Annotated in this window: 82 protein-coding genes and 1 pseudogene; 27 read left to right on the top strand and 56 right to left on the bottom strand. The window is 56.9% G+C overall.

Annotated features, from left to right (window positions below):
- Positions 1–486: 486 nt before the first annotated feature.
- From IPL32_18830 to IPL32_18780, 11 genes are all read left to right on the top strand, one after another.
- On the top strand, positions 487–639 hold the full coding sequence (locus tag IPL32_18830; GenBank protein ID MBK8467872.1) for a hypothetical protein: 153 nt from the start codon (positions 487–489) through the stop codon (positions 637–639).
- Complete coding sequence (locus IPL32_18825; GenBank protein MBK8467871.1) at positions 639–812, top strand: hypothetical protein; 174 nt, start codon at positions 639–641, stop codon at positions 810–812. Before IPL32_18830 ends, IPL32_18825 begins: the two co-directional genes overlap by 1 nt.
- Complete coding sequence (locus tag IPL32_18820) at positions 809–985, top strand: hypothetical protein (GenBank protein MBK8467870.1); 177 nt, start codon at positions 809–811, stop codon at positions 983–985. Before IPL32_18825 ends, IPL32_18820 begins: the two co-directional genes overlap by 4 nt.
- A gap of 274 nt (positions 986–1259) precedes the next feature.
- A complete protein-coding gene (locus IPL32_18815) occupies positions 1260–1751 on the top strand; it encodes a hypothetical protein (GenBank protein MBK8467869.1) in 492 nt (163 codons plus the stop codon).
- A gap of 52 nt (positions 1752–1803) precedes the next feature.
- Complete coding sequence (locus IPL32_18810) at positions 1804–1941, top strand: hypothetical protein (protein MBK8467868.1); 138 nt, start codon at positions 1804–1806, stop codon at positions 1939–1941.
- Positions 1938–2528, top strand: coding sequence for a hypothetical protein (locus tag IPL32_18805; GenBank protein MBK8467867.1), 591 nt, complete (start codon positions 1938–1940; stop codon positions 2526–2528). Before IPL32_18810 ends, IPL32_18805 begins: the two co-directional genes overlap by 4 nt.
- The gene (locus tag IPL32_18800; protein ID MBK8467866.1) at positions 2525–2710 is read left to right on the top strand and encodes a hypothetical protein; all 186 of its coding nucleotides are present in this window, start codon (positions 2525–2527) and stop codon (positions 2708–2710) included. Before IPL32_18805 ends, IPL32_18800 begins: the two co-directional genes overlap by 4 nt.
- On the top strand, positions 2707–3045 hold the full coding sequence (locus IPL32_18795; protein MBK8467865.1) for a hypothetical protein: 339 nt from the start codon (positions 2707–2709) through the stop codon (positions 3043–3045). Before IPL32_18800 ends, IPL32_18795 begins: the two co-directional genes overlap by 4 nt.
- The gene (locus IPL32_18790; GenBank protein ID MBK8467864.1) at positions 3042–3386 is read left to right on the top strand and encodes an HNH endonuclease; all 345 of its coding nucleotides are present in this window, start codon (positions 3042–3044) and stop codon (positions 3384–3386) included. The genes IPL32_18795 and IPL32_18790 overlap by 4 nt, the downstream gene beginning before the upstream one ends.
- Positions 3387–3493: 107 nt before the next feature.
- Positions 3494–3847: a hypothetical protein gene (locus tag IPL32_18785; GenBank protein MBK8467863.1), complete on the top strand. Its 354-nt coding sequence runs from the start codon at positions 3494–3496 to the stop codon at positions 3845–3847.
- 180 nt (positions 3848–4027) lie between these two features.
- The gene (locus tag IPL32_18780) at positions 4028–4645 is read left to right on the top strand and encodes a site-specific DNA-methyltransferase (GenBank protein MBK8467862.1); all 618 of its coding nucleotides are present in this window, start codon (positions 4028–4030) and stop codon (positions 4643–4645) included.
- A 27-nt stretch (positions 4646–4672) separates the two neighbouring features.
- Here the strand turns inward: IPL32_18780 and IPL32_18775 are convergent, their stop codons facing one another.
- The 9 genes from IPL32_18775 to IPL32_18735 all read right to left on the bottom strand — a co-directional run bounded on the left by IPL32_18775 (position 4673) and on the right by IPL32_18735 (position 8159).
- The gene (locus tag IPL32_18775; protein ID MBK8467861.1) at positions 4673–4849 is read right to left on the bottom strand and encodes a hypothetical protein; all 177 of its coding nucleotides are present in this window, start codon (positions 4847–4849) and stop codon (positions 4673–4675) included.
- A gap of 238 nt (positions 4850–5087) precedes the next feature.
- Positions 5088–5456, bottom strand: coding sequence for a hypothetical protein (locus tag IPL32_18770; GenBank protein ID MBK8467860.1), 369 nt, complete (start codon positions 5454–5456; stop codon positions 5088–5090).
- A gap of 12 nt (positions 5457–5468) precedes the next feature.
- Positions 5469–5732 (bottom strand): hypothetical protein, encoded by a 264-nt coding sequence (locus IPL32_18765; protein MBK8467859.1) that lies wholly within the window; start codon positions 5730–5732, stop codon positions 5469–5471.
- Positions 5733–5756: 24 nt separating this feature from the next.
- Entirely contained in the window at positions 5757–5966 is a 210-nt protein-coding gene (locus IPL32_18760) for a hypothetical protein (protein MBK8467858.1), read from the bottom strand.
- Between the two features lie 319 nt (positions 5967–6285).
- Positions 6286–6549, bottom strand: coding sequence for a hypothetical protein (locus tag IPL32_18755; protein MBK8467857.1), 264 nt, complete (start codon positions 6547–6549; stop codon positions 6286–6288).
- Between the two features lie 10 nt (positions 6550–6559).
- Positions 6560–6751 carry a hypothetical protein gene (locus IPL32_18750; protein ID MBK8467856.1) on the bottom strand — a complete coding sequence of 64 codons (192 nt, stop codon included), beginning with the start codon at positions 6749–6751 and terminating at the stop codon, positions 6560–6562.
- 11 nt (positions 6752–6762) lie between these two features.
- On the bottom strand, positions 6763–6978 hold the full coding sequence (locus tag IPL32_18745; protein MBK8467855.1) for a hypothetical protein: 216 nt from the start codon (positions 6976–6978) through the stop codon (positions 6763–6765).
- A gap of 487 nt (positions 6979–7465) precedes the next feature.
- On the bottom strand, positions 7466–7636 hold the full coding sequence (locus IPL32_18740; GenBank protein MBK8467854.1) for a hypothetical protein: 171 nt from the start codon (positions 7634–7636) through the stop codon (positions 7466–7468).
- Between the two features lie 10 nt (positions 7637–7646).
- On the bottom strand, positions 7647–8159 hold the full coding sequence (locus tag IPL32_18735) for a recombinase family protein (GenBank protein MBK8467853.1): 513 nt from the start codon (positions 8157–8159) through the stop codon (positions 7647–7649).
- A gap of 251 nt (positions 8160–8410) precedes the next feature.
- Here IPL32_18735 and IPL32_18730 point away from each other — a divergent pair, with 251 nt between their 5' ends.
- From IPL32_18730 to IPL32_18710, 5 genes are all read left to right on the top strand, one after another.
- On the top strand, positions 8411–8686 hold the full coding sequence (locus IPL32_18730; protein MBK8467852.1) for a hypothetical protein: 276 nt from the start codon (positions 8411–8413) through the stop codon (positions 8684–8686).
- A gap of 14 nt (positions 8687–8700) precedes the next feature.
- Positions 8701–8883, top strand: a complete 183-nt coding sequence (locus IPL32_18725) for a hypothetical protein (GenBank protein MBK8467851.1) — start codon at positions 8701–8703, stop codon at positions 8881–8883.
- 66 nt (positions 8884–8949) lie between these two features.
- Positions 8950–9444, top strand: a complete 495-nt coding sequence (locus tag IPL32_18720) for a hypothetical protein (protein MBK8467850.1) — start codon at positions 8950–8952, stop codon at positions 9442–9444.
- Between the two features lie 139 nt (positions 9445–9583).
- On the top strand, positions 9584–9865 hold the full coding sequence (locus IPL32_18715) for a hypothetical protein (GenBank protein ID MBK8467849.1): 282 nt from the start codon (positions 9584–9586) through the stop codon (positions 9863–9865).
- Between the two features lie 21 nt (positions 9866–9886).
- On the top strand, positions 9887–10126 hold the full coding sequence (locus IPL32_18710; GenBank protein ID MBK8467848.1) for a hypothetical protein: 240 nt from the start codon (positions 9887–9889) through the stop codon (positions 10124–10126).
- Between the two features lie 14 nt (positions 10127–10140).
- On the opposite strand, the gene IPL32_18705 is transcribed toward IPL32_18710, so the two are convergent.
- The 39 genes from IPL32_18705 to IPL32_18515 form a co-directional block, all read right to left on the bottom strand.
- On the bottom strand, positions 10141–10362 hold the full coding sequence (locus tag IPL32_18705; GenBank protein ID MBK8467847.1) for a hypothetical protein: 222 nt from the start codon (positions 10360–10362) through the stop codon (positions 10141–10143).
- Between the two features lie 116 nt (positions 10363–10478).
- Complete coding sequence (locus IPL32_18700) at positions 10479–11762, bottom strand: hypothetical protein (GenBank protein ID MBK8467846.1); 1284 nt, start codon at positions 11760–11762, stop codon at positions 10479–10481.
- A gap of 7 nt (positions 11763–11769) precedes the next feature.
- On the bottom strand, positions 11770–12126 hold the full coding sequence (locus IPL32_18695; GenBank protein ID MBK8467845.1) for a hypothetical protein: 357 nt from the start codon (positions 12124–12126) through the stop codon (positions 11770–11772).
- 155 nt (positions 12127–12281) lie between these two features.
- Entirely contained in the window at positions 12282–12521 is a 240-nt protein-coding gene (locus IPL32_18690; protein ID MBK8467844.1) for a hypothetical protein, read from the bottom strand.
- A gap of 1 nt (position 12522) precedes the next feature.
- Positions 12523–12978 (bottom strand): 3'-5' exoribonuclease, encoded by a 456-nt coding sequence (locus tag IPL32_18685; GenBank protein MBK8467843.1) that lies wholly within the window; start codon positions 12976–12978, stop codon positions 12523–12525.
- A gap of 9 nt (positions 12979–12987) precedes the next feature.
- The gene (locus IPL32_18680) at positions 12988–13878 is read right to left on the bottom strand and encodes a hypothetical protein (protein MBK8467842.1); all 891 of its coding nucleotides are present in this window, start codon (positions 13876–13878) and stop codon (positions 12988–12990) included.
- Entirely contained in the window at positions 13875–14429 is a 555-nt protein-coding gene (locus IPL32_18675; protein MBK8467841.1) for a hypothetical protein, read from the bottom strand. The genes IPL32_18680 and IPL32_18675 overlap by 4 nt, the downstream gene beginning before the upstream one ends.
- Positions 14411–14743, bottom strand: a complete 333-nt coding sequence (locus tag IPL32_18670; protein MBK8467840.1) for a hypothetical protein — start codon at positions 14741–14743, stop codon at positions 14411–14413. Before IPL32_18670 ends, IPL32_18675 begins: the two co-directional genes overlap by 19 nt.
- A complete protein-coding gene (locus tag IPL32_18665) occupies positions 14740–15675 on the bottom strand; it encodes a hypothetical protein (protein MBK8467839.1) in 936 nt (311 codons plus the stop codon). Before IPL32_18665 ends, IPL32_18670 begins: the two co-directional genes overlap by 4 nt.
- Before the next feature lie 193 nt (positions 15676–15868).
- Positions 15869–18217, bottom strand: a complete 2349-nt coding sequence (locus IPL32_18660) for a hypothetical protein (GenBank protein MBK8467838.1) — start codon at positions 18215–18217, stop codon at positions 15869–15871.
- Entirely contained in the window at positions 18217–19617 is a 1401-nt protein-coding gene (locus IPL32_18655; GenBank protein ID MBK8467837.1) for a hypothetical protein, read from the bottom strand. The genes IPL32_18660 and IPL32_18655 overlap by 1 nt, the downstream gene beginning before the upstream one ends.
- A gap of 3 nt (positions 19618–19620) precedes the next feature.
- Complete coding sequence (locus tag IPL32_18650; GenBank protein ID MBK8467836.1) at positions 19621–20430, bottom strand: hypothetical protein; 810 nt, start codon at positions 20428–20430, stop codon at positions 19621–19623.
- A 10-nt stretch (positions 20431–20440) separates the two neighbouring features.
- Entirely contained in the window at positions 20441–21082 is a 642-nt protein-coding gene (locus IPL32_18645) for a hypothetical protein (GenBank protein ID MBK8467835.1), read from the bottom strand.
- A gap of 5 nt (positions 21083–21087) precedes the next feature.
- The gene (locus tag IPL32_18640) at positions 21088–21720 is read right to left on the bottom strand and encodes a hypothetical protein (GenBank protein ID MBK8467834.1); all 633 of its coding nucleotides are present in this window, start codon (positions 21718–21720) and stop codon (positions 21088–21090) included.
- On the bottom strand, positions 21717–22118 hold the full coding sequence (locus IPL32_18635; GenBank protein ID MBK8467833.1) for a hypothetical protein: 402 nt from the start codon (positions 22116–22118) through the stop codon (positions 21717–21719). The genes IPL32_18640 and IPL32_18635 overlap by 4 nt, the downstream gene beginning before the upstream one ends.
- Before the next feature lie 48 nt (positions 22119–22166).
- On the bottom strand, positions 22167–23585 hold the full coding sequence (locus IPL32_18630) for a hypothetical protein (GenBank protein MBK8467832.1): 1419 nt from the start codon (positions 23583–23585) through the stop codon (positions 22167–22169).
- Positions 23585–23938 (bottom strand): hypothetical protein, encoded by a 354-nt coding sequence (locus IPL32_18625; protein ID MBK8467831.1) that lies wholly within the window; start codon positions 23936–23938, stop codon positions 23585–23587. Before IPL32_18625 ends, IPL32_18630 begins: the two co-directional genes overlap by 1 nt.
- A complete protein-coding gene (locus IPL32_18620) occupies positions 23919–24146 on the bottom strand; it encodes a hypothetical protein (GenBank protein ID MBK8467830.1) in 228 nt (75 codons plus the stop codon). Before IPL32_18620 ends, IPL32_18625 begins: the two co-directional genes overlap by 20 nt.
- Positions 24147–24202: 56 nt before the next feature.
- Complete coding sequence (locus IPL32_18615; protein ID MBK8467829.1) at positions 24203–24661, bottom strand: hypothetical protein; 459 nt, start codon at positions 24659–24661, stop codon at positions 24203–24205.
- A gap of 19 nt (positions 24662–24680) precedes the next feature.
- Entirely contained in the window at positions 24681–25799 is a 1119-nt protein-coding gene (locus tag IPL32_18610; protein MBK8467828.1) for a DUF4043 family protein, read from the bottom strand.
- 47 nt (positions 25800–25846) lie between these two features.
- Positions 25847–26704, bottom strand: coding sequence for a hypothetical protein (locus tag IPL32_18605; protein ID MBK8467827.1), 858 nt, complete (start codon positions 26702–26704; stop codon positions 25847–25849).
- Positions 26705–26817: 113 nt separating this feature from the next.
- Positions 26818–27036 (bottom strand): hypothetical protein, encoded by a 219-nt coding sequence (locus IPL32_18600; protein MBK8467826.1) that lies wholly within the window; start codon positions 27034–27036, stop codon positions 26818–26820.
- The gene (locus IPL32_18595; GenBank protein ID MBK8467825.1) at positions 27029–27238 is read right to left on the bottom strand and encodes a hypothetical protein; all 210 of its coding nucleotides are present in this window, start codon (positions 27236–27238) and stop codon (positions 27029–27031) included. The genes IPL32_18600 and IPL32_18595 overlap by 8 nt, the downstream gene beginning before the upstream one ends.
- Positions 27235–29301, bottom strand: coding sequence for a hypothetical protein (locus tag IPL32_18590; protein ID MBK8467824.1), 2067 nt, complete (start codon positions 29299–29301; stop codon positions 27235–27237). The genes IPL32_18595 and IPL32_18590 overlap by 4 nt, the downstream gene beginning before the upstream one ends.
- Positions 29301–30752: a phage terminase large subunit gene (gene terL, locus IPL32_18585; protein ID MBK8467823.1), complete on the bottom strand. Its 1452-nt coding sequence runs from the start codon at positions 30750–30752 to the stop codon at positions 29301–29303. The genes IPL32_18590 and terL overlap by 1 nt, the downstream gene beginning before the upstream one ends.
- On the bottom strand, positions 30673–31131 hold the full coding sequence (locus tag IPL32_18580) for a terminase small subunit (protein MBK8467822.1): 459 nt from the start codon (positions 31129–31131) through the stop codon (positions 30673–30675). Before IPL32_18580 ends, terL begins: the two co-directional genes overlap by 80 nt.
- Before the next feature lie 2 nt (positions 31132–31133).
- On the bottom strand, positions 31134–31469 hold the full coding sequence (locus tag IPL32_18575; GenBank protein ID MBK8467821.1) for a hypothetical protein: 336 nt from the start codon (positions 31467–31469) through the stop codon (positions 31134–31136).
- Positions 31466–32023 carry a hypothetical protein gene (locus IPL32_18570; protein ID MBK8467820.1) on the bottom strand — a complete coding sequence of 186 codons (558 nt, stop codon included), beginning with the start codon at positions 32021–32023 and terminating at the stop codon, positions 31466–31468. Before IPL32_18570 ends, IPL32_18575 begins: the two co-directional genes overlap by 4 nt.
- Positions 32024–32031: 8 nt before the next feature.
- Complete coding sequence (locus tag IPL32_18565) at positions 32032–32460, bottom strand: hypothetical protein (protein MBK8467819.1); 429 nt, start codon at positions 32458–32460, stop codon at positions 32032–32034.
- Between the two features lie 4 nt (positions 32461–32464).
- Entirely contained in the window at positions 32465–33889 is a 1425-nt protein-coding gene (locus IPL32_18560) for a hypothetical protein (GenBank protein MBK8467818.1), read from the bottom strand.
- A complete protein-coding gene (locus IPL32_18555) occupies positions 33889–34299 on the bottom strand; it encodes a hypothetical protein (protein ID MBK8467817.1) in 411 nt (136 codons plus the stop codon). Before IPL32_18555 ends, IPL32_18560 begins: the two co-directional genes overlap by 1 nt.
- Before the next feature lie 98 nt (positions 34300–34397).
- Complete coding sequence (locus IPL32_18550; GenBank protein MBK8467816.1) at positions 34398–35393, bottom strand: hypothetical protein; 996 nt, start codon at positions 35391–35393, stop codon at positions 34398–34400.
- 305 nt (positions 35394–35698) lie between these two features.
- Complete coding sequence (locus IPL32_18545; GenBank protein ID MBK8467815.1) at positions 35699–35869, bottom strand: hypothetical protein; 171 nt, start codon at positions 35867–35869, stop codon at positions 35699–35701.
- A 519-nt stretch (positions 35870–36388) separates the two neighbouring features.
- Positions 36389–36895: a hypothetical protein gene (locus IPL32_18540; protein ID MBK8467814.1), complete on the bottom strand. Its 507-nt coding sequence runs from the start codon at positions 36893–36895 to the stop codon at positions 36389–36391.
- 127 nt (positions 36896–37022) lie between these two features.
- A complete protein-coding gene (locus tag IPL32_18535; GenBank protein MBK8467813.1) occupies positions 37023–37241 on the bottom strand; it encodes a DUF2158 domain-containing protein in 219 nt (72 codons plus the stop codon).
- Positions 37238–37504: a DUF2312 domain-containing protein gene (locus tag IPL32_18530; protein ID MBK8467812.1), complete on the bottom strand. Its 267-nt coding sequence runs from the start codon at positions 37502–37504 to the stop codon at positions 37238–37240. Before IPL32_18530 ends, IPL32_18535 begins: the two co-directional genes overlap by 4 nt.
- Positions 37501–37998 carry a hypothetical protein gene (locus tag IPL32_18525; GenBank protein MBK8467811.1) on the bottom strand — a complete coding sequence of 166 codons (498 nt, stop codon included), beginning with the start codon at positions 37996–37998 and terminating at the stop codon, positions 37501–37503. Before IPL32_18525 ends, IPL32_18530 begins: the two co-directional genes overlap by 4 nt.
- A complete protein-coding gene (locus IPL32_18520; protein MBK8467810.1) occupies positions 37995–38714 on the bottom strand; it encodes a hypothetical protein in 720 nt (239 codons plus the stop codon). Before IPL32_18520 ends, IPL32_18525 begins: the two co-directional genes overlap by 4 nt.
- 388 nt (positions 38715–39102) lie before the next feature.
- Positions 39103–39336 (bottom strand): hypothetical protein, encoded by a 234-nt coding sequence (locus IPL32_18515; protein ID MBK8467809.1) that lies wholly within the window; start codon positions 39334–39336, stop codon positions 39103–39105.
- Between the two features lie 380 nt (positions 39337–39716).
- On the opposite strand from IPL32_18515, the gene IPL32_18510 reads away from it, so the two are divergent.
- The 11 genes and pseudogenes from IPL32_18510 (at position 39717) to IPL32_18460 (ending at position 44872) form a co-directional block, all read left to right on the top strand.
- Positions 39717–39974, top strand: a complete 258-nt coding sequence (locus IPL32_18510; GenBank protein MBK8467808.1) for a hypothetical protein — start codon at positions 39717–39719, stop codon at positions 39972–39974.
- Positions 39974–40147, top strand: a complete 174-nt coding sequence (locus IPL32_18505; GenBank protein ID MBK8467807.1) for a hypothetical protein — start codon at positions 39974–39976, stop codon at positions 40145–40147. Before IPL32_18510 ends, IPL32_18505 begins: the two co-directional genes overlap by 1 nt.
- Entirely contained in the window at positions 40144–40413 is a 270-nt protein-coding gene (locus IPL32_18500) for a hypothetical protein (protein ID MBK8467806.1), read from the top strand. Before IPL32_18505 ends, IPL32_18500 begins: the two co-directional genes overlap by 4 nt.
- Positions 40414–40475: 62 nt before the next feature.
- The gene (locus IPL32_18495) at positions 40476–40748 is read left to right on the top strand and encodes a hypothetical protein (protein MBK8467805.1); all 273 of its coding nucleotides are present in this window, start codon (positions 40476–40478) and stop codon (positions 40746–40748) included.
- 97 nt (positions 40749–40845) lie between these two features.
- Positions 40846–41694 carry a hypothetical protein gene (locus IPL32_18490; protein MBK8467804.1) on the top strand — a complete coding sequence of 283 codons (849 nt, stop codon included), beginning with the start codon at positions 40846–40848 and terminating at the stop codon, positions 41692–41694.
- An 11-nt stretch (positions 41695–41705) separates the two neighbouring features.
- Positions 41706–42059 (top strand): MarR family transcriptional regulator, encoded by a 354-nt coding sequence (locus IPL32_18485; GenBank protein ID MBK8467803.1) that lies wholly within the window; start codon positions 41706–41708, stop codon positions 42057–42059.
- A gap of 147 nt (positions 42060–42206) precedes the next feature.
- Positions 42207–42647 carry a hypothetical protein gene (locus tag IPL32_18480; protein MBK8467802.1) on the top strand — a complete coding sequence of 147 codons (441 nt, stop codon included), beginning with the start codon at positions 42207–42209 and terminating at the stop codon, positions 42645–42647.
- A 182-nt stretch (positions 42648–42829) separates the two neighbouring features.
- Complete coding sequence (locus IPL32_18475) at positions 42830–43183, top strand: HNH endonuclease (GenBank protein ID MBK8467801.1); 354 nt, start codon at positions 42830–42832, stop codon at positions 43181–43183.
- Positions 43184–43280: 97 nt separating this feature from the next.
- The gene (locus IPL32_18470) at positions 43281–43532 is read left to right on the top strand and encodes a hypothetical protein (protein MBK8467800.1); all 252 of its coding nucleotides are present in this window, start codon (positions 43281–43283) and stop codon (positions 43530–43532) included.
- Positions 43529–44162 (top strand): annotated as a pseudogene (locus tag IPL32_18465) (pentapeptide repeat-containing protein). Before IPL32_18470 ends, IPL32_18465 begins: the two are co-directional and overlap by 4 nt.
- 173 nt (positions 44163–44335) lie before the next feature.
- Entirely contained in the window at positions 44336–44872 is a 537-nt protein-coding gene (locus IPL32_18460; protein ID MBK8467799.1) for a site-specific DNA-methyltransferase, read from the top strand.
- Between the two features lie 446 nt (positions 44873–45318).
- Here IPL32_18460 and IPL32_18455 read toward each other — a convergent pair whose 3' ends face one another.
- The 8 genes from IPL32_18455 to IPL32_18420 all read right to left on the bottom strand — a co-directional run bounded on the left by IPL32_18455 (position 45319) and on the right by IPL32_18420 (position 48162).
- Positions 45319–45600 (bottom strand): hypothetical protein, encoded by a 282-nt coding sequence (locus IPL32_18455; GenBank protein MBK8467798.1) that lies wholly within the window; start codon positions 45598–45600, stop codon positions 45319–45321.
- An 11-nt stretch (positions 45601–45611) separates the two neighbouring features.
- Complete coding sequence (locus IPL32_18450) at positions 45612–45842, bottom strand: hypothetical protein (protein ID MBK8467797.1); 231 nt, start codon at positions 45840–45842, stop codon at positions 45612–45614.
- 15 nt (positions 45843–45857) lie between these two features.
- Positions 45858–46082, bottom strand: coding sequence for a hypothetical protein (locus IPL32_18445; protein MBK8467796.1), 225 nt, complete (start codon positions 46080–46082; stop codon positions 45858–45860).
- A gap of 1 nt (position 46083) precedes the next feature.
- Positions 46084–46329: a hypothetical protein gene (locus IPL32_18440; protein MBK8467795.1), complete on the bottom strand. Its 246-nt coding sequence runs from the start codon at positions 46327–46329 to the stop codon at positions 46084–46086.
- A 226-nt stretch (positions 46330–46555) separates the two neighbouring features.
- A complete protein-coding gene (locus IPL32_18435; GenBank protein MBK8467794.1) occupies positions 46556–46825 on the bottom strand; it encodes a hypothetical protein in 270 nt (89 codons plus the stop codon).
- A gap of 403 nt (positions 46826–47228) precedes the next feature.
- The gene (locus tag IPL32_18430) at positions 47229–47489 is read right to left on the bottom strand and encodes a hypothetical protein (protein MBK8467793.1); all 261 of its coding nucleotides are present in this window, start codon (positions 47487–47489) and stop codon (positions 47229–47231) included.
- Between the two features lie 13 nt (positions 47490–47502).
- Positions 47503–47766 (bottom strand): hypothetical protein, encoded by a 264-nt coding sequence (locus IPL32_18425; protein ID MBK8467792.1) that lies wholly within the window; start codon positions 47764–47766, stop codon positions 47503–47505.
- Between the two features lie 12 nt (positions 47767–47778).
- A complete protein-coding gene (locus IPL32_18420; protein ID MBK8467791.1) occupies positions 47779–48162 on the bottom strand; it encodes a hypothetical protein in 384 nt (127 codons plus the stop codon).
- Positions 48163–48177: the final 15 nt, after the last annotated feature.

The raw sequence follows: 48177 nt of genomic DNA, 5'->3' as shown, positions 1-48177 counted from the left end.
AGGGAGCGGCAGGAAAAAGCGCCGTGGCAGAGATGAGCACCAAGAGAACAGCAATGTCGTTCGGTTTTCTGGCGGCGTACCTGAGACATCAGAGCAGCTTCCTGAGTTGGCTTGGCGACCCGTCCGACCAGCCGGAGTTGCCTCCCAACATGGAGCAGCTTCTAAGCCAAGAACATCGAGATAGCCTGGGCGCGCACTGGCTCGGGATTGTGAGGCCGAACTGATGGAAGGCGGACGGCCTGTTTAATCGTTGTGTTGACGCTTACGAGGAAGAGGAAAAGCGGCGGGGTTGAAGAGCAGAAATGAGTGATGCGCAAACAATCCGGCAGTTGGGTTTGGCTCCTCGGTGCGAGCGGGGCCGCATGGATGAAGTGGGTCAGTGGGGTGAGTGATGACGGTCAAAAAAGCAGCGTTTCTGACGCTATTTGTGGTGGCGCAAGGGGCCATCGGATTTCTGGCCATTCTAGCATGGATGGTCGCAACCCAATGAAGGGGAAGAATGGAGCTTCTTACAGAACTGAGCCGGGATCGAACGTCGTTGTGGTCGATTTTGCGCATTGCCGCGCTGTCCGCGATATGCGCCGCCGCCTTCACGAGCTTGGGGTCGTTTCTGGCACTCATGATGGCAAGGTGACGTGATGGGTCAGCATACGGACGCCAAGCGGCCAAAGATCGAGAAGATGCTGGTCAACGGCATCATATCGGACTCAGACATCGCGCTTTGCTGCGGCGTGTCGTGGAAGTACGTGCAAGAGGTCAAGCGAGAGTTGCGGGCCAGGGGTGCTCTTGGACAGGTGAGGAACTACGGATGACCGAGCCAAAGACAAATGCCGTGGCTTTGAAGGCTGGCGGCCAAATCAGCAGCATCATTCCTCAGAGCTTCGAGGATGCTTATCGCGTGGCAAAGTGCATTTCAGAAAGCGGGGCAGCACGCGCGAATGGACATGCCGGAGCAGGTGACCGTCGCAATCATGACCGGCCTTGAAATCGGTTTGCCCCCCATGTTTGCGTGATCCAAAAGATAGCCGTTATCAATGGCCGCCCGTCTGTCTGAGGCGATGCTGTTCCCGCCATCCTGTGGTCAAAGGGTTTCAAGCTCAGCGAGTTCAGCGATGGCGAGGGCGATGCCAGAGGCGCATTGTCGCTGATGCTCCCGACGGTGACGTTATCAGCCGATTGGCTTTCAGTTGCACAAGCCCGCAAGGCGGTCTGTGGGGTAAGGCAGGTCCTGGACGCAATACCCAGATCGTATGTTGCAAATGCGTGCGCGGATTGGCGCCGAGACGGTGCGGTTGGATGTGCTGAGCGGTCCGGGTCTCGTTGAAGAGGTCGAAGACCTAGACCAAACGTCCAAGCGCAAGTCAAGCAGTTTGGCCAAGAAAGACGGCACCAACGAGACGTTTAATGAGATCCGCAAGTATATCAAAGATGGCTACGGCGACGGCCCGAAGCTTCAGCAGATCCGCGACCTTACACCAAAGAGTGGGCGGAAATGCCGACCCGATGGGGTGAGATTCAGACCACGAATACGAAGACGCAATGGAATCGAGCCGCCATCCCAAAGCAGCCGAGTAACAGGAGACTCACATGACCATGATCGTGACATCAAGCGCACTTTGGCTATGGCTCACCGCCAGTTCGAAGAGGCGATGAAGTCAACGAACTTACGTTTTCCCAATATCAGATTCCTGACGCCGTTCGCAGCGCCAAAGGCACGCCGAACCAGACCGACATTATCGACGCCACGTTGATTGATCGGTCGACCTCAGCGACATCATTCGCCGGTTGTGTAATCGCGGTCTTTTGAACCGCAAGCGCAACAAAGACGACGCGCGCGAATACTTGCTGACCGTCAGCAAGGAAGGCTTTGACATGCTGTCCGTTGCCGACAAGCACTTGCGGCGCATTGAGCGGTCGCTGTCGTTGAAAGAAGCTGCATGACCGGATGGGCGCGCATCCAACGTCTATCCCGGATGCGCGCCCAGTGCTCCTTGGATGCGATGGCGAGGCGCAGAAGGTCTCGTGATGAATGGCCGAAATTTTATCTGAGACGCAAACATGACGACGTGCCCACACTATGCAGGCTAAAAGATGGACGCCAAGACGAAGCCTCGGAGCCTGAGCAACTGCGCCGCTTCTTCGGCGTGTGCGCGATGTACCAGCACATTGGCCGGAGTGCAGAATTCCAGCCGGAGAGCGAAGAACACCTCCGCAAATGGGCCCTCATCAAAGCGGGCCACAGGGAGACGACTGATGTTCCCGTGGCGTTTGCGGAAGATCAACCGGGTCTGACCCAACTGACCGCGCTCGCCATCGAGGGGGCGCTGAAAGCAGCAGGTGCATATGCCTTCATTCGTCCACACCCTGACGGCGGCATGGTCCGCGTGTTCAAGGCGAAGTCGATTGCATTCGACAAGCTGGGCCAAGCCGATTTCAATACGCTCAACGATGCCGTCGAAGTCGTCTACGCGCACGAAACAGGGCTTGACCCTGAAACGGTTCTTAAAGCTCAGGAAGCGGCAGCATGACGCCTGATCTATTCACATGCGAGCTAAAGCGCCTAGAGCGCGAGATAAAGGCGCTCCGCAATGAGAATGACGAACTGCGGATGGCCGTTGCAAACCTATTGGCTGCCGCTCGTGGCGCTTGGCATGTGCAAGCCCGAAAGGCCAAGGCCAATGCCCTGAAGCTCATCAAGAGGGCAGCATGAAAATTATTGGACGAGCGACACCAAAATTTGACGTTGCGATAGCGTCTGCTGATGACGTGGCCGACAAATGGAAGGGCCAATACTTCACCAATGGAAAGTGGGGAACAACCTCATTCGGTGACTCTTCGAAGGTGTATCAACAAATATTAGATGCTGGTTCTGACTTTGAAGCCATTGCCAAAGCCATTGGGAATAAGGGGTGGACGCACCCGATATGCATGGCGTGCAACAACTACGTGACGAGAGCAATAGTTTTGCCGAACGACTGCCGTGAAGATTGCATATGCGGCCCGTGCCTCACGCGGGGGCTTGAGCTTTTGGATAGGGCAGCATGACCCGCACCCACAAAGACGAGTTCAGCAAGGCAACAAAGCTCTCAGCTTGGCACCGCTGCGGCGGGTTCTGCGAGTGCGGATGCGGGCAGAAGATCATTTCTGGCAACGTCGAATACGACCACAGATTACCCGTTGCGCTTGGTGGTGATAGCAGCGTTGGGAACTGCGTTGTTCTTCGCACCAGATGCCACCTGACAAAGACAGTCGGATTTGATCGGCCCGCAATTGACAAGGCCGTCCGTGTGAAAGAAAAGAACGCCGGTCTCCGCAAGCCTAGGGGCCGCCCGTATGCCGGGCACGAAGGCGAGCGGGCTCCGCAAACGAATGGACGGGAGCGTTGAGAAGCGATGACGCTAGAGCAAGAGCTATCCGCGCTGCCATGGGTCGCGCTTGGTGTCGCTCTGGGTGTCCTGATGACACTGGAAATTATGAGACGGAGGGGAAAGCTGTGAGTGAGCCAATTCAAGCAGTCAGCAGAGTTAATCACTCGTTCCAGCACGGCACTTGGTATCCTATTAGCGACCTGCCGCCTTTATTCGGGTACGTCGATGCTTTCACTGTCATGAGGGCATACGGCGCACAAGATGGGCCTGGAGTGCGAATGACTGACGTAAGATTTAGCATTGCCAAGAACCGATTTGAGGACACGCGCGGGCAGCCTGTTGAATTGATTGACGACAACTGCACGATCTACATCACACACTTCATGCTTAGGCCGCCCCCACCGTCGAACGGTGACCGCACTGACGAAGCAGAAAGTCTCGCTGTCAGCATGAACCCAACTACAGCAGAGGGAGAGTAGAGAATGGGGACTCCTGTCATCATAGGCGATTGCACCCTCTACCTTGGGGACTGCAGGGAAATACTTCCTTTGCTGCCTAAAGTGGATGCTGTGGTGACAGACCCTCCATTTGAAAAAGAAGCTCACACGATGGGCCGCCGCGTGAAACGCGGCGTTTCACGCGGCGGCCCATCTGATGTGATGGTTCCTGAAATTTTAAGTTTTCCTCCAATAACTTCTGATTTGAGGGATTTTGTTGCTGGTTGGTGTTCAGATAAATGCGGGGGCTGGGCGCTAGCTTTTTGTCAAGCCGAAGCAATATCAGACTGGAGAAGTTCTTTTGAGAGCCATGGGAGTAAGTTCAAAAGAAGCATGATCTGGGTGAAGCCTGACGGAATGCCCCAATACAACGGTCAGATGCCAGGAATGGGTTATGAAAGCATTGCAGCAGTTTGGTGTGGAAATGGTCAGAGCCGATGGAATGGCGGCGGAAAGCATGGTGTTTTCACGCATTGCAAAAACAGCGGCGGAAAACACCAGCACGAAACGCAGAAGCCAATTCCACTAATGCGAGAACTTGTTTTTTTGTTCAGCGATGCAGGACAGACCATCCTAGACCCATTCATGGGTTCCGGCACTACTGGCGTTGCCTGTGTGAAGCTTGGCCGTAAGTTCATCGGCATTGAGATTGATCCCGGGTATTTCGAGACGGCTTGCAAGCGCATCGAAGCCGCCTACGCGCAGCCAGATTTCTTTGTCGAAGCAGAGAAGAAGAAACCGGCAGAGCAAATGCTGTTGGAGATAAACCATGACAGATAAGCCATTCACCCCCGGCCTAAGAGTTATCTACAGATTCGAGAATCTGTAGATAACTGGAAGCGCATAGCAAGCCGCGCAGACAAAGGCTGCTCCGTGGCTCATCATGTCGTCAATTGGTGACATGGTGTGGCACATCTCGCACTGCACGATCACGTCAGCGTCTTCTTCCTTCGGTAACATTTCAGGCGGGTATGTGATCGGCATAGACGCTCCTTTCACGTCTCAAGAGTAACGTCAGGTATCTCGCACCAGAACTGCGGGCGATCCACCACAATGACTTCGCCGTGATGGTCACGCGCGTCGAACCCATCAGCGCAGACCACCCACCCGCGCCACTTGTCGCGCCACATGCCGACAGATCGGCAAGCGTCCATCGCCATCAGAACGGGGCGATCCTTCGGCGTTGTCTCTCCAGTATGCCAGCGCAAGCACGGCTCCTTTGTCAGAATGGAACTTCTATATCTTTTGCCAAGCGTTCGAAAAGCTCGGCCATCTTCCCTGTGATTTTCTCGCGCTCGATAAAGTTACGGACTTGCCTTGCGCAAAGCTCCCGTTCCGATCCGCGCGCCGCTTGCGTCTCTGAGAACATCTGCTTTGAACCATCGAAGATCCCTTGGCCGTATGCCTGCTTTAGAACGACCTGTATCTCCGATGTCAGGCGCCCAAGTGCGAAAGACCGCTCCCCGGAATTTATCGAGGCTAGGCTAAGACCGAAGTTCTGAACCAACAAGCAAGCCGCGCCCAATCTATCGCCGTCGTCGCCATAGTTTGTCTCGCTGTAGATGTTCCATCGCGCTCCAACATCGGCCACGGCCTGCCCTCCTTATGTTGATGGCTGCGCTTCGTGAAGATCGCGCGCCTCTCTGTAAAACGTGTCCCCAATCTCGAGGTGTTCTGCGTTCTCGATGCCGTTTAAGTCAGTGTCCTCGTTGACTTCATCGGGATAGATCAAACCAGCCGCCGCCGCCCACTCCTGAATGTCAGCGCCGCACACGTCCGTTGCATCCCACGACTCGCGGATTACCTGTAGCGCGAACCACGCCAAGCGCTGTTCGCGCGTTGCTGTCTTCAACTGATCTGGCGTCATCGCCATGCGCTCCTATCAGTTTTACTAAGCCGCACGCTCGCGGCGTGATCGCAAAAACGCTTTGCAGTCGTATGCCACCTTGTCTGCGTACACGGTTTGCAATCTGAACATTTCGCCAAACTTCGCCGTGTTGTCTGCTATGGCCTGCATTTCCATTGCGAGCATTTCAAGCTCATCGTCGTCCATATGATCGCCAAGATGGTAGGCCTTAAGAACGGTTGCAGGGTGTCTCATTTATTCGCTCCCCTTCATTCATCTCTTAGCACCTTAGCCAGTAGAGAATTTTTATACAGCTTCCCAAGCTTTGGGCGCTGCGGATCAACAGGCCCATTTTTGTGAGGACTTACGCCTCGCTCTAGTGCCACCTTGCACCCCCGCGATAGATGCACATCAAGAGAGTGCCTTGTATCGTAAATGTGATTGCAGAACGGGCAGCGGCTTCCCTTTGCCCACTTCTTCTTAAGTGCGTCTCGCACAGCAGCCGCATCAGATACCTCAGCGGACTTACGCGCGGCTTTAAGCTGCTTCATTCGACGCGACACAAAAGTCTCCTTTAGCGTTTCTTCATTTCGTCATTTGCGAGACACACGCCGCGCCACGCGCCCTCCATAAAGGCTTGGCGAGCTATGGCGTCGACCTGTGCCATCATGCGTTCGTGGAACCCCTGCACCACGTCTGCCGGAGCACCGCGATTGAGCCGCATAGGGCTTGTCGCGTTGCGGATCATGTCGCCAAGATTTACTTCAGCCGACCACGCATCGGCCAGCCCTTCCAGCATGTCCATCCGCATGTTGTTTCGGTCGTCTGCTGTGCTCACCCCTTGGCTCCTATCTCGACTTCTTGATTTCACGAGCAATCGCCATGCGTGCCGCCCGCGTCTGGTAATTCTTGATCATGTAAAGCAGCGTGGCAGCGCGCTCAAAATATTCGTCCATGACCTCGCGTGGCTGCTCACCCAGACGCGACGTACTCTCTGCGTCGTAGAGGGCATAAGCTAGCGCCGCTATCGGACTATTCATGTTCCCTCCTTTTAACCCTTGACCCATTCTGTCACCACCCGGTCAACCTTGCGGAAACCGTTGGCAATCTTGGCCTCGTCGGTGAGCATGTCAGGCCAATACAGATGATAGCAGTCGCCGCGAGGGTTTCGCATCGCAACCATACCGCCGCAGTGCGCGCACATTGGTACGCTCTCGGCAATGTCACCACCTGGGAGGTAGCGGTGTGTCTCGTCTACTAGGTCCATTCTAAAAGTCTCCTTATTTATTAAGCTGATTTCTCGCGGCACACCCTGGACACCTGTCGGTTTTTCCAGACTTCAGTTTTGAGCGCCGAACAAGTGTCTTTTGCCCGCAAGCACACAGGCACTCAAATTTACCACCTGAGCGACCATGAGGACCCCAGCCAGTTACTTTGAGTTGCCCAACAACGCGGGGCACGTCAGAAGGCTTGCCCATGGCACGGCTCCTTGGCTGTCAGGTTGATTTTGTCATTCCCAGCGTGTTCTCCCGACCAACTCGCCGTGACAGACCATCACGAAGCGCGCCTCGGCCGGTGCCGACCTGGATCGTAGATTGACAGCCCCTTCAGCTTCGCCGTCGCATCAGCCAAAGAACGATGTCGCCAAGCTTGCGAACAACTGTCTCCGCTGAAACGCCTCGCCGCGCTCGATGCCGGCGGCGGCTATCTCCATAAGCATGTTGTGTGCGTTGTAGACTTCCACGTCACGGCCCCTACTTTACAGCCTTGATGGCGTTGAAGATGGCCTGCACGTCGTCACCGGACGGGCTTGAGTAGCCAGCCCCATGAGTGCGCTGGATGTCCCAGCCCTTGATCGTGCTCCAGATCGCCTCCCATACGGGGTCGCCGTGGTTGGCTGTGATTTCTTCTGTCGTGTAGCTCATTCTTTGGCTCCTATTTCGACTTGCCCACGGTCCAAGCGTAGATCGTTGGACGTGAGACGTTAAAGTGTTCTGCGATCTTGCCAGCCGACATGCCAGCGTCCCGCATTTTCTGCGCTTGTGCTACTTGCTTCGGGCTTAGCTTGGGTTCAACCCCGAACCGCGTTCCCGACGCCATCGCGTTCTTAACGCCTGCTCGTGTACGCTCGCGGACTAGATCACGTTCAAATTCTGCCAGCGCCCCGAGCACATGAAAGATCAGCCTGCCGCCCGGCGTGCGAGTATCTATCTGTTCCGTTAGGCTGCGGAATTGCGCGCCAGCCGCTTCAATCTGCTTCATGCGTCCAATAAGGTCCAACAGGGACCGGGCAATGCGGTCCATCTTCCAAACCACAAGCACGTCGCCCTCTCGAAGCGTTGACAGCGACCATTCCAGTTTGTGCCGCTTGGCACTCGCGGCTGAGACCTTCTCAACGTGCAAGTTGTTCGGCCTTACGCCAGCTTTGAGCAACGCCTGCTCTTGCATCGCTAGGTTTTGCTCCTCAGTCGAGACCCGAGCGTACCCGATCAGTCTTCCGACCCGTTCAGATGCCACATTCAACCTATTTGGTAACGTGATTTGTTGTGGGCCACTTTACAACTATCCTTGACACCGCGTCAACAGATTTGCTATGCCTGCTGTGGACGACGCGCTGCTTGCGTTCGAAGTTGCGCCCGGCAACGTGAGACGGTGATCACCAGCCGGGCCGCGTCGTCTCAACATGAGAAAGGACAGCCATGTGGCAACCGATAGAAACAGCGCCGCGCGACGGTACTGAAATTCTGGCCTACTCAGAAATTGGCAACACTGGCTGTATGCTTGTTCGATGGATTGCGTTGCAGGACTTCATCACAACCCAAGAAGCGGAAGAGTTTTCGAACATCGGAATGAGCGAAAGCGCCCTTGAAGTGCCCGACTGGTTCTTTGCCGATTTTTGCCACGGCGATAGGCTTTCGCCAGATTGTTACCCGACACACTGGATGCCTATTCCGGCCATCCCTGAAAGATCATAAGAAAGGCCCGAACGATGCCGGTAAAAATCACAACGCGCGTTGGCCACCTAAGCGATCCGCGCATTCACAAAAATGCGAACGGCAGCTATTCGGCAAAAGGCGTGCGAGGCACGTTCAGCACATGGCTGGCCGCATTCGAGGCGATGGACGACCAACACCGCCGAGACCTCAAAGAGCTACAGAATTTTCACAAATAGGCGGACGCGTGATGACTTGGAAACGGTTCTGGTGCTGGCTTAGACTTGGCCACAAGTGGCGATATTTTGAAGTGGCCAGCGACGATCGGACGTGCCGTCGCTGCGGACTGTCTCAGTATGCCGGAATTGAAACTGACGACGGTCAAAAAACTTGGTTCTCAAAGCTGTAATAGAAAGGCCCGAACGATGAGCAGGATTACAGACCTAAGCAGCACGCCCATGGACATCATTGTGAAGATGGCCGACGGGAACCCAGGAGCCGCGCGCGTGATGGCGGACATGTTCAGCCAGACACCCGCCATCGACCCAGACAACGTACTGGGCGGGTATGGCCCCGTCCTCTTTCTGGATACGCTTGGCATCTATGGGCCTCGCGTGTGGATGCTCTACAAGGATGTTTGCGGCGCGGACATAACCAAGACTGTTGCTGCGCTTCGCGCGGTGCAGATGGGCATTGCTTCGAACAAAAAGCTGATGGCGGCCATCGACGGAAAAGAGGCATTTGACGCGGACGCGACGCTTGCCTCTGTGAAGGAAAGACTCCCGGCATTTGCCGCGTAAAGGAAGGGCCCCGTGATGAGCGAAGCGCGCAAACGCGGCAGGCCCGCGCCCATCATTCCAGCGGTCTACCCGCTGACGCATCCGATAAAATGGACGCCAGAACAACGTCGGGCGCTCGATGACGAGGCGAACGGGTTGTATGACAAGTATAACCCGCGCCCGCATCAGCGTATCCGCGTTCCAAAGGAGCAGTGCATTCGGGAAGCGCTGGAGAAGATCAGAACTCAAACGAAAGAATAGGCCCGTCATGCCCACGAAGGAAACAACGATCTCCCTTGACGAGATCAGCCGAGCTAAGCGCGCTGTTGTCGTGCTCACGGAAGCGTTCGCGGCTGCGAACGGCGGCAAGCAAGCACCCCTCGCGCTGCGTGAGGACGTGCAGGCTCTCATGGGCCTGATCCGCAAGATTGAGAAGCTGTAAGGGAAAAGCCCCGCGATGAGCATGAACCGGGAAACATTCGTTTTTGGCTACGATACGCCGGACCAGCGCGATCAAATGGCTATCCAAAATGGGGAGGAGTGGTTTTTGAAGCACGAACCACACGTACGAAACGTCGTGCTCTGCCGGTCTCGCTCAGCATCACACATCGAGCCGACAGGAAGCGACAAGGAAAGACCGGAGCTTTGGAAGGATATTCACTGGTTGTGGTTCTTCATGAAAACTGGCCGACTCTCGGACTGAAAAGTACGACTTAGTCAATACTGGTTGTCTTGCGATTGTGAGAGTGCATTGGCACCGTAGGCAGCAGGCGGAACCCATCCGTACTTCTTCAGTATCTCAATTATGCTGTCGTCGAAGACAACATAGTTGCTAGTCCCGTCGCCAGCATTACGGCTCATTTGGTCTAGGTAGCGTATGCCGGGGATGCCTGCTTCGCGGAGTTGCTTCGGGCTATTTTGGAAATGCAAATATTGCATCAGGTCGGCAACTTGCCTATTCTCTAGGGGGGAGCTGAACTCTGCAATTCGTTCTGGTGTAGGCTCAAAGATGCTACCTCCAGCCTTCAACCGCTCAACTTGTGCGGTCTGTTGGTTTACAAGGTCTTGCCACGCCGTGCTGTTTTGAAATGCGCTCTAGCGCGTGCTAGTCTTGCCTCTGGGCTCATATCTAGAGCGCTAGCAAGCGCTGTTGCTCCTGCTTCCTTTGAAGCATTAGCGGCAAGCATTCTGACGATCTGATCTTCATAAGGTATGTCTTGAGTTTCCCAGGGGGGAGAGGCTTTGCGTTGTTCGGGGGTGTAGTTCATGCGGGTTTGGACGTTGCGGGCTTCTGTCTCGCCGGCAAGGCGCTTGTAGAGACCTAGGGCAATGTCTGTATCTGGCGCGTCTCCTGCTCCAGTTCCGACACCTGACCACCCCGTATTGTCTTCAGGAACTGCGCCTATGCGTGCGCGTTCTGCGGCTATTTCGTCGGGCGTAAACATGCCTCGATTGCCGCCACGCGCAAAGCCTTCATCACCCTGAATGGCATGTTGCACCTCGTGCAGCCCGACCGATCTTGCCTCTGGTTCAGTGCGTCCCCTAACATATGCCGTCCGGCTGTCGCGGCTCCACGCACCGCTCCCGTCGTCTAGCGTCTTCATTAATCGCATGTCTGCGTCTGCAATATCAGGGTAGGCATCCCACAGATACGGGTGCTCAATACCGCCACCGATAGAAGACTCTTGCGTTATGCCCGCCGTATCGTTGGCGCGGTTCCAGTTCCAGTCAGAGAGCTTTGCCCCGCTATCATCTATCTCAAACCGCCATTTCTGATCAGGCCCCTGAAACCATCCCGTATTATCCCAAATAGCGCGACGGTCTGCCCCTTGTGTTGCCATCTGCTCAGCACGGGCTAGGGCTTCGTGATCTGCTGTCTTGGCCAATCGACCGGCGAACATGCCAACGCCGCCAGCGGGCCTAGCAGCAATCCCACCGCCGCCCATGGTCAACCCCGCAGCTATGTTCGCATTGCGGCGCATGTCGTCTTCAGACATACCATTATGGTAGGCGTTGCCGAATGAGTTGATGGCGTCCCAGCTTTCCGAGAGGATCGGAGGGACCTGCCAATTCGACGCGTTGGGATCTGTGATCGGATGCTCATTCCCCTTGTACGGGTTCACGCCGTCTAACAGCGCATTACCAAACCTCATCGGGGCCGTGGCCACACCGTAGGCAAGCTCTCCCCAGCTTTGCGGGGCGGCTAGCTGTGAGGCCGGCGCAATGATGTTTCCCCAATCGTCTAGGCCGTTTCCGATTTCGTCAATGCGCGTGACGCTCGCCGCGTCAATCGGGGCGTAGGGATTGCGATATAGGCGGGAAAGAGCGTTTTCAGCCATAGGGCTCTCACATGCTGTAAAGCAGATGCACGATCACGGGGCTTGCCGAATATCCAAGGTGCGATGCGACCCGGATCGCACCAGCAAAGAACACCGCACAACCAAAGGCGAGAAACACCGGCATCAATGACCCATGGCTTTTAAGGCGTTCGCCACGGCTTCGGGCAATACCAGGCCTAGCAGGCCACAGAGCCAAAGGATCAGGCCCGGAATATACTGCAACAGGCCCTTGAGTTCTCCGCTGCTCAATGGGTGGTGCGTCTCCAAATGATCTTCGATCCGGTCTACCCGCCATTCGAGCGCCTTTGGATGATCCCGGGCGAAGTCCGGGAGCGGCGGGAAATGCTTGTGATCTGGCATTCATTGTAGTCCTAGCTCCATTGAGCATTTAGGACGCGCTACAGGGTTTAAGATTTGCATATGGCGTCATACGCCTTGTTGTGTTCAACGGCCTGACGCTGTGTCTTAGTCGTGTCCTGCTTGCTCCAACCGATTGGCTTGAAGCTCTTGCACCCGCTGTCAATCGCGGCGGTAATTGTCGAACAGCCCGCTGTCAGGGATGTCGTCAACAGAGCGACGGGCAGCATCAGCTTTCTTGACGTTTTCATTGGTGGCCTTCTCTATCTTGGCGACCACCTTCTGTGCTCCGATGGTGCGCTGGTGAGCGTTATTTGCAATGAACGCAAGTACCAACGCAGAAACAAGAATGAGGCCACCAGCAACGCGGGGCCATGCGGCTATGAGTGCGAGGATTGGCATGTCATGCAGCCTTTTTTCTTTTCAGATGCAACCACGCATCGCGCGTCCACCGCGCATCAGCAAGCGCGTTGTGTTCGCCCTTGCCGTGCTGTGGAAGAGGGATGTCTTCTGCAAGTTGTTTTAGATCTCGGCAGAACATGGGCCATCCACTTGGTAGGTCCATCATCGTTCCGAATAACTGGCATAGAGCAACCCAGTCGTAATCTGCATAGTAGGCCCAGATTTCTGGTTTCTCTCCGCAGAACTCAGTTATCAGCTTAGCTGCCACCGACCGGCTGTAAACGGGCTCCCCCGTTAGGTGAACAATAACGTTATCTTTCACCCACTGGCTTGCGCGCCGATGGTCAACGTCGAACTCGCAATAGAATTCTCGCCCGTCTTCCGCAACGATGCCGATGCTCAATAGATCAATCGTGCGCCCGTCTTCGATGAATTCAGTGTCAAACCAAAACTTCATTTTTGTCCCTCATGCAGTTTTTCGCTTTGCGAACCACGGCAAAGCAACTGCAATCAGTATACCACAAATCACGATCATTCCGGGTGTCGTGCTGGCAACTTTAAGCAAGGTTTCCGCAGCATTTTGCCATCCCGTGACGGCTTCAATCGCTTCTTTCGGCGGAGCGGGGATGGATGGGAGAGACGGGGCCGCTTGCGCTATCGCACCGCCAGCACCAACAGCAGCGCCAACCTTCGCTGCAACGGGGACTTGCTTCTCATCCGCCTTTTTGAAGCTTTCCGGCTCTGTCGGCTGCGGCTCCGGCTTCACTTCGACGGGCGGCGCTCCAAGCTGAATGGACGGGTCAAGAGCCATCAGAGTTTTAAGCAAAGGCATTGCGCCGCTCTGCTCACTGACAGCGGCCGTGCTCCATTTGCCATCAGCCACATATTTGCCGCGTGCGTAGTGTGTAGTCCCAGACCATAGGTAGGGCGTCAAAACCTCCTTGTGATAGTTGCGATAGCCACAGCCGTTGTAACGCTCAAGTTCGAAGGAAATCCGCTCAATGGACCAGTCCTTGATGCTCTGCATGTTCTTCATCATGAGCGCGTCACATGCGCTGTCTTCCCACTTGAAAGGCGCGTTGCCATTTGCGGGGCGGCGCGCCGGGACGCAGACCGTCCGCGCGGACAGCGGGTCTCCATTGTGAAGGTGAGTCCCCCACTTGCACCCGCCTTCCATTTGATGGATCAGCCCGACCACGAACCACGGCACGCCGGTCAGTTCTGAAACGGTCTGATACCGCTCCTTTCCCTGCATGATCTTCTGAGCCGATGCCTCAAGAGCACCCTTGAAAGACGAACGCACAACCATGCTTTCCCAGAGGCGCGTGTACTCGTCCTTTAGGGTTTCGTATCTCATGAGCCACCCCCCAGCGTCTTGATCGCTGCCTCTTCGTTGGCTGCGATCCGCTGCGAAAGAAGCGCGTTGCTGGCAGACAGTGCCGCAAGCTGCTTCTGCAAATCCTCAAGTTCTGCCTTAGACGCCACAGGCTCAAGCGGGCCTTCGCTTTCATCCCGAGGCAAGGAGGCCTTCTCAATCGCCGCGCGCCGGTCTGCTTCCGCCTTCACCGAGGCCCGCTTGGCGGCTTCTGCGGCTTCCCGCTCACGGCGCACCTGCTCATCACGGGCTTGCGTGTAGGGCTCCAGAATCCAGCCGAACGCCGCATTGAAATGCGCTTCATCGATCGGCATGTCGCCGGGCCTGATATTGGGACGCATCGCGTTGCTGGTCACAATGGTGCGGTATTCGACATGACCCTGCTTGCTGTCCGTGTTGTACTGGACGGCGGCGACGTCATCCCACTTTGTTGACGGGTCGCCATCGAACACGCTCCAGTCCACATCAGGCAGCGGAACGGCCACGCCGTCGCATATGACCGTCTTGTCCTCGACTACGATTGTGATTTGCATGTCTGTGCCTCGATGAGTTTGGCTTCGTCGGCTTTCGCCAGTTCTTTCTTTCTGACTTCAGGATCAAAGATCATATTGCGCAGATTAAGCGTATCGGCGCGGCCCTGGTGCGCGTTCTTGGCGGCTTCCATTGCAAACAGCCACGCATAAGAAAAGGCGCAGCCCCACTCGCTGACTGGCTGTCCTGTCTGCGGGTGATGGCCCTCGATGTGGGTCCAGTTCTCACACGTCCCTGCGCTAACGAGAGATCGGCAATCCTTAGAAAACCCGGTAAAAGGGCACTTCTTGCCTTTAGGTGCGAGAGCAAATGTCATGCTTTCTGACCTATGTTTACGCTTGCGTATTTCAAAGCGCAGTTAAAGGCGTTCATCGTCAGTGAGTGATTGTGGGATGTTCCGCTTCCTACAGATGTGGTAGTGGCTGGATTACCCGCCGTCGTGGCATCACGTGCAGTGCCATACCCTGCGCCTGCGTCGAATGTCCCATCGTCCTGTCGCATAGGAACATCGTGATCATGCGCCGCCGTTTTTGAGATGCTTGGCGTGTCGCTGCCTATCGTTCCCGTCAACGTCTGCGATGTGAACAGCGTATCAAACGCCACAGAGCCGCCAGTGCCAGGCGTGCCGGTCGTAAATCTCAAGCCGACATTGTTATAGGCGCTTGCGGTTTCCAGCGTCCATCCTGTGGGCGGGGCGGATTGGAACACAACACGAGCACCAGCCGAGAAAATATATCCAGCCGTGCGCCATTCGCCTAAGAGATCTGCTGTTAGATCATCCCAATCAATATACCGATTGCCCGCCGCTGCCGCGTTGAAGTAGCCGATCTTGTCGCCACTCGTCAGGCTCGTTGTCGAGGCAAGCGCGTTGGGGTTGCGCATATAGCGCACGTCGGCGGCGTCTTGCGTTAGGAAGCTCTCGCCGCTTCCCGTCGTTGAGATAACAGCGCCCTTGACGTTATCGTGTTCGGCAATGGTGACGGCGTTGGACGTGATCGTAATCTTATAAGCATCAGTGTTTGTATAAACGAGCGTCTTCGTACTGGAACCCGATGATGTTACAGGGTAGCCTGCCGAGTCCGTGTAGACCGTTGCGCCAAGCTGCGTGGTCAGCTCAGAATCAGCGTAGACGATTTTTTCGGTTGTGGTTCCGGCCTCGAAGAAATAGATAGCACAGCCTGAATATGGCGTGCCTGTTTCATCCACGAGGCGTTGACCGGGACTGAAGACGGCTGTTGCGTTAGCCATGTGATCGCGTTCCTTTGCAGGGGCATAACGTGAGCGACCCGGAACGCTACAAGGGCCTATTCGTTTTCGTGTTCACAGCACTCGTGATGAGCGCAATCTGGGTCTTTCTAGCGTGGGTCAGAGCATCCGGCCGATGGGAGTTCTTTGCTGTCTACGCGGTCGGAATAGCATTCCTCGTCGGGCGTTTTTGGAGCTATCGGCCGGACTGATCGTAGGCCCTCCCTGCTCCTGTCACCGCTGGCGTGAGGTTGGGACGCACAGGCTTTACGGCTTGACTGACGGCGGAACGCGCCGCCGCGTTGTTCCAAGCGTTGCCTATGCCGGTATAATTCAGGGTTGCCATTGCGGGCTTCCCCAGACCGAACGACTCAAGCAGCTTCAGAAGTCCGTCCTTCATGAATGACGCCGCCGTGTAACCAGAACCCGACGCATTCGGGGGCTTGTAGGCAATAGTCTGCACAGCGCGAAGGAAGGCTCTTATTTCAGTCTGCTCCTGTGTCGTGTAGAGCGTCTGAATAACAGCGTCTTTGCCCTGCATTGCAGCTTTCAAATTGCTGACGATGGCCTGCGGCCCGAGCATGTCGCCGCCCTTGTTGGTGACAAGCCGGGACCAATAGGCAAAGCGAATATCGTTCCAAGCCTGCTTTCCGGTTTCAGGAGCAAACTTGTCCAAAGCTAGTTTTATGTTGCGAAGCGCGCCCACTGCGCCAGATTGCGGCGTGCTCGATCCATGCGAGCCAAACAGCGCTTGAATGACGCTTTCGCCGCTGTCCGTCTTTGACGGGTCTAGGATCTTTGCCAATCGAGCGCCAGCGGGTGAAACCGTCCCATCCGCCGCGCGTGGGGAGAAAATTTCGCGCACTTCTCGCGTAAACCCGCGCGCCTCGGCAAGTTTCAAGGCTGCAGCCGGCTCACCCTTCAAAAGCTGCTTTCCGGCAGCATCACCAATCCACTCGTTGAACCCATTGTAAATGGCTTCTGCCGCCGATTTATCCGAACCAGCTTCCGCAGCTTGATAGTACCCAAGCAGTGTGCGGCGCATTTGATCAACGTTGCGCGTTGGGTTATTCGTGACCCAACCAGCCGCCTTTTCAGGTGCTTCGCCTGCAATGATGCGGTCCACTTCCTTGGCCATGGCTGCGGCCTTTGGAGTGACGGTCTCGTTGATATGTAGACCGCCTAGGCTCTTATTCAGAGTATCGGGAAGGCTTTGCAAAGCGTCGTCCGTTGCTTCCAGGCCCGTGGCACCCTTCCATGCCTCACGCTCCGCGCTCCGCGCCGCTTCACGCGCCCCGGTCACGCCTTGCTGAATAGAACCGCCAATATCATCGGGCATCGGGGCTACACCGTAAGCGCGATCTGGGTTGATCTTTCCCGCCACACTGCGCGCGTTTGGATTTGACATATCGCCAAGGGCCGCGCTCTTGACGGCATCAGCTTGCCTCTTGTCGAATCCCAGCATCGTGTCTTGTGCCGGCTCGCCATATATGCGCCTTCGCATCCCCTCTTCTTGCGTCAGAAGGTAGGGATCTTTGGTCACTTGCCCCCGAGTGGCAGGGATCCCGAACCGCTCTGAACCCGCGCGCACTGCGGCTTCTGCCGGGTCCTTGGTTTCAGCAAACGTCTTGGCAAAGCTCTGTGCAAAGTCCGGCGTCACGTCGGCCGGATCAACGCCAGCGCGCTTCGCCGCCTCCAGCCCCTTCGATGTCAACATGCCGGTCTGCTTATCGACAAGCCCAGGAATGGTCACGAACCTGCGCCACAGGTTGCCCGCAGCCGCGCTCGCAACAGGCCCCGCCGCTCCAAGACCCGTCATGACAGCAGCCTTGCCCAGATCAGGGGATTGTTTCGATCCTTGCACCATATTGGCCACGTCCCCCGCGACACTCGTCAGGCCAGACCCGCCGCCCTGCAATACAGCTTGAGCACCGATACCAGCCGCAGGCGCAGCCGCCCCGATGCCAAGCCCAGCCGCCGCATAGGGCAATGCGCCATAGACGCCGCGCGCAATGTCCTGAGTATCAAGGCCAGGCCTGTTGACGTAGCCGCGCTGCTCCTGCCCATTCGGGCCGCGCGTCACCATCACGTCGTAACCGTTCGCGTCTTTCTCACGCCGGACAAATCGATCACCTAGGTTCTTGGCAATGATGTTGCCCATCGCCGCGTCTGACGCGCCGCCAAGGGCTGCGTTGGCCGTGACGTTGCCAAGTTCTCCCTTGAACTGGTCAAAGACCGTGCCCGTACCGGCTTCCTGTGGGTCCTGGCGGCCCGCAACCGCGTTATAGGCCCACTCCCCCCAACCTTCCTGTTTGGGCGCTGCCCCGGCTGCTACAGGCGTTTGCGGAGGCCCACCCAGAACATCGTCAGACCATTTACGGGCGGGCGCTTGAGGTGCAACCTGAACTTGGGGAGCGGCTTGTTGCGGCTGCTGCTGCGCTGCTGCGCCTGGCCTGCGAGGCCTTGAATTCAGCCATTGATAAAGCTCATCCGTCGTCATTTTATGGTCGCTGTCGCCAGTCAGAACGATATCAGCCCAGCCCATCAGATCCCGAACTCCTGTTTGATCATCTTGCGGGTTTCGCGCTGAATGGCCATCGGGTCTGCCTTCGGGTTGGCGCTGCGCAACTGCTCTTCAATCTGCGCCCCTCGCTGGTCAATCATGCCCTCAATCGACTCCATGGGGATAACGCCGGATAGCTTGTCCTGCTTCGCCATGACGGACAGCGTATTTTCGTCGTATCCCTTGTTTCTGAGGTAGACGAAGCGAGCAACCGCGAGCTTGGTTGCGCGAATGGAGTTTTTCATTTTTGCTTCGAACTGGCGCGGGCTGTCTTTCGTCGGGTCCGGCATACCCTGGCGAATGCGGCCCTCTTCTTGGATGCCCATGGCCGCGCCGGTAATCTGCTTGATATATTCGGAAAGGTTGTTCATCGCGTCCTGGCGGAACGCGGTGTACTCTTCCAGCTTCTTGGCCTCTTCGGGCGGGATGCTCTGGCGCAACCCTTCGAAGCTGTCCAGCCACGAGTTGCCGTACATCTTGGCTTTGGTCTCGTAGGTCAGGTATTCCGGCTTGAACTTCGCTTGGATGCCGTCAAGGCGCGCCGCTAAGTCCACCATGCCGATGGCTTTTTCATCAAGAGCGCCCATCGCAGGCTTGCTCAACCCAGACTGAGCAGGTGCGCCGATGCTATCAAGCAGCGCCTTGCCCGCCGTCGCGAACTTCGGGCTCAAGAGCATGACGCCGGCCAGTTCGTTGGCATCAGCCTTGCTCATCTTGCCCCAAGGGGTGTCAACCTGATCGGGCTGTTGCGGCTGTGCAAGAGCGGCCTGTGGGGCCTCGTCAGAAATGAGTTGCAGATTGGGGTTGGCCTGCTGCGGTGCAGGAGCGTTAAAAGACTGCGGACGGATGGCCTCGCCTTGTGATGGCATAGCAGGCTGCGCCGGGGCGCTTCCGCCGCCAAGCTTGCGCATGATAAAGGCCTCTACCGGATCATCGCCCTTGCGGTTGAGCGCACCAATCTCAGCCCGCGTCTTCTGCATATCAAGCTGCATCATTTGCTGCTTGGTCTGGTCGATAAACTTCCCGTAATGCGCGGCAGCAAGTTGCGGCCCCGTGATCGGGTCAAGCTCTTCCGGGGTGTGGTCGCCATCCCCGTATTGCTTGAGAAACTGGCTATGCGCCATGGCGCGCGCCTGCCCCGGCTGCATATTGAGGATGGCGTTGGCCATGCCACCCGCCTTCTCGTAGTCCTGCTGAGACCACTGCCGCTGCATGTTCTGCCGCTGCATGGAATGGCTTTGCTTGTCCATATCTAGGCGCTGCTGATCCATGCCCATCTGTTGCTGGGCAAGCGCGTTTTTCTGATAGCTTTGCAGTGCGTTTGAGACTGGCGAGAAGTCAAGCAGCGCGTTGCCGATGTTGTAACCGGGAAGCTGGGGCATGAGTTACCTCTTGAAGGCAGAGTAAGCGTTGATGCCAGCCCCCAAGAGGCCCATCAGGTTGTTGCCGAGAATGCCGCGCGACTGCGCCCGAGCGTTGCCGTAGTTGATCCGATTGCCCGCCCGCGTTGCCGCAAGGTCTGTATTGAGACCGGCTTGGCCTTGCCCATACTGCCATCCCAAGTTCGCGCGCTGGCCACTGATGTTCGCCAGATCGGACCCCTGCTGAGCGTACATATTCGCCGTGTCTTTGCCCTGCTGAGCGTAGAGCCCGCCGATTTGACCCGCTGCCTGCAAGCCCTGCCCTGACACGCCGGAAAGATGCCCGAGATAGTTGTTATAATCGTCTGCGCCGCGCCTCATGCTCTCCTGAGCCACAGCCGCCGCGGCCGTGCCGCTGCCGCTCATGCCGCGCGCGTTCATCTGCTGCATTATGGCCCGAGTCGCAAAGTCGTTGTTGGCCTGCATGAACGGGTTGGCTTTATACCCCCGCATAAACTGCGCCTGTTGCGCTGCGCCGTTGAGGCCGAGCGCATTGCCGTACATCGTATTGGCCTGCGTACCGGACTGATACCAAGGCTGGTACGTCTCAACGGCTTGGTTGACGCCCTTGCCGAGCGCACTTAGCGCATTGCCATAGCCCTGATTGATGTTTCCGGTTGCCGTGTCATAGGCAGAGTTTGCGCCGTTGTAGCCAGATGTCAGGTTCCCTTGCGCCTGGCCATATCCCTGATTGAGAATATCGGTGCTCTCATTGTAGGCCTTGCGAATATCCTTGCGCTGGCTGGACCCCGTGAGTGAGCCTAGAAACCCCATGATTTCCCCCTTATCTAAAGCTCGCCGCGCACATCGTTGCGCCCGCGCTGGTCGTTGTCGCGCGAACCGTCAAAGGCGTAGCCCCGCTGGATGACGCAACCGAAGCGCCCGATGTCCAAACGCCGCTGATCTTGTCATAGTCTTCCGTAAATCCCGTCCACGTCGAAGCGGCCGGCGTGATGCCCATGCCACACGCAACGCCACCCGGTGACACGTCAAGGTCAAGGGTAATCGTCGTACCCGATGACGGGGCAACAGACGTATCAACCGGCGTCGTACTGGTTAAGTCGTAGGCAGACCAGACCCCAATCCAACAGCCCTTGGCCGTGCCCGTGTTAACCGTGATCGTCGCGGTCGTGCCGGATGCCACAGACGCGGTGAAAATCATGGCTTCCGTCTCGTCCGCCGTGCCGCCCGTGGATCGCGTATGCACCGCGCTTGTCCCGGCGACACCCGCGATTGTGCATGTCGCGGTGTTTGGCGTGGCGTTGACATAGAACACCCCAACAATCACGAGGCGGGTTGCCGATGCCGTGCCGATGTTGACCCCGCTAAACGTCCAGCTTGTGTTGGTGGCCGGAGCCGTGAAGCTGTAGTCATCATCCGTATAAACAATGCTGGCGGCACCTGACCCGCTAATGACCATGCACATAGGCACTAGGTGATCGTCCGCGTAAACGCGGCGGTGATTTGCAGCATGTTAATGCTGGACGTGCCGCTCACCGTAAAAACGAGATCATCATTCACGGCGTAGCTGTTTCCCGTCGTCACCGTAACCTTCGTCTTGGTTGTCGTAACGCTGCTCGTCGCTACCGTCGTGGAGTTCTTTTTGGTCGTGAGCGTGCACGTTCCCGCGCCAGACCGCGTCGTCACCGAATTGAGCGTGAACGCGAACGGCACGTCAAGAAATGGGTAATCGCGATTGGTTGGCGCTTCGATGATGATTAGAAACGCATCCGTATAGCTGAGGTCGCTAAAGTCAGGAACCGCGCCAGCGCCTTGGCTGATGAGCACCTGTCCGGCTGAGCCGGGAGAAATGTTGAGCAGATCGTCAGTCCCATTTCCGGCAATCAACTGATTGGCGTTGAAGCTGGCCTTTCCCGTTCCGCCGCTCTCAACCGGCAGAACGCCCGTCACGTCGGTTTCAAGATCCGTTGCGGTTCCTGCATCCTGCGTGAGCTTGTTTGCCCGAGAGGCAATCTGCTGGAGCGCCTGATACCACGGCTTGTTGACCACGCCGCCAGTCCCGAGGAACGGCATGGACGACACGGGCAAGTTGACGTTACTCATAGGATATGGACCCACACCGACGTGGGGTCAGTCGTCACCCATGACCCACCACTCAGCGAATAAAACTGCACCGTAACGGCCGACGTTGATCGCGCCGTCACGGCATAGGTTAGCGGGTCCGCCGATGTCCCGCCGGCAAACACATGGCTGTTCACACCGCTCTTGGCGTATCCATTCGGAAGATTGTAGGTGCCCGGCGCAAGCTGAACCGTCGTATATCCAGCCGCAATCATCGCGTCCAGGCCATCGGCAATGTCCGAAGCGCCCGCGCGCACGCCGTAATAGTACGCGGGTAGGAAGAACTGCGATAAATAGTTCTTGATCGTGGCAAGGCTAAATGTCGATGGCAGATCCGCGATATTCGACGCGGCTCCGAACATGAGCGAGCTATCGCTCACGGATGAAAGGGGGGATGATGTCTTGAGGTCGTAGGCCATGAGGTCTCGCTATTTGGAAAGCTGGTCTACATCGGCATAGACGCCAGAAATTGCGCGGGCGACGGACGCAGAACACGAGATTTTAACGGCGCAGCCGGTTGGGCCGAACGAGCCAAAGCGGTAGGTTTTCAAGCGCCGGATATGCTGACCCGTGTCGCCCAACTCGATGAGCCGGGCTGCGCCGAACGTCTTGCCGCCATCCGTCGATGTCGAGACCATCAGCAGCGGGTGCGCGTCGGGATCGTTACCAACCCCCGGAACCGCGTCGATATAAATTGCGTTGAGCCTGATCCCATAGGGCGCTGAGTGCAAGATTGGCAGCACCATATCCGTGATGATCGGATCGCCACCCTCAGAGAACACGCTGGCGCGGACCTGATAAATCCGCCCATCTTCGTAGTCCCCAATCAGGGACATGCCGCGCCAAGAAACGGCATTGAAACCGCGCCAGTTCGTGCGCTTGTAGGACTGCATTTCATGCCATTTGCCCGTACGCAGATTATAGACCCACGTCCAGGTGCCGCACGTCCATGCGAGGAACGCGTGCCCGGTCTCCTGATCGGTCCACCCGAACCCGTAAATCGTGGTCGTTGCTGTGCCAATCGCACGCTCAACAGTGTGGGTTGAGATGCGCTGGCCCGAGTAGCCGTCCTGCAATCTCACCGTGCCGTCGTTGGCAATCCAAGATACAGCGCGGTCAAGCTGGACGATGGTTTTAGCACCAGCGCAGCCGAGATTGATCGACGCGATAGGGACGAACGGAAAGTTGCCGGACCCATCCGGGCTGTTGTTCCACCATTCAACAGAGCGCTCACCAAATACCATGGCGTCACGTTCGGCGCCCAAGACGAACAGCGTGTTGTCAGGCTGGCGCTGAGCCCGCCCAAAATCGAGCGCTGAATACGTCGTACCGTCGTCCTCACCTGAGATCCACACACGGTCGAATGTGGTCGGGACCAGGAAATAGCCGTCCAGAGTCGATACCGATGTTGGAGGCGGCAAATCCGGGTCCGTCACAGCCGCAATGCTGGTGCCCGTGATAATCCTCATGGTGCCGTCAGACACAACGGCGACTTCTGGCGTAGGAGACCGGCGGTTGCGCGCCAGATACACATCACCGTCCCCGGGAAGCGTGGCGACGACGGTTTGCACGCCAAGGGCGCTGATCGCCGTGATCTTGCGGCCGGCCACCACATAGAGATAGTCGTCCGTCGCGAGCATGGCGCGCACGCCAGCAGGCCCGGTCAACGTGCCTGATGCCTGCACCGTCGCCCAAAGGTCAAGGCCGGACGGCGCGTAGCTGGTCCAGGACGCCTTGGCATCGCTGCCCGTGGGCTCAGCGTAGCAGTTGAGCAGACGGGCGCTGCCTTCGATCTTGTAGCGGCTGTGCTCTGAGGAGGTTGGGACAGTCAGCGGGACAAGCGCCATCAGAATTGATCGACCATCACAGGGGTACCATTCGATTTTTTCTGCGTGTGGCGGCGGATGCGGCGCATGTAGGCCATGCGAGCCGCTTCGATGTTCTCAGCCAATGATGGCACTCCAAACGCCGTCCCTACACTGAGGCCAACGAACTGCAGAAGTGGCTCATAAATGACGGCTGGAATTGCGTCGTCCTCCCAGAATGCCATGCTCTGGTCGTCCATTTCCGCAAGGATCGCTTCGTAACGCTCATTGACATACGCCACGTCCGCTGCTGGCGCAGATGCTTGGGCATCAACGAGGCCAAGGTGCCTTAGCACAGCCGTAGCAAATTGCGTTCTAGTTCTGGTCGTCGCCATTGGCTTCAGCCTCAACCATCACGGTTTTGCGCGGGCGTCCGCCCTTGTTCTTCACAGGATCAATCGACTCACCTTCGACGGCTTCAAAAAGCACGCTATTTGTCAGCTTTCCGATTGCGTGCGCGTCTTCAACGTCGTGCTGCGTTCCAGGCGCCCACTTGAGCCCGAACCATTCCGTCATTTCTTCACCAACGTAGCGAAACTTCATTGCGTCTCACCCATAAGGAAAGAGGGGGCAGACCATCCCGCCCCCTCAGTTTTGCGTTAGGCTGCGACCAGCGCCGTGGTTGAGAATTCTTCATCCACGAAGCCGCTGAGCAGAACCTTGATCGTACCAGCAACCGGCGTTGTCGCCGCCGTCTGGATATAGGCCTTGATCAAGGTGGTTGCCGTGTACTTGTAGAGGAAGCCTGCCGTATCGATAGCAACGGACGTGCCGGCAGCCTGGCCAGTGGTGATGGCTGCCATCAAGCGATTTTCATCGTCATCGTCGCCAACATCCCACGCGAGCGTGGTGCCGCTGTCCATGTCCGTCGCATTGAACGTGATTGCCGTAGGAACAAAGCCCTTCGGCACCCAGAACAGGCCAACTTCATCGTTGGCGTTGTCGAGCATGGCAGTCGTCACGGCCACGATGGCAACAAGTTCAATGCGCTGGCGCGCAACGCCGGGGCCGAACTTTTTGCCATAAGCGGCAGACTGAGAAGTTGCGTAAATAGCCATTGTTCTAGATCCCTCTCAGTTAGGCCACAGCGGCGTGATAGACGGTGACAATGCCAACGTCCTTGCCGTTATTGGGTCCGTTGACGTTGTTCTGCCAGCGCAGCTTATCGATGCCGTGAGCAAACTCGATGCCAACACCGTCAACGAAGCCATAATCGTCTTCGGCTTTCGTGGTGGGCATAGCCATCTGCTTGTTGACATAGCCAAGAGACTGAGCGCCGCACAGGAACGAAGCACCGCAAACAATGGTGCCATTCGAGAAGGTCGTTTCAGGGTTGGCCGTCGTGCCAACGCGCGGCTGGTAGAATTCAGGAATCTCGCGGAAAATGATGCCGTCATAGATAAGATCGCCGTCCTGAAACAGCGGGTTGTTATCCATGCCGGAACCCTCACGCGAGCGCGCGTCACGGTTAGCTGCGATCATGGCGCTATCAGCCTTGAGGTCGCGGAATCCAAGCGGATGGCAGAACATGACGAAGTATTCGCGACCACCCGTCCCCGTTTTGAAAGGACGGATCATTGGGCGGGCCTGACGCGCCATGAAGCGAGCCAGCGAGGCCATTGACGTAGACAGCTTGTCAGACGTGTTATCGATAGCAGTCAGGCCGGTTGCGTGCGTGGCCGAATAGTTGGCCTGCGTCACACCGAACAGAATGCGATCAACGTTATTGGCGGCAAACGTGTTGCGCGTTGCTGCACTCGCGTCCGAGAACTTCGTGCCGTCGCTCATCTTATGGAAGCTGTCGATGATCTGGTACTTGATCTTCTCGGCAGACCATTCCTTGAGACGCGGGCGCGCCGCCGTCATGAAGTCAATGAAAGACTTCTTGCGTTCCTTCTTGGTCGCGGTCACCGCGTTGCGGTAGTATTCCCAGTAGATGTCCTGGTAATACTGATCAAGCTGCTCTTCAGCACCTGACAGCGACGTATTGCCGGATACGCCATCGCCCTGCAGGCGGCCCATCAGCGGAATGCGGATGTTATAGCCCGAGGTTTCTAGGTCGTTCACGACATGGATAATATCCATTTCGCTGTCGCCCATGTACGGTTCAAATCCGCTGTCGCGGATGTATTCGCCGATGAACCGGGGGCGCCATTTGGTCAGGTCCAGGCCTGACAGCACACTCGTAGTTGCCATGTGTTATATCTCTCTCGTGATCAATGTTTGGGACCACGAAGCGCCAGCTATCGCCGCCTTCTCGCACTTGAGAAAACGTCTGCTGCTATTGCTCCGTCACTAACGGGTGGCGTTCCTTGAGAACCTGTTGCCGTGGCGTCTGCAAGGCTCGTGGGGAATCGCTGTTGCGGCTTTGAACTCGCTGGGGCCTTTAGTTCTTCGAGAACCTTTGCCCTGATGCGCTCCTCAACCTGCTTTTCGTAGGCCTCGGGATCAGGTCCGATCTTTTGCAAAGCAGTTGCCTGCTTGTGCCAGTTGATCAAAGCCCCGTAAGGATCACGCATTTGCATGAAACGGGGGCCTAGGTTCTGAGAGATCGCCGCCTGGAGGGCAGAATTCACAGTCTCGTCGCCCCACTTATCGCGTGCCCGAAGTTCGGACATGTTGGCGCGTTCGTGGGCCAATTGCTCTGCAAACGTTGCCTGGATATGCTTCTGCCACCCCTCTGGGTCGGTAAAAGCATCAGGCGGTGGCTGTGGCGGGTTTTGGGCCACTTGTATCCTGCGTTCCATGTCCGCGAGTTGCGCCTGATAACGGCGGGCGTTCTCTTCGGCTTGGGTGCGCAAGCGAGCCTCTTCCTCGCGGGCCTTCTGCGCCTCTTGGCGCTTTTCCCGTTCGGATTGTAGCTCTGTGAGTGGAACGAGACGGCCAGTTGAGGGGTCGCGGTATCCTTTGAGCGGGTCACGGCCCTTTGGTTCTTCAGGCTGCTCCTTGTCCAGTTCTGCAGTTTCCTGCGGCTCTGGGAGTGGCGCTGCCTTCTCAACCTCAGGCTCTGACTTAGGAGCGGCGGAATCTGCTCCCCTGTCGCGGCTCGAAGAAAACACATCCTTCAATAGATCGGCGTCTGCCGACGTGTCTGTCGTCATGTTCTAGCTCCCGCTATGTCGTCGCAAGGTCACGAAAAACATCCCGTTTAACGCCTGGATGAGCGGCGAAAATCGCTCGATAACGCGCGAGCGGCGCGAGGTACGCGGTAGGCCTACTCTTCGTCTTTCACGTAGTCGGTGAACTTTCCAAGGTCGCCGTCTTTGCCAACTACCTTGACGTATTGGTTTTCCAGCACAGGGGCGGCCTTAGCCAGTCCACCCAATGCTGAAAATGCCCCTCTGCTCTTGCAGAACTCGAAAAGCTTCATCGCCTTGGCTGTATCGCCGCCGGCAAGCTTCAGACATTCCAGACGTAGAATTTCATCATCCATGTAAGACGCCTCCAATGCGCGTGGCTTCGATGCATATCTCATAAGCATCAACACGCCATGTCGGGGTGTCTTGCTTAGGCATGACAACTTCTCGCGTATCATCATAGATGATGTCGCCAAAAGGCATGCTGCGAACGACCAGAACAGCCAGACGCTCCGCTGGGAGACGCGAAAGCGTGTAAATCGCTTGAGATTTTGTCACTGCATACCCAGCGGATTTTGGCGCACTGGCAACCCGCCCGGCATGGGCATCATTTCAGGCGGCATTTGACCGCCCATCATGTCATCGGGCTCAGGCGCGTGCATCATGTCGTCTGGCTCTTGCCCATGCCGGCCGTTCGGCTCCGGCTGCTCTTGTTGCGGGGGCGGCATACTGATGGCCTGCTGCTCAAGCGTCGGCATCCCATACATAAGCGGGAATGCCTGCATTGCAGAGAACGCCATGCCAATGTCGGGCTGAGCAGGAGGCGGCCCCATTGGGTTGCCAAACTCGTCTGTCTGTTGCTGCTGTGGCGTGAAGGCGCCTGCAAGCTTGGATAGCGTATCCGCGCGCTTGTTCTCGACTTCGGCCACGGCCTTGTCGATGTTGGCGGCCGCGAGCGCCTCTTCCAGCTTTGCCATGCGCTTCTGCATTTCGATCAGTGCCGGGTCTCCAGCCGATGCCTCATCAATGAGCTTAAATAACTTGTCCTTGTTGGGCGCGTTTGAAAGTTCAATGAGCACCTTAGGTGGCACTGCCGGGTTGGCGCCAATCTGCGAGAGCGTCTGAAGTAGCTCTTCGTTCATAGTGATAACGTCGGGGCCCTCTTCCATGATGATATCAACGTCGATGTCTGCAATCACGTTGCCCGCCATAAGCTGGCCGGTCATAGGGTCTTGGCTGTACTGGTTGATTCCGAGGAATGCCGGCGCATCCTTGTCGTCTGTGATGCGGATGAACTTTGGGGCCTGCCATGCCTGCTTGATGCGGTTCCACACCTTGCGGTAAACGCGAAGCTTCCAATCCCGGTTTCGCTCGAACACGGGGCTGAGTTCCGTCATGCCGCTATCGCGCTGTGCAAGGATGGCGCGGCCTGACTGATCGGCCACACCGCCACCCTTGCCAATCAAACCCGGATTGGGACCTAGGTTTTCAAGGCTCGACTGGGACTGCGCCAACAATTCAGCCTGGCCCTTGATGTCTTCGGAGCGGTCAATCACGCCGCTTGAAACACCCCATTCGCCGTTGTGCTCTATGATGCCGTCTGCCTTGGCAAGCTCTGAGCGCGTCTGATCGATGTCGTCAAGATCGCCCTTGCGCGTGTGGATCTGCTTAGAGTTGAGAAGGTGCAGGAACTTCGAGCGGCGGTGGTTGACTTCATCCTGCATCGGCTTCATTGCGCGGATGGGGCCGTATCGATTACCCCGGTCGTCAATGTACGGGCTCCAGGCCACATAGGGGCAGTCCGGCATTCCCTCTTCATCAACGAAGGGCGAAATCTCAGCCTCTAGGACGAGATCGCCAGTAAACTTGCAATAGCGCCAGCCCCGAGACGTGCGCTCCCAGAACTCAACGAGCCGAATGCGGCGAGTCTCGAAATCAGCCCAGGCGCGCGTGTGAAACTGATCCGTGACGGACAGCGCAATCGCTGAATTGCTCTGATCTATCGCGTTGCGTAGCTGTTCCTCATAGTCGGGATGCTGTTCAACCGCCTCGTCAATATCCATCCACAGGTGCACGCCCATGTAGCGAGCATCGGAGAAATCAGCCTTGACCGATCTGGGGTCATAAAAGAACCGATCCCGCTGAACGTGCTTGATCGTGGGGTCTGGCCCGTTGCGCCCGTTCTTAATGCCGACATAGCAAACCCCAATGCCGGGAACCATGCCGTCATGTGTTCCGTCTGACCCAACCTGATCCCAGCGGTTGATGTCGCAGACGTAACGCAGTGCAGCCGTGGCAACATCTGCCGCCTTGTCGTCATTTGGCCCGCGCGGGTAGCCTTTCGGGTCGCGCCTCATGCGCTGCTCAATGCCAACCAAAAAATCGATCTTGCGCGAGATGCGGTTATCAAAGATGGGCGCTTGACCGCGTTTGCGCAGCTTGGCTGCTTCCTTCGCCGTCCACTGCTTGGAATGGTAATACTGCTCAAACGTCTGCTGCTCTGTTATCTCATCCGCCTTGTTCGTCTCGTAGGCGTCAAACCAACGACGGTATTTGACGAGATCAGGTTCAAACTGCAGCTCAGGTCCAGCCGGCTCGCCCGATTCATCGCTGTAGGGGATTAAAGCGTTTTCCAACTGTCACCCCCTGTGTCGCGGTTCATTGATCGGTAATCCTTGCGGGCTTCGGCGTGTCTAATGGCCGGCACTGAGGCTGGTATCAGTTCATCGAGCATCCGGCCAATCAGGCCAAAGGCGTCAACTTGGTCGTCGTGCTTGGCTGCAGGAAACATCAGCAATTCTGATGTAAAGTCCGCAACCCAAGACGCTTTGCTTGGCAGGTACACGCGGCCCATGGCTGAGCGGGCTTGGATTGAACGCGAGCGCGTCGGCTTGTCATTTGAAGACGTAACCTGCTCGCGCCGGCAATACGTCCGCTCTTCTCTCATGCGCTTTTCTAGGAACGGGCCAATAGACTTGATGATCTGCCCCTGTTCCTCAACCCACATCAGCGGCTTCCACTGCTTCACCATATCGAGCAGTGACGAAATCCACTTGTCCGATGTGGTCTGACCACGCCACAGGTCCAGAACGTAAAGATTATCGTCTGGATCGACGCCCACGACGATATGAACCGTGTAGTCGCCATCGCCTTCAGTGACCGCGTAGTCAGATGCCCCATAGATGCGCAAGTGCTTGGGCTTCTCTTCGTACCAGCGGAACCAGTCGCGCTTGAAGTAGTCGCCTTCATCCGGCGCGGGCCGCTGCTGATAGAGCGCAGACCAATCGCGCGGGATGGTGGAACGCTTCACACGTTCAAGCACGTCAAGCGGATAGAACTCAGGCCATAAGGCCTTTCCATCCGTTCCAATGGCGGGAAGCTCTAGTATCTCCCATTGATCCCCGCCCTTGGCCTGCTCTGACAATAGCCAGCCTGTTAGGTCGTCTTCGTGCCATCGGGTCTGAACCACAATGACGGCTTTGGGGAAGCGAGACAGCACAACAGAGGAATACCACTGCTTTACTGTCTCGCGATGGCGCTCGCTATCCGCTTCGGCTCTGTCTTTCAGCGGGTCGTCAATCAACACGATTGGACCTACCGTGCCTCGTCCAGTGAGCGCCGTTCCCACGCCAGCCGAAATATAGAACCCCCCATGGCTGGTACGCCAGAAACCCTTTGCCCTTGTGTCTTCCTTAAGCTCGACTTCAGGGAATAGGTTTCGATACGTGTGGGACCTAACAATATCGCGAACTTCGCCGCCGAACTCTTCGGCTTTGTCCAGGTTGTAGCTTGCTGACATGATCGTTGCGGACGGGTTGCGCCCCAAGAACCATGCCGGGAATCGGCGGGAACCTAGCTCAGACTTGCCATGCCGCGGTGGCATGTTGATCATGAGCCGGTCTATCTCACCGCGCTCGATGGCCTCTAGCTTCTCAGCAATGAGCCTGTGATGGGCTGCGGCCTGATAGCTGCGGTTAGTGTAACAAGTGAAGTCAATTAGCCCGCGACGAGCGTGGCGTCTGCGTAGAAGTTCCGTTGCGGCCTGTGCTGGCGATATTTGCAAGCTCTGCATCTGGGATATCTTCAACGCTTTCCTTGTGTGTGATTTCTCTCTTTTCGATGACTAGGCCGTGCAGCTTCCCTAGGAACTCAGCAGCTTTGACCATGGAAGCCGTCTGCATTTGCCCCGTGTTGGAAATGCGCTTACTTTCTTTGTAGGCTTCAAGCGCCATCTCAGTGAGCTTTTCGACGGTGATATCGTGCTTCTTCTGAGCCTTAGCTTTGAGTGTTTCGACCATAACCGAAACCTCACCGTGGTTAAGCAACTCGTAGGCCTTCTGCGTTACCACGTTGTCTTTCATGTTTCCGGCATCGTATGAGCGCCTATAAGCCTCGCTGGCATTGCCGGTCTCAACGTAGGCGCGGGCAAAGGCTTCCTGCTTAGGTGTCAGGCTCATGCGTAGTCCCGTAAGTCCTGGCCATCCACGAATGGCGAATATTGAATCTGGATGTCTCCCTCTTTAGTGATCGCTTTGCCGTCACCGGTTGTTTCCCAGCGGAAAGGCCATCGTCCCCCCGCATCTGGCGTCACATCGGCATAGTAGTTACCGGCTGATGCCTTCTGCACCTGCGTATCCACGCCATAGACGTAACTGGTCACGACACCGCACGGAGACATGAGCTTGAACGTCACCGCGTCGGGATCGACGGGGTTTCCATCGTCATCGTATAGAGCCAGCGTCAAGCGAACTGGCGTTCCCGGGTAATACGGTCCTGGCGCAAGTGTCATGCGGCCCTAATCCTTGTTCCCCCACGAGCCGAAGCGTTGAGCCCTGTTCGTCCGCCACTGTGGGCCACGGCGCGAGACGATCCATACTGTCTTACCGCTGCGATCCTGCTGCCGAAGCCCGTGTGCGTGATAACGGCTGTGAGCGTGTCATCCTCTTCCGTGCAGTCCAGGCTCGCCAGGATGGAAATGACAGCATCCGAACTTGCGGTATCGCTGTCTTCCACCAGATCGGCGCTGGCGGCGATGTGCAGCAGGCCCAATGACGCGAGAGTGTCATCCCCTTCCGTGACATCGAGCGTGGCCAGGGACTGGGGATAAATCCCGAGCGCCGTGAGGGTGTCAGCATCCTCGGTAACGTCTGCCGTCGCGGCAATCCTGAGAACGCCAGCCGATGTGAGCGTATCGGCGTCTTCTGTACTGTCGAGCGTTGCCTTGAGGGCAAGGACTGCGGTGCTGGTAAGAGTATCAGCATCTTCCGTGACGGTGACATAGGCTGTCGTCCCGTTCTCGATGTAGGGGACAGTGCCGATTCCGCCGATGAACCCGCCGATCATGGGCTAGACTACCCTTCCGGCCATTGGATCTGAGGCAATTCTGATTTGAACGCCTCAATCTCCGGCTGCGTGCGCTGCCCTGATGCAACGGCGGCCTGACTCATGAAGACATACGCCCAGACCAGATCGCGCCAAGTGATGAAGGCTTGCGCTTCCGCCTTCCAGGCCGGCACGTCGGAGAGGACATAGCTTGCAAGGCGGTCCTGGCTATCGTAGCCCCGGTTCTGCGCGGTCGTTTCGATATGGTCCGAGACGGCCTGCGCGTAATCCCTGGCGGTCAGCGGCGGGTTGAGAAAGGCGGCGATCTCAACATCTGACGCAACAATGGTCTGATAGTGCTTGTTTCTCTTATCGGCAGGAACCTGCATCGTCACGCCATCAAAAACAGCGATGATAAAACTTCTGGATTCATCAGCCCATCGCGCACTTTCGATCATGCTTTCAAAGCTCCGCGTCGAAATAAAATCTCACACCGGCCCCGAACTGGATGCTTCCGATATCGCCAGCGCTGCCTGAAAAACTTGTGCCAGCCTGGATCGTGAACCATCTGTCGAGAAGACCAGAAGCGGGAAAAAGCGTTATCGTCAGCGCTCCTGATATTGTCGTATAGGAACCACTTGGAACGCGGAAACAGACTTCGTTGTTTGCGCTTGGGGCTGCCGTAACCCAGGATGGCGATGAATGCGACGCTGTCGGAGTGATCCGCATGGTCCGGGCAAGCAATGACCCAGCTCCGTTGATGTACTGCGTTGAAAGCCTGTAACCGATGATGGCACCCGAATTACCAGACGGCTTGATGGCCTGATAAAACCATAGGCACCTGTTTAGCTCTGCATCAGGATTTGGCGTAACGAACGCGGTCGCAACTGACCCTTTTTCAAGCTTCGCGAGAAAATCGAGCGTAGCCGTCTGCGCCATCGTCGCCGACGACCAGATCATAACAATCAGATTGTTGCAGCCGCTTGGAACTGACCCAGTTACCGAGAAGTCCGTCACCGTATTTGCTGCGAGGGCAAGCGTCCCGGTTGCAACGACCGAAAGATTGCTTGAGTTGAAGAAATTTCCAGTCGTCAGCGTGGCATTGGTCCAGCTATTGACCACGTCTGACGTGACCGAATCCGCCGTTCCTGTCCATGCGAGGATGGCATAGGCGACCGTGGCCGCCGCCGACATGCCGACCTTGCCTGACAAACAAACGTCAGATCCGCGCATTTTCCGGCTTGTGATACTCTCAACGATCTGTGCCGATCCTATGCGTTGCGCCGTTGCGTTTGGCTGCGTAAGACGGATCATGGACGGCACGCCGTCAGCAACATTGCTCAACTGCGAGACATCCAAAGCCGCCGTTTGTGTCAGAGCATACCAGCGGTCAACGTGATAGGTGTCATCAGCAATGCCCGACCCGGCCACGCGCTGATTGATGAACCCGTCCGGGTTGATGAGGACATTGGGATTATAAGGATAGACCCCGGCCGATTTGATCTGGCGGCCCGTCGTGCCGTCGAACACCACCGCATGCCCATCGGTGACGGTCGAATTTGGGTTGTAGACCTGATAGGCCGCATGAATGTCGTTGGTGACGTGCTTGAGGCCCGTCGTGAAGGTGACCGCGCTGCCGCTATTCGAGCTGTCGAGAACCGTGACAGGCACGAACGTGTTGGCGTCCGACATATAGCCCTGGACGACTTCCCATTCAGCCGACGTGGCGTCCTTGTTGGCGAAAAACAGAACCGGATTGGCCGATCCAGCATCGCCGGTACCGAACGCCTCCGAGACACGGGCAAAACCGCCGTACCGGACAAGCGTCTTGTTGCCGGTCCCGGTGCTTGAAGATTGCTCCCAGACGAGGTTCTTCGGAACCGGCATCAGGCGTTCGCGCTCGTAATCTTGAAGCTCGACACGGTGAAGTTCTGGCCCGCCGCGAAGGCGTCATTGTCAACCAGCATGTCGCCCGTACCTGTCGCCACGGACGTGACGGTGCCCTGGATGTGGCAGGTCGATCCGCCGCTGTCATAGATCCTGAAATGCTCCGCCGTGCCTGTCGCGTCAGCCGATGTATCTTCCCATGTTCCGCTTTTCAGCTTTTCACCACTGGCAGCCGCCGCCATCCAGTCGGACGGCAGGTTGACGGTCGAGAGCACGGTGCCGGAATCTGCTGCAGCACAATTGGCCGGCGGCGCGCCGGTCCTGATTTTGAGGATGGCGCTGGTGCCGATGGTGGTTTCGATGGCATCCAAGCGGGCATTGCGGACGGTGACGGAGTATTTCAGCGCCATATGTCAGACACCTTTGAGCAAATATCCAGCAACGGCGATCTCTAAACCGCCGCCGCCGATGGGGATGTTGACGCCGAAGAACTTGGCAAGCCCAGCAATCATGCAGCCGCCCCATAAAGCTGACGGTTCTGCTGCAGGCAGGCCACGTAATCGCTCAGCGCCTTCTTGGCCTTGTCGTCAAGATTGGCGATGTTGAAGACGGTGTTCCCCTTGGCATCGCGCTTTGGAGACTCACGGTCGTCTACAGTTTTAGCCAAGCGCCCCGCAAACTCGGACGGCTTCATGGGCCCAAGAGCGATGGTCAACATGACGGGGGCAAGGAACGTGCTCACCAGAGACACGATGAACCCAATCCCAATAGTCGTCCAGGTCATCGAGGCCTTGTCCGGGTCAAGGCTCTGCGTTGCAAGCTGAGCAACAAAGCCCGTCTGCGCCACCACGGCGGAGGTCTTGTATTCCGTGGCGTTGGCCTTCTGCCGGCTATCGTCTGCAAGACGCTTGGCCGCGTCGATGCGCTTGGTGAGGTCTTCCACCTGCTCAACCTTGCCGATGCGCTCCGCAATGGCGTCCCTCTCACGCATCTTGGCCTCGCACTTCGACTTGCAGCCGCCGCGCTTTGTTTCGTTGTCGATTGCCTTGCTAGCAGTTTCAAGCTGCGTGCGCAGCGCATCGGCCTTGACGCTTGCCGCCCATGCGTTCTGTTCCGTCAGATCCTTAAGTTGCTTGGTCCACAACTGAAGGTTGGCCGCGTTGTCCTTCACAGATTCTTGGTTGTTCTGGTAAACGGCATTCGTGACCTGAGTGCTTTCGCTCTCAATGACGCGCGTGCCGACCGTGTAGCCAAGGTGAGAGAACATTTCGACGCTCAGAAACACCACGCCCACAACGCGGAAGGAGTTGGCGGCGGTCTTGTCCGTGGCGATGTGCTTGATGTAGGGCCAAATGATGCTTCCGGCGATGGTCAACAGACCAAGGCAGACCGCGTGCAAGAAGCTCATAGAGCGGCCAAACTGGAATGTCATAGCCACGGCAACACACAGAGCCGGAATGGCCACGTAGAGCGCGATCCGGCGCACTGTGGCGATATCTGTCATAGGGTGCATGGAGTGTTCCTCCGTTCGGGGGTGACGGATGCGCTAAAGGGAAACCCCAGCCGCTAGGGTTGAATGAGATTGGCAGTGCAGAGCGTCAGCGTGGTCAGATCCACGCGTTGTCGATGCGACTGTCCGGGGCGCTAAAACGGCTGGGGTATTGGAATTTACGTAAGCGGCAGCACCCGTTATGAAAACGGGTTGGACTCCGTGCCGAGCACAGGTACGAAATACCGCTCTAGGCCGGACGCAATACGGGGATAGGTTGCCGATAAACTGATTTGCGCGACACCGCAAGATACTAGTTACTACCGGCGCTTGCGTTCTTTTGCGGGCGATTCATTTTCGCCACTCATCACGTTCCTAAGAACTTGGACGATGACATAGGCGCGGCTTCGATCCTGATCAGCGGCTTTTCTATCAGCCCACTCGCGAACGTCGTCAGGTAGCCGGATGCTGGTGACAGGTGTGTTTGCCATGCCACTGTAGTACATGAGACTACAAATAATGTCAACACCCCATTGACAAGTGTATTACACGAGAATACACAGGGCATCAGTCGCGAACTGATTTGCGGCTCAACCACAGGAGGCCCACCATGTTTGAGAACGCGTTGTTTTTCCTGTTCGTCGTGTTGCCGTTTGTTGCGTTTGCAATCTGTGCTGCGTGCGTCGCTGAATAAAGCGCGGGCCGGGAAAGACGCTTGCAACGTCCCCCGGCCCCTTCCGTCAACCCAACCCTGTAAGAAGGATCAACACCATGGACCATAGCTCAGACTCAGTTCAGTTCAAAGCCTGCCTGGGGAACGAACCGGCAGTTTTCCTCTTCCTCTTGTGCTTCCTGTGTACTCTCGTGGGGAGACAGCACGACCCAGAGTTTACAATCTATTTCCATCCGGGTTAGCCCGTCTGCATCGAGGTGGTAGCGGACTGAGCGTGTCAGATACTCAGGACGCCAGACGCCAAGAATGAGGGAAAGAATAACGGGGGCCGCTTTCATCAGGCGGCCTCCAACTTTTGGGTCTCCACCGTGACCACGCGAAGCGTTCCGAATATCCATGCTTCCAGCCTCGTGATTTTGGGCGTGGTGTGCCTCACGGTTCCCTTGCGGCCTGCAAGCGGGCCAGTCGTCACAACGGCCTTGCTGCCCCTGCGTAGCGCGCTCAACTGCTTCTTGGCGCGGGTCACGTCCCGGAGTTCCTTAATCGAGTGGCGAAGCACCTCAATCTTGGTATCTGCGATCGGGTGAGGGCCGGCCATGGCGTTGATGGCAACGAACCCCTTGACGTGCCGGGTGGCTCTGATCTGCTGCATCCACAGCGCTTGGATTTTCGGCGCGGGGGCCTTGACGAACAGATACGGCATCATGGGGACGATGATCCGCTTGTTGCGGCGATGGTTGCGGCGGATCTCAGCCGGGAGATAGCATTCGTTTCCAGCCCGGCGAAGCAATTGGCGTACGACGGGAAGGCGGCCGGGCTCCGTTCTGATCGCGAAGTAGGTCAAACCGTCCTCCTGATTGGCCGCTGCTTTTTGCTCTTGCGCTCGCGGATGGCCTGAGAGGCATCGCGATAAACCTTCTTGAGCTTCACCTTGCCGTCTTTGATCGTGATCCCCTTCACGGTTTTCGTGGTCATGGCTTCACCTTGAGCACGCAGATCGGAAACCAGAACTGGCAAAGCTCACCGCTGTCTGCGTGCCAAATCGTATGTGCCTTTTCTGCTGACCGCTCAGAGACAACCATGGCAGGACCGCCCGTCTTGAGGGTCACGAGGGTGCCGACCCCGATGCTGTGCCTTGCCGCGTCCAGCAGGGCTATGGCCTCCTGCTTGTTGTGGGCTTCTGTGTTCATTCTGCCGCCTCCAAAATTCGCGTTGTCGTGGTGAGGTTGAGTGCGTCTCTCAGCAAATCAAGCTGGTGCTCTGCCTCGTAGAGTTTTTCTCGCTTGTCGGTGTCCATCAGCATTTCGCGAGCGGCCTTGCGTATCCGCGCGGGGTTAAAACCAGCGTCCTTTGCAGAGCCGAGAACGTCTTTCAGGTCCTCATTGAGCTTTGCAATATCCGCCATGATGACTGAGGCCTGCTTGGCGTAGGTAGCTTCGTGGTTGTTGGTCATTCGGCGGCTTCCTTTTTCTTGGCCCCGTTTGTGGTCTTCTCAACGCGGGGATCATCCGGCTTGAATTGCGCAACCCCGAACCTGATCCACATCCGTTTCTCGTCTTCTGTGCCGAGCCTCAGAGCGATTGCAAACTCTTGCGTGCCACTGCGAAAGAAGGGCTGAAACTCTTTCGGTGCTGATCTTGGAAAGCGCTTGCGGGGAGACACTTTTGGCCACCATCCCTTTCGCCAGATTGAAGACCACTCAGCAGCGGGCTTGAACTCGCCAGCGTAATGATCTTCAAATTTCTCGATTTCTTCAGCCACGAACAGCGACCAATTCGGCTTCTCAAGTTCAGCCTGCGTCTTAGGCTCTGTGTCGAGCCATCCGCCATCGTCAACCAGTTCGCCGTATAGGTCGCTGATTTCGCCGCGCTGGCACCATGACGGCATTTGCGCCATTGCCCATTCGCGGTCTTTGTCTGTGACAATTGCTTGCCGAAGACCGTTCATGCGGCCTCCAGAATGCAAACTAAAAGTGCCTTGTAAGCGTCATCGCCCTTGTCCCAAAGCGCTCGCCTGATGGCGTCTTCCTTGATGCCGGGAAGCTGCTCTTGCAGTTTGGCAACGCAGAGCGATGTGAAGTAGGCGGGCCGGTTCTTTGGCTTGTGCCTATTGCAGGCTTCCGTCAGATCATCGACGTTGAGCCCTAGCCCTTCTGCACGTTGGACGATCTTTTCTTTTTTCCTATCGTCCTTCATTCCAAAAAACTTATTCACAACCTTAAGGTCATCCACTTCGCGCGCACGCGCGGCAATTGGAGAAGACAGAAGACCATTAGGTTCTGTATCTGTATCTGTATATGACTCTGGGGGCGTTACAGTAACCGTTACATCGTCGTTACAGTAACGTTTCGCGTGACGGTGTTTGCGCACGCGCTCCTTGCTGTCATCGCTTTTCCACTGGCGCTTACCCCAGTTGTGCGGTTCAATCTTGCGATCCTCTCGAATGTCGAGAAGGCCAAGCAAAATCAACTCATCAAGGCGGGCCTGCATGTCATGAATGGACACGCGCAAGGCAAAGGCAAGGGCTTCTACGGTCGGCAGAACGCCATTGTCGCGCGATGCCACGCACAGCAAATTGAACCACGTCTTGAACAGTTCCGGCGAGAGGGACTGCACTTTGTGGTCGTCAAGCGCCTCGTCGTAAATTCTGAACCATCGGCTCATTTTCTTGCGTCCTCGTCATACTTTCGCCGTAGCAGTGGTGTATGCAGACCACAGTGGTTGTCGCGTAAGGTGTCTGCGTACTCAGTCCGGTGTTGCGTCGCGTCAGTCTCAGTGCCCCCGAGCGTTCCGCGTCTGCATTCATTCAACGGCCCTGCTCCTGTCCGAGTGGGGCCGTCATGCTTTGTAAAAGGCTCCCGGCATCCACGTTGCCGGGAGCTAGTTGAGGAAACGCCTAGGGCGTTATCGCGGGCGCTATACCCACGGCATGAGGCACTGAGCGGGGAAGTCGGCTGCTAGGTCTGTGGGAGAGGAACACGCAGCCGTGCCCAATGCCCCATGCGGTGAGGCACGGGCCAAGAACTCACAACGCTAAGCTACAAAATTTGAACTACGCCGTTCGCCTGAGGCCGCTAACCTGGCCCCTTCGGGCCAAAGGGGCGCGGTAGCCCTCCATGAAGGAACGCACGCGCTCGATGGTATCAGTGCGCACGTCTTTGCCCTCACGCAGGCGCGTGACGAATGCAGGATCTTTGAGAGCCTGCGAACCAAATGCCGTGTGCTTCATGCCGGTTGAGGCCAAGAAAGCCTCGATGTCGGCAAGCAAGGTGTCTTTCAGCTTCATGCCTTTTCTATATTTGGATTTGTCCAAACCTTCAAGTGCGAATTTTCACGGCTCACAACCCAGTGCCGGGAAAAGGGTGTGGCTCCAAATCAACTGTGCACAAATTTTTGGATTTCTCCAAATTAGCCGTTGACGGTTTGGTAATTTCCAAATAACCTCCTGTTCATCGACGGACGGCCAATGCAACCGAGCGCACCCAGCCGCAGCAAAGTTGTAGCCCCCCATGCAAGCGGGCCGTCCGTCGAAGCAAATTGAACTCTGGCGCGCTGTCAGCGGGGGAAACGCACAACGCGCGCCAGATAAGCCGGACGGTCTGAGATTTGAGGGTTCCTCCTTTGTGGGATCTCAGACCGTCCGGCCAGCCATCGGAGGACAGGCTAATGGCACCAAAGCGCAAAGAACAATCACTGGACCTTTGGCTCCGTGAGGCTGCCGGCGTGATGCTGCGGCTGGCAGAAGATCTCGACCGTGATATCTACAGCGAAGAACCGCAGTCTGAGGCCTACGACCTCGAATGCGGATGCCGCGAAGTCATCGACTACGTGAAGAACTACCGCACCGAATGCGATGCACGTCTGGCGGCTGAGGCTGAGGACGAGACCGTTGAGCTTCGCCACCTCCAACACGAGTTGGTGTGATGCGCGAGAAGCATTGGTTCAAGTTCATCTGTGAGGCCACAGAAGCCGAGCGGATGGAGCGTATGCAGACCAAGACGCGCTGGCGCGATGCGTGGCGCAAGGTCAAGGAAGAACTGATCGAAGATGCACAGACAGCGAGGGAGCGGCAGGAAAAAGCGCCGTGGCAGAGATGAGCACCAAGAGAACAGGCAATGTCGTTCGGTTTTTCTGGCGGGGCGTACCTGAGACATCAGAGCAGCTTCCCGAGTTGGCTTATGACCCGTCCGACCAGCCGGAGTTGCCTCCCAACATGGAGCAGCTTGCCAAGAACATCGAGATAGCCCGCGCGCACCGGCTCGATTGTGAGGCCGAACTTATGAAGGCGGACAGCCTGCTTAATCGCTGTGTTGACGCTTACGAGGAAGAGGAAAAGCGGCGGGGGTTGAAGAGCAGAAAATGAGTGATGCGCAAACAATCTGGCAGTTGGGTTTGGCCCTGGGGTGTGCGAGCGGGGCAGCGTGGATGAAGTGGGTCAGTGGGGTGAGTGATGACGACAAAAAGAGTGATGTTCGCGACGTGGTGGCTAGCCGCTCTGTTTTACGCGGCGTTCGTGGGGGTGGCGTGGATGGTGGGACCAATATGAAAGGGAAAAATGAGCGAACTACTTACAGAACTGAACCGGGATCGAACGTCATTGCTGTCGATTTTGCGCATTGCCGCGCTATCCGCGACATGCGCAAGCGTCTGCACGAGCTTGGGGTATTTGTTAGCAGTTCTGACGGCGCGGTGACGTGATGGGAAACCATATGGACGCCAAGCGGCCGAAAATCGAAAAGATGCTTGTCAACGGCATCATATCGGATTCAGACATCGCGCTTTGCTGCGGCGTGTCGTGGAAGTACGTGCAAGAGGTCAAGCGAGAGTTGCGGGCCAGGGGTGCTCTTGGACAGGTGAGGAACTACGGATGACCGAGCCAAAGACAAATGCCGTGGCTTTGAAGGCTGGCGGCCAAATCAGCAGCATCATTCCTCAGAGCTTCGAGGATGTTTATCGTGTGGCAAAGTGCATTTCAGAAAGCGGGCTAGCACCGCGCGGAATGGACAAGCCGGAGCAGGTGACCGTCGCAATCATGACCGGCCTTGAAATCGGTTTGCCCCCCATGTTTGCGATCCAAAAGATAGCCGTTATCAATGGCCGCCCGTCTGTCTGGGGCGATGCCGTTCCCGCCATCCTGTGGTCAAAGGGTTTCAAGCTCAGCGAGTTCAGCGATGGCGAGGGCGACAAGCTAGAGGCGCATTGTCAAGTGATGCGCCCCGACGGTGACGTTATCAGCCGATCATTTTCAGTTGCACAAGCCCGCAAGGCGGGTCTGTGGGGTAAGGCAGGTCCTTGGACGCAATACCCAGATCGTATGCTGCAAATGCGTGCGCGCGGATTGGCGTGCCGAGACGGTGCGGCTGATGCGCTGAGCGGTCTGTATCTCGCTGAAGAGGTCGAAGACCTAGACCAAACGTCCAAGCGCAAGTCAAGCAGTTTGGCCAAGAAAGACGGCACCAACGAGACGTTTAATGAGATCCGCAAGTATATCAAAGATGCATACGGCGACGGCCCGAAGCTTCAGCAGATCCGCGACCTTTACACCAAAGAGTGGGCGGAAATGCCGACCCGATGGGGTGAGATTCTAGACCACGAATACGAAGACGCAATGGAATCGAGCCGCCATCCCAAAGCAGCCGAGTAACAGGAGCACACATGACCACGATCGCAGACATCAAGCGCACTTTGGCTATGGCTCACCGCCAGTTCGAAGAGGCGATGGTCAACGAACTTACGTTTTCCCAATATCAGATTCTTGACGCCGTTCGCAGCGCCAAAGGCACGCCGAACCAGACCGACATTATCGACGCCACGCTGATTGATCGGTCGACCTCTAGCGACATCATTCGCCGGCTGTGTAATCGCGGTCTTTTGAACCGCAAGCGCAACAAAGACGACGCGCGCGAATACCTGCTGACGGTTAGCAAGGAGGGCTTCGACATGCTGTCCGTAGCCGACAAGCACTTGCGGCGCATTGAGCGGTCGCTGTCGCTGAAAGAAGCGGCATGAGCAAATGGGAGCGCATCCAAAGATTATCTCGGATGCGCGTCCAGTGCTCCTTGGATGCGATGGCGAGGCGCAGAAGGTCTCGTGACAGTTGGCCGAAATTTTATCTGAGACGCAAACATGACGACGTGCCCACACTGCGGCTGCAAGATGGACGCCAAGACGAAGCCTCGGAGCCTGGAGCAAATGCGCCGCTTCTTCGGCGTGCTGCGCGCGATGTACTCACATTGGCCGGAGAGTGCAGAATTCCAGCCGGAGAGCGAAGAACACCTCCGCAAATGGGCCCTCATCAAAGCGGGCCACAGGGAGACGACTGATGTTCCCGTGGCGTTTGCGGAAGATCAACCGGGTCTGACCCAACTGACCGCGCTCGCCATCGAGGGGGCGCTGAAAGCAGCAGGTGCATATGCCTTCATTCGTCCACACCCTGACGGCGGCATGGTCCGCGTGTTCAAGGCGAAGTCGATTGCATTCGACAAGCTGGGCCAAGCCGATTTCAATACGCTCAACGATGCCGTCGAAGTCGTCTACGCGCACGAAACAGGGCTTGACCCTGAAACGGTTCTTAAAGCTCAGGAAGCGGCAGCATGACGCCTGATCTATTCACATGCGAGCTAAAGCGCCTGGAGCGCGAGATAAAGGCGCTCCGCAATGAGAATGACGAACTGCGGATGGCCGTTGCAAACCTATTGGCTGCCGCTCGTGGCGCTTGGCATGTGCAAGCCCGAAAGGCCAAGGCCAATGCCCTGAAGCTCATCAAGAGGGCAGCATGAATGACCCGCACCCACAAAGACGAGTTCAGCAAGGCAACAAAGCTCTCAGCTTGGCACCGCTGCGGCGGGTTCTGCGAGTGCGGATGCGGGCAGAAGATCATTTCTGGCAACGTCGAATACGACCACAGATTACCCGTTGCGCTTGGTGGTGATAGCAGCGTTGGGAACTGCGTTGTTCTTCGCACCAGATGCCACCTGACAAAGACAGTCGGATTTGATCGGCCCGCAATTGACAAGGCCGTCCGTGTGAAAGAAAAGAACGCCGGTCTCCGCAAGCCTAGGGGCCGCCCGATGCCGGGCACGAAGGCGAGCGGGCTCCGCAAACGAATGGACGGGAGCGTTGAGAAGCGATGACGCTAGAGCAAGAGCTATCCGCGCTGCCATGGGTCGCGCTTGGTGTCGCTCTGGGTGTCCTGATGACACTGGAAATTATGAGACGGAGGGGAAAGCTGTGAGCACAGATATCGTTGAAAGGTTGCGCACTTTTCAAGATTGGGACGGCGGCCCACCACAGCCAACCAAGCCGTCAGACGAAGATGTTATATCTGAAATCCTCCGTCTCCGATCCCTACTCAAAGAGGCAGTGGCGGCGCTGGAATGGTACGTCTGCAACGACGAGGTTGGGCCTGATGGCGACGGCTTTTACTCCAAGGGACATGCTCAGGCGCTTGCCGCCCTTGCAAAAGCTAAAGGTGAAGAATGAAGTTTGAAATCAAGCGCCGTTTTACTGGATCAGTGATCTTTAAAGCGGACATCGCGTGCAGCGAAGACGCTGAATACAGGATCAAACTTTGGCTTGCTATCAAGGTTGCGGTAAAAGCGGGTGCCAATCTCGCGGATGCCAATCTCGCGCGTGCCGATCTCGCTTGCCAATCTCGTGGGTGCCAATCTCGCGGGTGCCAATCTCGTGGGTGCCAATCTCGTGGATGCCAATCTCGCGGATGCCAATCTCGCGGGTGCCAATCTCGTGGGTGCCTATCTCGCGGGTGCCAATCTCGCGGGTGCTAAGTGGCGAGACGGAATCACGATAACCAGCGCCCCCGTGCAGATTTATGGACTTGGATACGTGGTCACGATTTTAGATGCGCATATGCAGATTGGGTGCGAATTGCACTCGTTTGATGAGTGGGACGCATTTGGAGATGCGCGCATTTCAGAAATGGACTGCCTTAAAGCGCGACGATTCTGGAGAGACCACAAGACGGGATTAATGGCTATATGCCGCTCTCGTCCTCAAAAGCAGTTGCCTCCCCCACCGTCGAACGGTGACCGCACTGACGAAGCAGAAAGCCCCGCTGTCAGCATGAACCCACCTACAGCAGAGGGAGAGTAGAGAATGGGGACTCCTGTCATCATAGGCGATTGCACCCTCTACCTTGGGGACTGCAGGGAAATACTTCCTTTGCTGCCTAAAGTGGATGCTGTGGTGACAGACCCGCCGTATGGGATTGGGTTCCCATACTCGACCTATGAGGACACACCAGAGGCTTTGTCTGATTTGGTTTCCTGTTCGTGCCGTTGCTTCGTGCCATTGCCGACCGCGTGGTGATCACCCCCGGAATATCAAATTTGTGGGAGTACCCTAAAGCTGATTGGGTGGCTTCGTGGACTTACAGCACAACGGCAACATATGGGTTTCTTGGCTACAACCAATGGCAGCCTATAATTTATTACGGGCAGGACGTTAAAGGATTTGGCTCCGTAAACGGCGTGCTGAAGGCAGATCGCATCCAAGTAAACGGGTTTGCAACTAAGGACTTTACGGACGATTGCGGGGGTCACACTTGTCCCAAGCCATTGGCGTTTGTATCTGCCGAAGTGCGGCGTTTTTCGAACGAAGCACAAACCATCCTCGACCCTTTCATGGGTTCCGGCACTACTGGCGTTGCCTGTGTGAAGCTCGGCAGGAAGTTCATCGGCATTGAGATTGATCCGGGTATTTCGAGACGGCTTTCAAGGCGCATCGAAGCCGCCTACGCGCAGCCAGATTTCTTTGTCGAAGCAGAGAGAAGAAACCGGCAGAGCAAATGCTGTTGGAGATAAACCATGACAGATAAGCCATTCACCCCGGCCTGAAGTTATCTACAGATTCGAGAATCTGTAGATAACTGGAGCGCATCGCAAGCCGCGCAGACAAAGGCTGCTCCGTGGCTCATCATGTCGTCAATTGGTGACATGGTGTGGCACATCTCGCACTGCACGATCACGTCAGCGTCTTCTTCCTTCGGTAACATTTCAGGCGGGTATGTGATCGGCATAGACGCTCCTCTTCAAACAGCGTCAGATAGCCGAACGCGCTCATAAGCTTGCGCGAACGTCGCGTCGGTCTGGCCTTCCTCGCCCCATAGCGAGTATAGGCCCCGATAGTGCGCAAGTTGAGCCTCAAGCTCTGCGATGCGCTTGTCCTTAGCGGCGATCACCGGGCTAGCGCTGTGGTCTGTCTGATAGCGCTCGCCGCTTGTAAAGTCGTGCCCCATGTCGGCTCCTATTCAATCAGCCAGCGCCAAGCGGCGCTCCAGTTGCACGAGCGCCGCCCTAAGCTTTGGATCGTCCATCGCGGGCGTGAATTTTTTGAGCATGGCGCGCAGCGCTCGAAGCTCTGTCTTCCCGATCTCGATCTTCTGCAATGCCTGCCCTCCTTGGTTGTCACGTCGGCTTTTCAATTCTGCAAAGAACTCCTCTTCAGAAGCCGCGAATGCCGACGCATTGTCAGTTGACCACCTATGCCAGCGGGCATAGTCCGCGTCGGTAACTCCGTCGTCTCCGTCCATTGTCTGCCCTCCTATTGTGTGATCTTGCCTGCGGCCTCGATAGCCGCCAACCCTTCACGCAGCGCTTTGCTGCATTCCTCGGCAACCCGAAACGCATCCACGCTGCCGCCAGTCTCGTGTGCGACGGATATTCTGGACAACTCAAGCCCAACGACCCTGCGAACATTCTCGATAGCCGTCTTCCAGCCAGCGTAATGAGCTTCGCTTGCGAATTCGTACAGCCCGTGCATGTCGTCAATCATCGCGTGAGCGGCTCCTTATTTCTGAACCGTTATTTTAGTCACGCCGTTCGTAACCTCGCGGCCACCGCACGCCATGACCATGTTCGCAGGCCCGACGTGTAACGGAAGCGGATCGTTGCCCTTGCCGACGCATGACCGGCAGCGCACACGCCAGCGACCGTCAACGCGCTGGAAGTGTCCTGCGCCCGCATCGACGGCGCAATGGCATCGCAAGCAGTCACCAGCGTATTTGTTTCTCATGTCACCAATCCTTGCCACAGCATGGGCAGGACACAGAAGGGACGGCCCGCCCGTTATTGTCCCGCACCGCGTAGCCGTCTTCGACCAACCGAACTACGTGCTTATGCATACTGCCCACAGACGACGTTCCAGTGAGTTCGCAAAGCTCTTCCAGTGTCGGAGCACGCTTGTGCTTTTTGGCATATCCGCGCATTGCGGATAGAACTAACGATCTGGCCTCCGTAAGCAACGACACGGCTCCTTTCACGTCTCAAGAGTAACGTCAGGTATCTCGCACCAGAACTGCGGGCGATCCACCACAATGACTTCGCCGTGATGGTCACGCGCGTCGAACCCATCAGCGCAGACCACCCACCCGCGCCACTTGTCGCGCCACATGCCGACAGATCGGCAAGCGTCCATCGCCATCAGAACGGGGCGATCTTTCGGCGTTGTCTCTCCAGTATGCCAGCGCAAGCACGGCTCCTTGGCTGTCAGGTTGATTTCGTCATTCCCAGCGTGTTCTCCCGACCAACCTCTGCAACAAGCGCGTGACAGACCATCACGAAGTCGGCGCGCTCGGCCGGTGTTGCAGACCTAAGATCGTAGATTGACAGCCCCTTCAGCTTCGCCGTCGCATCAGCCAAAGAACTGATGTCGCCAAGCTTGCGAACAACTGCCTCCGCTGTAAACGCCTCGCCGCGCTCGATGCCAGCGGCGGCGGCTATCTCCATAAGCATGTTGTGTGCGTTGTAGACTTCCACGTCACGGCTCCTTATTTATTAAGCTGATTTCTCGCGGCACACCCTGGACACCTGTAGGTTTTTCCAGACTTCAGTTTTGAGCGCCGAACAAGTGTCTTTTGCCCGCAAGCACACAGGCACTCAAATTTACCACCTGAGCGACCATGAGGACCCCAGCCAGTTACTTTGAGTTGCCCAACAACGCGGGGCACGTCAGAAGGCTTGCCCATGGCACGGATCCTTGGTTAGAAACAGAATTTCGGGACATCGGGCCGTGACGGCCTGATGCTGGGGAACGACGGCCCGCACTTCCGCGCCCTCGGATACGCCACCCGCCGCAGCCTGTTGATCAGACCGCGACGGCTCGGCTTGTGGCCTAGACGCATCCAGTACAGCGCCAGTATCCGCTTCTGTTGCGTCTTGGTCATGCGTCCTCCGGGAGCATAATCCTCGTCGGCCGGAAGATCGACCGGATTGCAAACATGGCTCCGGTCTGGACGTGCGTCCTGGCCAGCGCAATGAACCGTGCGTCGAACCCGTGCGTCGTCGTCTTCGCCATACCATCCAGCTTGTCCAGCCAGCGCAAATAGCGTTCCTCAAGCTCTTTGCCTTCATTCGCAAGAGCCACGTTGTCATCGCTCTGCGTCGTGTAGCCCTTGACGGGGAGTGGTGTGTTCACTGCCATTTCAAAAGTCTCCTTATGTTGATGGCTGCGCTTCGTGAAGATCGCGCGCCTCTCTGTAAAACGTGTCCCCAATCTCGAGGTGTTCTGCGTTCTCGATGCCGTTTAAGTCAGTGTCCTCGTTGACTTCATCGGGATAGATCAAACCAGCCGCCGCCGCCCACTCCTGAATGTCAGCGCCGCACACGTCCGTTGCATCCCACGACTCGCGGATTACCTGTAGCGCGAACCACGCCAAGCGCTGTTCGCGCGTTGCTGTCTTCAACTGATCTGGCGTCATCGCCATGCGCTCCTATCGCTTTTGTCGGCCACTAGGGCCGAGGTTTCTCATCATCTTGTCTGTGACCACATCTGGCCACGTCTCTTTGGCTTCGCGAATTGCCGCCATATCGCTTGGAATGTTCTTGGACAACCACAACTTGCGAGCCGCATCTTCGATTGCCGAGCTTGGGAAAAGCGCTTTCTTGCGTCCAGGCTTCGCACCCGTCGCAGGAAGCCGTTTGTTGCCGCTGGCAATGATGCTGTGCGCTTCCTCAATCATGGCCGTGGTCTGCTTGCGAGTTGCCGTTGTGCGGCCGGTAGAGCCCTCTACGAGTATAGCGCGATTTGCAGCAAGCGTCTTAATGAACATAGTTATCTGAGCCGCGCCGCCGATCTCAGCAATGCGTCTATCCACTACAATCATGGGGAG

It is taken from the genome of Chloracidobacterium sp. (genome assembly GCA_016711345.1).
Taxonomy (GTDB): Bacteria; Acidobacteriota; Blastocatellia; order Pyrinomonadales; family Pyrinomonadaceae; genus OLB17.
Note: the sequence above shows the minus strand (reverse complement) of the source record. Positions and strands in the feature narration are given on the sequence as shown.

Bases quoted from the DNA above. Each gene is read 5' to 3' on its own strand.
- IPL32_18830 (MBK8467872.1), top strand. From the start codon at position 487: ATGAAGGGGAAGAATGGAGCTTCTTACAGAACTGAGCCGGGATCGAAC.
- IPL32_18825 (MBK8467871.1), top strand. From the start codon at position 639: ATGGGTCAGCATACGGACGCCAAGCGGCCAAAGATCGAGAAGATGCTG.
- IPL32_18820 (MBK8467870.1), top strand. From the start codon at position 809: ATGACCGAGCCAAAGACAAATGCCGTGGCTTTGAAGGCTGGCGGCCAA.
- IPL32_18815 (MBK8467869.1), top strand. From the start codon at position 1,260: ATGCGTGCGCGGATTGGCGCCGAGACGGTGCGGTTGGATGTGCTGAGC.
- IPL32_18805 (MBK8467867.1), top strand. From the start codon at position 1,938: ATGACCGGATGGGCGCGCATCCAACGTCTATCCCGGATGCGCGCCCAG.
- IPL32_18800 (MBK8467866.1), top strand. From the start codon at position 2,525: ATGACGCCTGATCTATTCACATGCGAGCTAAAGCGCCTAGAGCGCGAG.
- IPL32_18795 (MBK8467865.1), top strand. From the start codon at position 2,707: ATGAAAATTATTGGACGAGCGACACCAAAATTTGACGTTGCGATAGCG.
- IPL32_18790 (MBK8467864.1), top strand. From the start codon at position 3,042: ATGACCCGCACCCACAAAGACGAGTTCAGCAAGGCAACAAAGCTCTCA.
- IPL32_18780 (MBK8467862.1), top strand. From the start codon at position 4,028: ATGGTTCCTGAAATTTTAAGTTTTCCTCCAATAACTTCTGATTTGAGG.
- IPL32_18775 (MBK8467861.1), bottom strand. From the start codon at position 4,849: ATGCCGATCACATACCCGCCTGAAATGTTACCGAAGGAAGAAGACGCT.
- IPL32_18765 (MBK8467859.1), bottom strand. From the start codon at position 5,732: ATGACGCCAGATCAGTTGAAGACAGCAACGCGCGAACAGCGCTTGGCG.
- IPL32_18760 (MBK8467858.1), bottom strand. From the start codon at position 5,966: ATGAGACACCCTGCAACCGTTCTTAAGGCCTACCATCTTGGCGATCAT.
- IPL32_18750 (MBK8467856.1), bottom strand. From the start codon at position 6,751: ATGAATAGTCCGATAGCGGCGCTAGCTTATGCCCTCTACGACGCAGAG.
- IPL32_18745 (MBK8467855.1), bottom strand. From the start codon at position 6,978: ATGGACCTAGTAGACGAGACACACCGCTACCTCCCAGGTGGTGACATT.
- IPL32_18740 (MBK8467854.1), bottom strand. From the start codon at position 7,636: ATGAGCTACACGACAGAAGAAATCACAGCCAACCACGGCGACCCCGTA.
- IPL32_18735 (MBK8467853.1), bottom strand. From the start codon at position 8,159: ATGCAAGAGCAGGCGTTGCTCAAAGCTGGCGTAAGGCCGAACAACTTG.
- IPL32_18730 (MBK8467852.1), top strand. From the start codon at position 8,411: ATGTGGCAACCGATAGAAACAGCGCCGCGCGACGGTACTGAAATTCTG.
- IPL32_18725 (MBK8467851.1), top strand. From the start codon at position 8,701: ATGCCGGTAAAAATCACAACGCGCGTTGGCCACCTAAGCGATCCGCGC.
- IPL32_18715 (MBK8467849.1), top strand. From the start codon at position 9,584: ATGACAAGTATAACCCGCGCCCGCATCAGCGTATCCGCGTTCCAAAGG.
- IPL32_18710 (MBK8467848.1), top strand. From the start codon at position 9,887: ATGAACCGGGAAACATTCGTTTTTGGCTACGATACGCCGGACCAGCGC.
- IPL32_18705 (MBK8467847.1), bottom strand. From the start codon at position 10,362: ATGCAATATTTGCATTTCCAAAATAGCCCGAAGCAACTCCGCGAAGCA.
- IPL32_18700 (MBK8467846.1), bottom strand. From the start codon at position 11,762: ATGGCTGAAAACGCTCTTTCCCGCCTATATCGCAATCCCTACGCCCCG.
- IPL32_18695 (MBK8467845.1), bottom strand. From the start codon at position 12,126: ATGAATGCCAGATCACAAGCATTTCCCGCCGCTCCCGGACTTCGCCCG.
- IPL32_18690 (MBK8467844.1), bottom strand. From the start codon at position 12,521: ATGCCAATCCTCGCACTCATAGCCGCATGGCCCCGCGTTGCTGGTGGC.
- IPL32_18685 (MBK8467843.1), bottom strand. From the start codon at position 12,978: ATGAAGTTTTGGTTTGACACTGAATTCATCGAAGACGGGCGCACGATT.
- IPL32_18680 (MBK8467842.1), bottom strand. From the start codon at position 13,878: ATGAGATACGAAACCCTAAAGGACGAGTACACGCGCCTCTGGGAAAGC.
- IPL32_18675 (MBK8467841.1), bottom strand. From the start codon at position 14,429: ATGCAAATCACAATCGTAGTCGAGGACAAGACGGTCATATGCGACGGC.
- IPL32_18670 (MBK8467840.1), bottom strand. From the start codon at position 14,743: ATGACATTTGCTCTCGCACCTAAAGGCAAGAAGTGCCCTTTTACCGGG.
- IPL32_18665 (MBK8467839.1), bottom strand. From the start codon at position 15,675: ATGGCTAACGCAACAGCCGTCTTCAGTCCCGGTCAACGCCTCGTGGAT.
- IPL32_18660 (MBK8467838.1), bottom strand. From the start codon at position 18,217: ATGGGCTGGGCTGATATCGTTCTGACTGGCGACAGCGACCATAAAATG.
- IPL32_18655 (MBK8467837.1), bottom strand. From the start codon at position 19,617: ATGCCCCAGCTTCCCGGTTACAACATCGGCAACGCGCTGCTTGACTTC.
- IPL32_18650 (MBK8467836.1), bottom strand. From the start codon at position 20,430: ATGGGGTTTCTAGGCTCACTCACGGGGTCCAGCCAGCGCAAGGATATT.
- IPL32_18645 (MBK8467835.1), bottom strand. From the start codon at position 21,082: ATGTGCATGGTCATTAGCGGGTCAGGTGCCGCCAGCATTGTTTATACG.
- IPL32_18640 (MBK8467834.1), bottom strand. From the start codon at position 21,720: ATGAGTAACGTCAACTTGCCCGTGTCGTCCATGCCGTTCCTCGGGACT.
- IPL32_18630 (MBK8467832.1), bottom strand. From the start codon at position 23,585: ATGGCGCTTGTCCCGCTGACTGTCCCAACCTCCTCAGAGCACAGCCGC.
- IPL32_18625 (MBK8467831.1), bottom strand. From the start codon at position 23,938: ATGGCGACGACCAGAACTAGAACGCAATTTGCTACGGCTGTGCTAAGG.
- IPL32_18620 (MBK8467830.1), bottom strand. From the start codon at position 24,146: ATGAAGTTTCGCTACGTTGGTGAAGAAATGACGGAATGGTTCGGGCTC.
- IPL32_18615 (MBK8467829.1), bottom strand. From the start codon at position 24,661: ATGGCTATTTACGCAACTTCTCAGTCTGCCGCTTATGGCAAAAAGTTC.
- IPL32_18610 (MBK8467828.1), bottom strand. From the start codon at position 25,799: ATGGCAACTACGAGTGTGCTGTCAGGCCTGGACCTGACCAAATGGCGC.
- IPL32_18605 (MBK8467827.1), bottom strand. From the start codon at position 26,704: ATGACGACAGACACGTCGGCAGACGCCGATCTATTGAAGGATGTGTTT.
- IPL32_18600 (MBK8467826.1), bottom strand. From the start codon at position 27,036: ATGGATGATGAAATTCTACGTCTGGAATGTCTGAAGCTTGCCGGCGGC.
- terL (MBK8467823.1), bottom strand. From the start codon at position 30,752: ATGCAGAGCTTGCAAATATCGCCAGCACAGGCCGCAACGGAACTTCTA.
- IPL32_18575 (MBK8467821.1), bottom strand. From the start codon at position 31,469: ATGACACTTGCGCCAGGACCGTATTACCCGGGAACGCCAGTTCGCTTG.
- IPL32_18570 (MBK8467820.1), bottom strand. From the start codon at position 32,023: ATGATCGGCGGGTTCATCGGCGGAATCGGCACTGTCCCCTACATCGAG.
- IPL32_18565 (MBK8467819.1), bottom strand. From the start codon at position 32,460: ATGATCGAAAGTGCGCGATGGGCTGATGAATCCAGAAGTTTTATCATC.
- IPL32_18560 (MBK8467818.1), bottom strand. From the start codon at position 33,889: ATGCCGGTTCCGAAGAACCTCGTCTGGGAGCAATCTTCAAGCACCGGG.
- IPL32_18555 (MBK8467817.1), bottom strand. From the start codon at position 34,299: ATGGCGCTGAAATACTCCGTCACCGTCCGCAATGCCCGCTTGGATGCC.
- IPL32_18550 (MBK8467816.1), bottom strand. From the start codon at position 35,393: ATGACAGATATCGCCACAGTGCGCCGGATCGCGCTCTACGTGGCCATT.
- IPL32_18545 (MBK8467815.1), bottom strand. From the start codon at position 35,869: ATGGCAAACACACCTGTCACCAGCATCCGGCTACCTGACGACGTTCGC.
- IPL32_18535 (MBK8467813.1), bottom strand. From the start codon at position 37,241: ATGAACACAGAAGCCCACAACAAGCAGGAGGCCATAGCCCTGCTGGAC.
- IPL32_18530 (MBK8467812.1), bottom strand. From the start codon at position 37,504: ATGACCAACAACCACGAAGCTACCTACGCCAAGCAGGCCTCAGTCATC.
- IPL32_18525 (MBK8467811.1), bottom strand. From the start codon at position 37,998: ATGAACGGTCTTCGGCAAGCAATTGTCACAGACAAAGACCGCGAATGG.
- IPL32_18520 (MBK8467810.1), bottom strand. From the start codon at position 38,714: ATGAGCCGATGGTTCAGAATTTACGACGAGGCGCTTGACGACCACAAA.
- IPL32_18515 (MBK8467809.1), bottom strand. From the start codon at position 39,336: ATGAAGCTGAAAGACACCTTGCTTGCCGACATCGAGGCTTTCTTGGCC.
- IPL32_18510 (MBK8467808.1), top strand. From the start codon at position 39,717: ATGGCACCAAAGCGCAAAGAACAATCACTGGACCTTTGGCTCCGTGAG.
- IPL32_18505 (MBK8467807.1), top strand. From the start codon at position 39,974: ATGCGCGAGAAGCATTGGTTCAAGTTCATCTGTGAGGCCACAGAAGCC.
- IPL32_18500 (MBK8467806.1), top strand. From the start codon at position 40,144: ATGAGCACCAAGAGAACAGGCAATGTCGTTCGGTTTTTCTGGCGGGGC.
- IPL32_18495 (MBK8467805.1), top strand. From the start codon at position 40,476: ATGAAGTGGGTCAGTGGGGTGAGTGATGACGACAAAAAGAGTGATGTT.
- IPL32_18485 (MBK8467803.1), top strand. From the start codon at position 41,706: ATGACCACGATCGCAGACATCAAGCGCACTTTGGCTATGGCTCACCGC.
- IPL32_18480 (MBK8467802.1), top strand. From the start codon at position 42,207: ATGGACGCCAAGACGAAGCCTCGGAGCCTGGAGCAAATGCGCCGCTTC.
- IPL32_18475 (MBK8467801.1), top strand. From the start codon at position 42,830: ATGACCCGCACCCACAAAGACGAGTTCAGCAAGGCAACAAAGCTCTCA.
- IPL32_18455 (MBK8467798.1), bottom strand. From the start codon at position 45,600: ATGGACGGAGACGACGGAGTTACCGACGCGGACTATGCCCGCTGGCAT.
- IPL32_18450 (MBK8467797.1), bottom strand. From the start codon at position 45,842: ATGATTGACGACATGCACGGGCTGTACGAATTCGCAAGCGAAGCTCAT.
- IPL32_18445 (MBK8467796.1), bottom strand. From the start codon at position 46,082: ATGAGAAACAAATACGCTGGTGACTGCTTGCGATGCCATTGCGCCGTC.
- IPL32_18430 (MBK8467793.1), bottom strand. From the start codon at position 47,489: ATGGCAGTGAACACACCACTCCCCGTCAAGGGCTACACGACGCAGAGC.
- IPL32_18425 (MBK8467792.1), bottom strand. From the start codon at position 47,766: ATGACGCCAGATCAGTTGAAGACAGCAACGCGCGAACAGCGCTTGGCG.